This window comes from Flindersiella endophytica (assembly GCF_054779015.1).
Window position 1 is genome coordinate 113,537 of record NZ_BAAGYY010000006.1, and the last position, 54,839, is coordinate 168,375.

The following is a 54,839-nucleotide window of genomic DNA, read 5'->3' on the forward strand; positions in this document are numbered from 1 at the left end:
ATCTCGTCGGCCCAGGTGACCACCGTCTTGGTGGTGCAGGTGCTCGACTGCGGGTAGACGCCGGAACCCTTGCAGCGCGGCTCGTTGCCGAGCTCCCACGTCATCACCGTCGGGTCGTCCTTGTAACGAACACCGGTGTAGCTGTTGACGCGGTTCAGCACGTGGCTGATCCAGTCCTTGTACCAGCCGCGGATCACCGCATCGGTGTAGAAGTCGTCGTGGTACTGCCCGCCGCGCCAGCGGACGTACTGGTCGATGCCGCCGAAATCACGCCAGTTGTTGGTGAACGGGATGACCAGCTTGATGCCGGACTGCCTGGCCTTGTAGAGAACGTAGTCGAGCTTCGCGAGGCCGTCGTCGCCGTCGTTGTATGCCGGCCTGGTGCCGTTCCAGTACTGGAAGTAGATGCCGTCGACCTTGCCGTGGACGGAGTCACTGCCGTCCTGGTTGCCGATGTCGAGCCAGCCCCACGTACGCAGCACGGTGAACCCGGCGGCCTTCGCGTCGGCGAACACGTCGTCGACCATCAGCGGGGACTTGTACATGAGGTAGTAGTTGTTGGAACCGTTGAACCGGAACGGCTTGCCGTCGAGCTTCAGTGTCGCGCCGTGTCGCGTGACGAAACCGCTCGACGCGCTTGCCGGTGCGGAACCGAAGCCGAGACTCAGCAGCGCAATTGCGGCCAGGACCGCGACGAAACGTCTGCGCATCGGGACGCGCCCTCCCCAGAGCTATGAGGTTGTGCTGCGCCCGGCCGGTTCAATACAGATGTCTAGCACAGATTCAGTCCGCGAGATGTCGCAACAACGCGAGCAGCGCACCCCGCTGCTCGTCGTTCAGGCGCTCGACCTGAGCGATCAGCGCGTCGCGCTTGCGGCGGCGTACGGACAGCAGGATCCGGCCACCGTCGTCCGTCAGCGAAACCAGCGTCGCACGACGATCGCCGGGGTCGGGTGCCCGTGCGACCAGGCCGACAGCCTCGAGACCGTCGATGGCCGACGTCGCCGACCGCGGGACGATGCCGAGCCGCTCGGCCAGCTCGCTGACCCGGAGCGCACCCTCGGCGTGGTGCAGTGTGCGCAGCACGCGCAGCTGACCCGGCGTCACACCGAGATCCTCCAACTGCTCCTGCGAAGCCCGGCGCTGCCGCCGCACGATCCCCTCCAGCAGAGCAGCGATCTCCTCGGCGGGCGTCTCGTGGCGATGGTGGTGCCGCATGCATCGAGTGTACGCGTTATTTGGAGGTTGGCTCATAGCGAGGTAACCTCTGTATTCTGTCAACGACAGTCATGCAGCCGACAGCTTGGAGGGCAACTGGATGAGCTTGGGTCAGGGCGCCGGGCAAGGGCGTGCGATGCGTTCGTTCCTGCGCGACGAGGCGGTGAAGGACCACAAGCTCGCACCCGGAACGGTCCGCCGCATCGTCGGCTTCGCCAAGCCGTTCCACCGGCTGATCGGCGCGTTCCTGCTGCTGATCGCCGCCGACGCGGCGATCGGTGCCGCCACTCCCCTGCTGTTCCAGAAGATCATCGACGAGGGCATCGCCAAGCACGACACAGGTCTGGTGTTCGCGCTCGCGGGCGTGGTCGCGCTGTTCGCGCTGGCCTCGGCGGCGGTGACGCTGACCCAGCGGTTCTGCTCGTCCCGGATCGGTGAAGGGCTCATCTACAACCTGCGCACGGCGGTCTTCGACCACGTCCAGAACCTGCCCGTGGCGTTCTTCAGCCGCACCCAGACAGGCGCGCTGATCCAGCGGCTCAACGGCGACGTGCTCGGTGCGCAGCAGGCGTTCACCTCCACGCTGTCCAACGTCGTCAGCAACCTCCTCACGGTCGTGCTCGTGCTGGCCGCGATGTTCGTGATGTCGTGGCAGATCACGCTGCTCGCGCTGGTGCTGCTGCCGCTGTTCATCCTGCCGGCGAAGCTGATGGCGCCCCGGCTGCGGCGGATCGTGGCCGAGCGCTATCGGCTCAACGCCGAGATGGGCCAGACCATGAACGAGCGCTTCAACGTCGCGGGAGCCGTGCTGGCGAAGGTGTTCGGCCGGTCTGCCGACGCGTCCGGGGAGTTCGGCGGGCGAGCCGCGCGCGTCCGCGACATCGGTGTCACCGAGTCGATGTACTCCGGCATCTTCCGGGTCTCGCTCGGGCTGGTCAGCGCGCTGGCCGTGGCGCTGGTCTACGGCGTCGGCGGCGCGTTCGCCGTCGAGGGTGCGCTGGGCGTCGGCACCGTCGTCGCGCTCACCGCCTATCTCAACCGGCTCTACGGCCCGCTCACGGCGCTGTCCAACGTCCAGGTCGACGTGATGACCACGCTGGTGAGCTTCGAACGCGTGCTGGAGGTGCTCGACCTGAAGCCGATGGTGGCCGACCGGCCGGGTGCCGCCGTGTTCCCGCGCGACGCCGAGCCGGTCGTCGAGTTCGACCGCGTGTCGTTCGGCTATCCCGCGGCAGCTCAGGTCTCGCTCGCCTCGCTGGAGTCCGCGGCAACGCTCTCCAACGACCCCGGCGCCGAGGTCCTGCACGAGGTCAGCTTCACGGTTCCGCGGGGCTCGATGGTGGCGCTCGTCGGCCCGTCCGGTGCCGGCAAGTCGACGATCACCTCGCTGGTGCCGCGGTTGTACGACGTCACAGGCGGCGCGGTGCGGATCGGCGGGCACGACGTCCGCGACGTCACGCAGGAGTCGCTGCGCCGGGCGATCGGCGTGGTCACCCAGGACTCCCACATGTTCCACGACACGATCCGCTCGAACCTCTTGCTGGCAAGGCCGGACGCCACCGAGGCGGATCTGGTGGAGGCACTGCGGGCGGCCCGGATCTGGGATCTCGTGGCGTCACTGCCCGACGGGCTCGACACCGTGGTCGGCGACCGGGGCTACCGGCTGTCGGGCGGCGAGCGGCAGCGGCTGGCCATCGCCCGGCTGCTGCTCAAGGCGCCCGCGATCGTCATCCTCGACGAGGCGACCGCCCACCTCGACTCCGAGTCCGAAGCGGCCGTGCAGCAGGCGCTGGCGACCGCGTTGGAAGGCCGCACCTCGCTGGTCGTCGCGCACCGCCTGTCGACCGTACGCGACGCCGACGAGATCCTCGTCCTGGAAGAGGGACGGCTGATCGAGCGCGGACCGCACAGCGAGCTGCTCAGCGCCGGCGGCCTCTACGCCGAGCTCTACAAAACGCAGTTCGAGCCTCAGGCCGACGTGCAGCCGGCCTGAGGTCCCCGGGGCCGGCCCTCCACGTCGCCTGCTCCGTCCACGCCGATCGGCTTCGCGACCTGCCCGCCGACCCCGGCGACGCACGCCGCGCCAACTGGACCGACGGCCTCGTGCTCGTCATACTCGCGAAGAACAACTTCGTCACGCGTGAAGGAAGGCCTCTGGTTGTGGAGTGGAGCTGTCTGAGAACCGCTCCATCAACCTGGAGGCCTTCGTTCCCACGCCAACGCAGCCTTGACCCCGCGTGCCCGGCTTCGGTTGGCGCGTCTGATCGAGGACGGCTGGCCGGTCGCGCAGGCGACCAAGGCGTTTCAGGTGTCCTGGCCCGCGGCAAGCGGGTGGGCTGATCGGTACCGGGAACTTGGTCGGGGTATCGGCGTGGAGGGCATGCAGGATCGCTCCTCGCGGCCGCATCACAGCCCGACCAGGACGCGGCAGCCGGTGGTGCGCAAGATCGTGCACATGCGGTGGAAACAGCAGCTGGGGCCGGTGCTGATCGCCGGCCGGCTGGGCTTGGCCGCCTCCACGGTCCACGCGGTGCTCAAGCGGTGCCGGATCAGCCGGCTGTCCCACATCGATCGCTGTACAGGTGAGCCGATCCGCGCTACGAACACCCGCATCCGGGTGCGATGTTGCAGGTGGATGTGAAGAAACTCGGCAACATCCCCGACGGTGGCGGCTGGCGCTACGTCGGCCGGGGTCCAGAACGAATGTCACCGCGAGGCCACCGCCAACCGCACCGGTAACCGCAACACCCGCTACGAGCCACGGGCCGGCACAGGGTTCGTGCACACCGTTATCGACGATCACTCCAGGGTCGCCTACGCCGAGATCCACGATGATGAGACTGCAGCCACCGCGATCGGCGTGCTGCGCCGGGCGGTGGCCTGGTTCGCCGACCGCGGGGTCACCGTGCAGCGGGTGTTGACCGTCAACGGGTCGGCCTACAAATCACACGCCTGGCGCGACGCCTGTCTTGACCTGGGCATCACCGCGAAGAAGAGCCCGCCCGTTCGACAGCCCGGCGAGCCGAGCTGACCGAGCCGGCCCGCCACGTCCTGAGCCGGCTCGATCTGCTGGAACAGCGCCCGGCACCGCTCGAGCCCGCTCGCACCGCGGGCTGGTGGGAGTACACCGATCTGCCGGACGGCTGGGCTCAGCGCCCGCCATTCGTACGAAGGTGCCCCTCATCCAACCGGTTCGCGTGAGGGGCACCTTCGTGCGGTTCGGTCGCCGGGCCGGCCTCAGCTGAGACCGAGGACGGCCACCATCAGCGGCAGCAGCAGGATGATGAGGATCGCGCCCGCGACGTCGAACGAGGCGCCCGAGCGCACCATCTTCGTGATCGGCACGCGGCCCGAGCCGTAGACCACCGCGTTCTGTGGTGTCGACACGGGCAGCATGAAGCCGAACGAGCACGCGAACGTCGCCGCCAGCGCGGGTACGAACGGGTTGACGTCGGCTCCGACCGCGATCGAGATCACGATCGGCACGACCACAGTCGCCGACGCGGTGTTGCTGGTCGCCTCCGACACCAGGATCGCCAGCAGCACGCCGAAGACCGTCAACGTGACGATCGAACTGATGCCGAACGTGTCCGCCGCGCCGGTGCCGATCGTCTTGGCCAGCCCCGAGCTGTTGAGCAGTGAGCCGAGGATGATGCCGGTGCCGAACAGCAGGATCGTGCCCCAGTCGATCTTCGCGGCGTCGCTCCAGCCCATCGTGAACTTGCGTTCGGACCACTTGACCGGCAGCAGGAACAGCAGCGAAGCGGCGAGCACCGCCACCATGCCCTCGTCGAGCGTCTCCTTGATGTTGTCGTACGCGGCCGAACCCGTGCCCGCGATCACGCCGACGATGCCCGGTGTCAGCCACAGCACCACAGCCACGCCGAACGCGATCAGCGTGTTGCGCTCGGCGCCGGACAGCTTGCCCAGCTTTGCGCGCTCCTCCGCGACGTACTCCTCGAGCCCGTCGAGCCGCTTGACCTCCGGCCGGTTGAGCGCCAGCAGGACGAGCACGAGCACGACGAACATCACCGCGCAGATAGGGATCGCGGTCGCCATCCAGTCGAAGAAGCTGATCGGCTTTCCGGTGGCCTTCTCGATGAAGCCGCGGCCGATCAGGTTGGGCGGCGAGCCGACCGGTGTGAGCAGCCCGCCGACGCTCGCGCCGTACGCCAGCATCAGCAGCAGGGCGACCGAGGTCCGCCGGATCGTCGACCGTCCGCTCGCTCCGGCGACGGTGTCGAGGATCGCGATGGCGGTCGGAAGCAGCATCGCGACGGTCGCGGTGTTGGACACGAACGCCGACAGCGCGCAGGTGATCAGACCGAACGCGATGATCGTGCGCGTCGTGGAGTTGCCGACACCCTTGATCGCCAGGATCCGGAACGCGAACCGGCGCGCGAGCCCGTGCGTCAGCATGGCCTGGGCGATGATGAACGCACCGATGAACGTGAAGATGGTCGAGGATCCGAACGGCCCCAGCACGTCGTCTGCCGGCGCGACGTCGAGCACCACGGCGGCCACCACACCGATCAGGCCGCCGACAGGTAGGGGTACGGCTTCGGTGACCCACAGCACCATCACCATGAGCAGGACGGCCGCGAGCCGGTGCTGCTCGCGTTCCAGGCCGGATGGCAGGATCAGGAAGAGCACCAGCAGGGCCGGTGCGAGGAACAGGCCGACGGTCTTGCGACCGCGCTCGAAGCGCTCCTCCCGTTCGGTGAGGACTTCTTCGCCCAGCATGTGCAGCTCCTTTCGCTTGTCGCGTTTCCCAGAGCCTTCTCGGCACACACCCCTTGCGCCGTAGTCGAGCACAAACCGACCGGCACGTCGAGGGTTTGGGCGAAAAGGGCACCGATCGGACAGCAAGACTCCTTACGAACCGCTGACGTCCGGCTCGGCGTGCCGGTCGGCGCCGTTCGGAGCTCCTAGGGTGAGCGCATGCGGATCCGACTTGCCCTCCTCGCGATCGCGACGGGGACGGCCCTCGCCCTGGCCGGCTGCGGCGACGCCGGCACGACCCGGACGGCCGCCGGCCCGACCACGGAACCGGCGTCCAGCCGGCCGGCGGCCAGCCCGACCGCGAGCTCGCCGGACTCCGAGCCGACTGACACTGCGTCTGCCAAGGCAGCCAAGCCCGTGCCGGAGTCGCTGCGGTTCAAGGCCACCACGGTCGACGGCAAGCCGTTCGACGGGAAGACACTGGCCGGAAAGCCAACCGTACTGTGGTTCTGGGCCGCCTGGTGCCCGAAGTGCCGCAGCGCCGCACCGGACGTCAAGCAGGCGATCGACGAGTTCGGCGGCGAGGTGAACGTCGTCGGCGTTGCCGTCAAGAGCGACCCCGGGCCCATCCAGGACTTCATCTCCGACTACGACTTGTCCGGCATCACGCACCTGGCCGACGGAAGCTCCACGCTGTGGTCGAAGTACGGCATCACGTACCAGGATCAGTACGTCGTCATCGACGAGAACGGGAAGATCGTGCACACCGGTGAGCTCAGCGAGCAGGAGCTCACCGACCGGCTGAGCGAGCTGGCGGCCTGACGGCATGGCCGATGCGCCGTTCGGCCTCGCGCTGGCGGCGGGCATGCTCGCGGCGGTGAACCCCTGCGGGTTCGCGCTGCTGCCCGCCTATCTCTCGTTCCTCATCCTCGGCGACCAGGAACGACCAGTCGGCCGGGCGACCGCCGTCGCGCGGGCGCTCGTGCTGACGGCCGCGATGACGCTCGGGTTCGCCGCGGTGTTCGGCCTGTTCGGTCTGGTCATCGCCCCGGTGGCGGGATCGATCCAGCAACACCTGCCCTGGTTCACGATCGGCCTGGGCATTGTGCTCGCCGGCATCGGTGCCTGGCTGCTGGCCGGCCGCGCCATCCCCGGACTCCGGCTGCCGAGCCGCGAGCCGAAATCCCAAGCCGGCAAGGCGATCACGCGTTCCATTCCGTCGATGGCGGCGTTCGGCGCCTCGTACGCGATCGCCTCGCTCGGCTGCGCGATCGGCCCGTTCCTCGGCATCGTCGTGGCGAGCTTCGACGCCGGCTCCGTGCTCGCCGGTATCGGGCTGTTCGTGACCTACGCGCTGGGCATGGGCCTGCTGGTCGGCGTCGCCGCGGTCGCGATCTCCCTTGCGCAGAACACGTTCGTACACAAGCTTCGCCGATTCACGTCGCTGGTGCCACGGGTGGCCGGCGGACTGCTGGTGGTCGTCGGTGCGTACGTCGCCTACTACGGCTGGTACGAGGTCCGCGTGTTCAGCGGCGCCGACGTCGACGACCCGATCGTCACCGTCGTGGAGAACGTGCAGGGCGAGCTCGCCGGCTGGCTGGACAGCCTGCTGAGCACCATCAGCCTCGCCGCACAGTGAGCGTGTTCGCGACCGCCTCGGCGGCCTCCCGCAGCCCGGCCACAACCTGGTCGATCGCATCGGCGGTCAGCCGTCCAACCGGAGCGGTGAGGCTCAGCGCCGCCGGAACCGGCGCACCGTAAAGGGGTACGGCCAGGCAGGCGCCGCCCTCTTCGTTCTCGCCGCGATCGCGGGCGTAGCCACGCCGCCGGACGTCCTGCAACTCGCGCAGGAACGCCGCCAGCTCCGTGATGGTCGTGGCGGTACGAGGCGGAAGCCCTTCCAGACGTGCGATCCGGCGGATCTCCGGCTCCCTCAACTGCACGGCGATGGCTTTCCCCAACGCGGTCGAGTGAATCGGGTCGCGTGCGCCCGTACGCGCGTTGAAGCGGATCGCGCCGGTGTCGGACGCGACCTCCAGATAGCTCACGCCGTTGGACTCCAGCACGCCGAGGTTCACCGTCGCCTGGAAGGTCTCGCGCAGCGAGAACATCCACGGCCGGACCGCGGCGACCAGCTGCACGATCTGCTGAGGTCGCATCACCTGCAGGGAAAAGGGAATCCGGTAGGTGTCCACCGCCGGTCCCCGTACGACGTACCCGCGGTCGATCAGCGTCATGATGTACCGCAGGACAGTGGTTTTCGGTATCTCGGTCTGCCGCGCCAACTCGGTCAAGCTCAACCCGTCGACGTGGGAGGCCAACGCCTCCATCACGTCGAGTAACCGGTCAGCGGCACGTACTCCTTGCGACGACGCCCCCTGGTCGGCGTTCACCGTCTCCCCGTTTCTCCCGTTGTCCCCCGTGTAGTGCCCCCGGACAGCTGGTGGTGGCCAGGCTGCGTCGAGGCAAGCCGCACCGCCCCCTCTCACGAATGCGCGGGCTGAGGCCCCCTCCGCGCAGCCGGTTTCTGGGAGGCGTTTCGCCCGGTACGGTTCGCCGATCGACGGTCAGGCCGCCCATCCAGCTGTCCCGGCAGAGGTTGCCCCTGCCGTCTCCGCCCAACGGACACACGGTCTGTCGAGCGGACAAACAGTCTCAGCATCCAGCTTACGGATCGTCAAGAAAGCTAGTCGAATAGTCCGCCTGGCGGAACAAGCCTGCCGATTTTGGCCACCGCCTACTCGTGGGTACGCCTGCACGCGCCGATTCGTTGTGCTTGAAGGCGCTTCGCACTCGTCCAGCCCGCGACGTCACCGCTTGGGCCACTGCCAAGGCGGATGGTCGAAACTGCCCCGCCCCTCGATCCGGGTCTCGCCGAGGTCCTTGACCAACTCGATCCTGGTCGGCTCGGCGACCTCCGAGAGCGCGTCGATCAACTGGTGCGAGTGGCTCACGACGACGACCTGAGTGTGTTCCGCGCCGGTGGCGATCAGCTTGGACAGCGGCCGGATCAGCTCCGGGTGGAGGCTCGTCTCCGGCTCGTTGAGTACGAGGAGTGCGGGCGGTCGCGGGGAGAGCAGCGCCGCGGTCCACAGGAGATAACGCAGCGTCCCGTCGGAGAGCTCGGCCGCACCGAGCGGGCGCAGCAAGCCGGGCTGACGCAGCCGTACCTCGAACAGGGCGCCCTCGATCCCGATCTCCAGCCGGCTGCCGGGGAAGGCCGCGTCGATCGCGGCCGAGAGTGCCGCCTCGTCGCCGATCTCGCGGATCGTCTGGAGCCCGGCGGCAAGGTCGGCGCCGTCGTGAGCGAGCACGGGAGTACGGGTGCCGACCCTGATCTGCCGGGCCGGCGCGCCCGCGTCGGTGCGGATCTGGTCGTAGAACCGCCACGACCGGACCCGCTCGCGAAGCGTGAGCAGCTCGGGAGCGCGCTGCGGGTCGGTGTACTCGCTCAGCATGCTGTCGAACGGTCCCACCGAGTCGGCCAGGGTCGACCACGTGCGCCCGTCGCGGATCCGCAGCATGGTGCCGGCTCGCTCGACCAGCAGGGTCGACGGCCGCAGGATCGGGCCGGCCCACACCGCCTCGCGCTTCACCAACGGGTCCAGGTGGAACACCGAGTCGGTCGGCAGCGGCAACCCGAAGTCGATCGCGTACCCGAGGTCGTCCTCGGCGAAGCCCAGCCGCAGGGCCACCGGGCCGCGCCGCACCGTTCCCTGCACCGGCCGCTCGCCCGCCCGCATCGCCTTGCTGATCGTCTCCGGCCCGGCCCAGAGCGTTGACGGAAGCCCGCCCTCGCGGGCCAGCGCGGCCACGGCGCCGTTCCGCGCGGAGTCCGCCAGCAACCGCAGGGCGCGGTAGAGACTGGACTTGCCCGTGCCGTTGGCACCCGTCACCACGGTCAGCGGGCCGAGTTCGACGACCAGGCTCCGCAACGAGCGGTAGTTCTCCACGGCCAGGCACGAGATCACCCGAACACGCTACCCAGCCCCACCATCCGAATTAATTAATACGGGTGACCCGTATTAATTAATTCGGATGCCGGCGGGACTACGCATCGTCGGTGAGAACGGTGTACAGCGTGAGTTGCAGGCCGCCGGGCGCCTCCAGCCGGACGTTGCGGTGGTTCCACGGTGTCACGGTGTCAGGCGCGAGTTGCTCGGCGCCGGCCTCGGCCATCCGGCCCGCGGTCGCAGCCGAGTCGTCGACCTGGAGGGCCACGCGTACGGGTCCGGCGACGCGGCGGCCGACCTCGATCTCGTCGACGTGCGCCGCATGCTTCTCGTCGAGGATCTCCAGCGTGGCCCGGCCGGCGGAAAGGACGGTCACCACGCCCTCCTCCGAGTCCTCCGAGCCCCATTTCTCGACCTCGGGCAGGCCGAGTACGTCGCGGTAGAAGCGCAGGACGGCGTCGTAGTCCCGGACTGTGATCGCGAGCCGGAGCTCGCGCACGGGGGATTGTGGTGCGGTCATGACAGACAGCATGGCGCATCGCCCCGGTGTACGGTACCGTTTCGTACACCTAGATCACGAACGGAGCGCCCGACATGAGCCCATGGACCCCCGACGACATACCCGACCAGTCCGGCCGCGTCGCGATCGTGACCGGTGGGTACAGCGGCATCGGATATCCCGCGTCGCTCGAGCTCGCCAGGCACGGCGCGCACGTCGTCATCGCAGGTCGCAGCGCGGGCAAGGGCCAGGAGGCGATCCAGCGGGTCCAGGCCGAGGCGCCGGGATCCAGCGTGGAGTGGGCCCAGCTCGACCTGTCGGACCTCGCTTCGATCCGCACGTTCGCCGAGGAGTTCGCGGCCAAGCACGACTCGCTCGACCTGCTGCTCAACAACGCCGGCATCGCGTTCGCGCCGCCCGGCAAGACCAAGGACGGTTTCGAGATCGTTCTCGGGACCAACCACTTCGGCCACTTCGCACTGACCGGGCGGCTGCTGCCGCTGCTGCTCGCCGAGCCGGACGCCCGGATCGTGACGGTCGCGAGCGACATCCACGAGATGCCGCGGGCCAAGCTCGACTTCGACGACGTCCAGTTCGAACGCGACTACAAGCGGGTCACGGCGTACGCCCGGTCCAAGCTCGCGAACCTGCTGTTCTCACAGGAGCTGCACCGCCGGTTGACAGCCGCCGGGCAACCCCAGCGCAGCATCGCCGCGCAGCCCGGCATGACCGCGACCAACCTCGGCCCGCGTCCGCCCGGCAACTTCATCGTGCGGGGCCTGCTGAAGCTGATCGCCAACTCCGCGGAGACCGGTGCGGCGCCGACGTTGTACGCCGCGACCGCGCCCGACGCGCAGGGCGGGGAGTACTTCCAGCCGCAGAAGCGGAACGGCCCGCCCGTACGCCACACGGCCAAGCCGTGGGCGTACGACGAGGAGTCGGCCAAGCGGCTGTGGGAGATCTCCGAGGACCTCACCAACGTATCCTTTGAATTCGGAAGTACTCGACGATAGAGGTGCGTGCGTGGCATTTGACCCAGACCGTGAAGGGGCGATCCTGGACGCCACGCTCGAACTGTTGGGTGAGCACGGCTACGAGCGCATGTCGATCGACCAGATCGCGCGCCGGGCAGGTGCGAGCAAGGCCACGATCTACCGCCGCTGGTCCGGCAAGGCACAACTCGTCACCGACCTGGTGTGCCAGCGCATGCACACCGAGAGCCAGCCCGTGCCCGACACCGGCTCGCTGCGAGCCGACCTGCTCCTGCTGTGCCAGGCCTACCGCCGTGCGATCGAGCGCAAGCTGCCGGTCGTTCTCGGGCTGCTGCCCACTCTCGTCTCCGATCCGGAGCTCGCCGACACGTTCCGGCAGAACGTGCCCCAGCCGAGCGTCGAGCACCTCGGCGCCGTGCTGGAGCGGGCACTGACGCGCGGAGAGATCAGGCAGCCGGTCGAGCCCGGCGAACTGCACTCCGTGCTCGAGGCGGTGGTGTGGCACCGGATGCTGCGGGCCGGCGAGGCGCTCGACGACGACTTCCTACGGGCGGCCGTCGACCGTACGCTGCTGCCGTTGCTGCACGCGTGGGGTGCCGGAGAGGGAGCCGCGGACGCTACAGTCCCGGCATGATCGGAACCCTCCAATGCGTGGTTCTCGACTGCCCCGAGCCGGCTGAGCTGGTCCGGTTCTACCACGCGCTGGTCGGCGGTGAGGTCGACCGGCGCGACCGGCGCTGGGGCCTGAGCGCGGACTGGGCGACGCTGCACCTCGAGACGGGGCTCGTGCTCTGCTTCCAGGGTGTCGCCGACTACCACCCGCCGGCCTGGCCGGACCCGTCGCGGCCGCAGCAGTTCCATCTTGACGTCGGCGTGAGCGACCTGGACGCAGCCGAGCGCGAGGTGCTCGCCGCGGGCGGGAAGCTGCTGGATCCCGGCGACGGCAAGCGCAGCTGGCGGATCTACGCCGACCTGGCCGGGCATCCCTTCTGCTTGGTCCGGGAATAGGGCCTGGCGCTATCCAGATCACCCATTGTCAATTTCACCTTGCCGAAAGGCAGGGCAGACTTGACGTTACGGGTGTTTTCGTTCCACTCTTGACACAAGGCGCGACAGGCCGTACCTCCGAAATACGCCCATTGTCGCGCCCCGCGGACCAGCTTCTGGCACCGCACACAACGCGGGGACGGAATTCGGGAACTACTCCACCGGCATTCCGTCCCCGCGTTGCCCCACTCAGCCGGAGCCACCTCCGGAACCGCCTCCGGAACCGTCGCCAGCGGATCCCGCTCCTGCCTTCAGCAGCTCGCGTTCCGCTCTGGTCGGGATCAGCCCGGCCGGCGCGATGATCTCGGACTTGACGTACTCCGTCTCCGAGCTCGGTATCGGCTCGGACGTGCGGATCGCCTTGATCCAGATGCGTACGGCGTCACCGATCACGATGATGATCAGCACGGCGTACAGCGCCGCCAGGATGCCGTCGACCGTGGTGTTCACGATGATCTGGTTGATCTGGTCGACGTTGTGTGCCGACGGCGGTAGTTCGGTCTTGCCCGCGTTCAACGCGTCGACAGCGACCTGGCGCTGCGCGAAGAAGCCCATCTTCGGGTCGTCGGAGAACACCTTCTGGTAGCTCGCCGTCAACGTGACGATGGCGTCCCAGGCCAGTGGTATCGCCGTGATCCAGGCCCATTTCAGCCGGCCACTCTTGATCAACAGCGTCGTGGCCACTGTCAACGCGACCGCGGCGAGCAGCTGGTTGGCGATGCCGAACAGCGGGAACAGCTGGTTGATGCCGCCGAGCGGGTTGGTGACGCCTTGGTAGAGGAAGTAGCCCCAGCCCGCGACGACGACCGCGCTGGTTCCGGCGAGACCCGGCCACCAGCTCACGCGCGAGATCGGCTTCCAGATGTTGCCGAGCGTGTCCTGCAGCATGAACCGGCCAACTCGCGTGCCGGCGTCGACCGTGGTGAGGATGAACAGCGCTTCGAACATGATGGCGAAGTGGTACCAGAACGCCTTCAGCCCGGCGCCGCCGATCAGGCCGGAGAAGATCTCCGACATGCCGACCGCCAGCGTCGGCGCACCGCCTGTGCGGGCGATCAGGGACTCCTCACCGACCGCTTGTGCCGCCGCCTGTAGCTGGTCCGGCGTGATCGTGAACCCGAGCCCGGTCACGAACGTGCTGGCCGAGCCGAGCGTGTCGCCGAGGGCTGCCGCGGGTGAGTTCATCGCGAAGTAGAGACCGGGGTCGAGCACGCAGGCCGCGATGATCGCCATGATGGCGACGAACGACTCCATCAGCATGGCGCCGTAGCCGATCATGCGTACCTGCGACTCCTTCTGGATCATCTTGGGAGTCGTGCCCGAGGAGATCAGCGCGTGGAATCCGGACAGGGCGCCGCAGGCGATCGTGATGAACACGAACGGGAACAGCGAGCCGGCGAAGACCGGCCCTTTGCCGTTGAACGCGAAGTCGGTGAACGCCGTCGTCTGCATGCTGGGCAGCGTGAGCGCCACACCGAGTGCGAGCAGGACGATCGTGCCGATCTTCATGAACGTCGAGAGATAGTCGCGCGGTGCCAGCAACATCCACACCGGCAGCACGGCGGCGACGAAGCCGTACACGATCAGCGCGAGCGACAACGCCTGCGGCGACAGGGTGAACGTGTCGGCCAGGCTGGAGTTCTGCACCCAGCCGCCGGAGACGATCGCCAGCAACAGCAGGCCGACACCGATGATCGAGACCTCGATCACCTTGCCGGGCCGCCACCAGCGCAGGTAGAAGCCCATGAACAAAGCAATGGGGATCGACATCGCGAGGGAGAACGTGCCCCACGGCGACTTCGCCAGCGCGTTGACGACGACCAGCGCGAGCACGCCGAGCAGGATGATCATGATGGTGAACACCGCGACCAGCGCGGCGATGCCACCGACCGGACCGATCTCGTCGCGCGCCATCTGGCCGAGGCTGCGGCCGTTACGGCGCATCGAGAAGAACAGGATCACCATGTCCTGGACCGCGCCGGCGAAGATGACGCCGACGATGATCCAGATCGTGCCCGGCAAGTAACCCATCTGCGCCGCGAGCACCGGGCCGACGAGCGGACCGGCCCCTGCGATGGCCGCGAAGTGGTGCCCGAACAGCACACGGCGATCGGTCGGGTGATAGTCGATGCCGTTGTTGAGGCGTTCAGCCGGCGTTGCCCGCGTATCGTCGGTACGCAAGACGTGCTTGACAATGAAGCGAGCGTAGAAGCGATAGGCGATGGCGTAGGAGCCAAGCGCCGCGCCGAGCAGCCAAACGGCGTTGACGTTCTCACCCCGCGCCAGCGCGAGCACGCCCCACGACACCGCACCGACGATGGCGACCGCTGTCCAGATCACCACCGAACGCACATTTATGCGATTCACGGTTCTCCTTTGCGATGTTTTGTTGTGTCCTCCGAAGGTGTTGCCCCAGTCGGCTATTTCGCGGGCTGATGGTTCAGGCGGCCCATGCAGGCGCGCAGTCCCGCGTCCGGAGGAAGGTCTGTCTTGAAGTGGCGCAAGAAGCCGTACCGCTTGCAGTCGACGGTGACGTCGAGCTCGGCGAGGTGCCACCAGGCGGTGGGGTGTACGTATACCGCACACTCGTCCGCGGGCTGGCTTTGCGGCCGCATGGTGCCGGGAACCTTGCGCCGCTGGATCGGCCGTACGGAGAACTCGCCGGCGTCGGCGCAACAGAGCCCGGTCGTGTGCCAGTCGATCAGAACGACCTCACCCGGACGCAGCGCTTCGTTCGCCGCTGCCGTGACCTTGATGGTCATCTCGCCCACCTCCGGCCCGATTCGGTCGGGACATACGTTACGACACGGTGTCGTCCTGGTGGCGGATGTTACTCTTCCGCAACTCTCGGGTACAGCGGGTCCGGCCTGGACCGGCCGCATATTTCATTGACCGAAAAGCCGGGCGCCCGGCTAGTGTTCGGCAGTATGAACGAGGTCCTGTTCGACTCGATCCGGCACAACGTCTGGGCCACCGGACGGCTGGTGGAGTTCTGCCGCGAGCAGAGCCTGTCCGAGGATCAGATCCGTGCGCGCGGAGTCGGCACGTACGGCGACATCCGCGAGACGCTCGACCACATCATCGTCTGCGACGGCTCGTACGTCCGGCGGCTGCTGGATGTCCCCCTCGAGTGGGCCGACAGCGAGTCGGACGTGGACCTGCCGGTGCTGGCGGAGCGCGTGGTGGAGCTGTCGAAGCTGTGGGAGCAGGTGCTCGCCACCCCGATCGACGTCGAACGCACCCTCGTCGTCGACGACGGGGCGGAGGAAGTCCGGCTCGGCATCCTGGTGGCGCAGGCGCTGAACCACGCGAACCATCACCGCGAGCAGGTCTGCGCGATCCTCACCGGCCTCGGCATCGAGCCTCCCGACCTCCAAGCCTGGGAGTACGCCTGGGTGACCGGCCGCATCTGGAAACGGGACGTCACCCGTTGAACAGGTGACCGGTCCGGAACGAGTAGCGGGCGACTTTCGGTGCCCAGCGTGCATACGTCCCGGCGTCCTGTGGGATGTCGGTGGTCGCACCGATCTGGCGGACCGCGAGGGCGATCGTCGCCCAGCCGTCCCCGTTGGCGTCGAGGAGCTCGAGGAGGGTCGGTCCCGAGTAGCTGGGGAGTGCCTCGAGGAGTCGTGCGCCTTGCAGCGGAAAGCCAACAAGAATGCCGAGCAACACTATGACTGCGCGAAACTCGCCTTGGGCGAACTGGTCGCGCTCGTGTGGCGGGAGGCCGGCACGTAGCAGCCGATAGACGTTGACGAGCCGCTTTGCACTGCGCGGCGTGCCGATCAACGGGTGAGCGTCGATGATGAGCTGCCGTTCGTCGGGCTTCAACCGCAACGCCCGCGCGAGGACACGTTGCCTCTGTACACGGGTGCTGACCCGCCGAACCTCCGAAGGTGCTTGTGCGGCTTGCACTGGTGGGGATTCGTCGTCTGTCTGCTGCGGAACATCGTCCGGCCCGCCTTGTGGGCTGGCTGCCTTGGCCTGCTCGATTTCGTCGGCACCGGAACCGGTCGTGGGCTCTGGACTCACGAACTCGGGCAACAGGTCCGCCGTGACCAGATCGGCGTACCCCTGCTGGGTCATCGGTGGCAGGCACAACGAGATCTGGAAGATTTTCTCCAGGTAGTTCTGCGGAGTCTCATGGCTTTGCATGAGGTCGGCGTAGTGGTGGTGGAGTGAGCGCAACAACCACCGCGAATCGACGCCGACGACCACGACGAAGAGCGGGAACGCGAGCAGCAGGTGCACGGCCTGGAGTACGTCCACGACACGATCGGGCGGACAGCGGTCGAGATCGTCGATGTACAGGACGATCCGTTCAACGTCCGTTCGCGTTGTCAGCCGGTGGCTCAACTCTTTTTAGGTCGCGTCGGATAGTCGAAATGATGCCCTCGTGCCGCCGGTAGACGGCCTCGGCTCGCTCGGCTTCATACTTCTCGATCAGCCGCAGCAACGGCTCCCGACGACGCTCGTCGACCTTCCGGACGATCTCCTCCGCGGTGCGAAGCGCCTCGGTTGCTCGCAGAACGATCCCCGCACCGATGACGGTTCCTGCGGCGTAGATGGAGAACGTCCAAGCCGGCAGCAAGGTGGCGATCATCGCCGGTCCGGCGATGACGTAGGCGGTGGTGGCGAGCATCAGCAGGCGCATCGGCCAGCCGGAGCGACGAAAGAGGAACCGTACGCGGCTTGTGATGCCGTTCAACTCGACCGCCGACTTCGCATCCAGCGTCTGGACGACCTGCTCGGGCAGGTTGGCATTGCGGAGTGCCTCCCGAAAGCCGACCGGCGTGTCGTCGGTACTGTCGAGCTCCGTGTTGATCTGCTGGAGCTTCTGCTCAGCTTCGTCGCGCTGCCGTTCGAACTCCTTCCGCGCGGCCTGGGCTCTGCCAGCTGCCGCCAATGGCTGGGAACTTCGCCGAGGAAGATGGAATCGCTGCCACCCGCACTTCACCAGCGGATGTGCCAAGAACCGCGATGGGGACGGGTGCGATCCCGGTGGCCACCGCGGTCACCGGGAAAGTGTCGTGGCGGTCGACCTGGGCGGTGGTGCCGGTGAACTGGTCGAGCATGACCGCCCCATTCTCGCCGCCGGCGACGATGTACGGTCCGGTCTCCAGCTGAACGGCGGCGAGTGATCGGATCGGACCGCCGCTGTAGAGCTGGCGCCACCGGGGCCGGTCCAAAGCCGTCGGTGCGTTCAGATGGTTCCACAGCGCTCTCGTACATGTGATGATCTCCCAGCAGCACGCACGCATCAAGGAGGTATAGGCGGCCGACATATCGACGCTGCCTCCACGCTGTCCGATGAGTGCGTCGAACAAGCCGCCGACGGAGTCCCCCTCGGTTAGCAGGTCCTGGCTCAGCACGGCGTTGCGTAGGGTCTGGTCCACACGTTCGACCGTCTCGGCGTGAGCGGCCTCGACCAACGTGCTCAACCGAGCGACGACATCTGCGGTCAATTCGCCAAACGGCACGCTTGGTCTTCTGGCCAGTATGCGTTCCTTGGCACTCAGCTCCGGTCGCTCCGCGAACCTGTGGTTGCCCAGGGAGATCTTCGCCGCGACCTCGACAACGGCTTCCGCCAACCGCTCCAAGCTCATGGCGTCAACCTAGAGGGAGAACTCCGGTTCAGGCTGGGAGTTCGGGGAACCTTCCGGCGGCACTGCGGACGGCAGCGGACTCTTCGGGTGCCAGGGCTCGGTCGGAGGCCCGCGGTTCGGTCAAGCCCGGCACGACCGTGGCGATCACGCCGCGATCGAGATCAATTGTGAACGATTCGGAGTTGAGGAGCAGCTCGCGGCAATTCTGTGCAATCCGGTCCGAATTCGTGCTCCGGGTGGAATAAAGCGCGCCTGGTCCTTCACGTTTGTTAGTGCATTGTTAGCGGCCGTCTCTAGCGTCAGCTCTCGGCGAAGCCTCGTGGTTCAGGAACAGCCAACACCACACTGCACTCCCAGCCGAGAGGGCACGTCATGGCGCCGAAACCGCTTACCCGCAAGGTCACGACCCGATTCCTGCTCTTGGCCGCGGCCCTGCTGATTCCCGTCGCCCCAGCGGCCGCATCCCCTGCTCCGCAACCGGCCGACAGTTCGGTGGGTGCATCGGGCCTGCCGTTGATGTCCGGGTCCGATGCACCGAAAACCGTACAAAGCAACGTGGCGCCCGCCGTCGCGGGCGACCGGGTTCAGCACTCAACCGCTCGATCGCATGATGTCACAGGAGATGGCTGGCCAGACATCATCGCGCGTCAGCCCGGCCTCAACGGTGGTTCGCTGTTCGTCTACACCCACTCGCAGAAGGTGCAGGGAACATCGACGTTCGTGTCGAAGACTCTCGTCGGCACGGGCTGGGATGCCTACAACTGGATCGGTGTCGCCGAGGTGACCGGCGACACCGATGAGTACGAGACCGCCTCCGAGAAGCCGGCCGACCTGATCGCCGGCCGCGCATCCGACGGCGCGCTGCTGGTGTTCCCGCACAGCGGCCGGCTGAACGGTACGAGCACCTGGCTCTCACCTGTGCAGGTCGGCAACAGCTGGAACGGTCTCGAGGTCATTCTGCTCGGCGACCTCAATGCCGACGGATTCGACGACATTCTCGGGTTCGACGACAACACCGGCAGGCTCTACGCGTACTTCCATACGGGCAAGTTCGTCGGCGTCGGCACCTTCCGGTCCGCCGTTCTCCTGCACGACAACGACATCGACGGCGACGGCAACATGGTCGACGAATGGAACTTCCTGACTGAGTGGAGCCGGGAGAACCCGGATCTGGCCGGCGCCGACCTGACCGACGGCGAAACGGTGGCGGCCCGTCACCTGAACAAGTACACCAGCGGCCCGCCGTGGGACCTGAACGAAGCCAACATCTTCCATATCTCGATGGGCCAGTTCACCCATGCCACCACGTACTGCGTGTTCCTGATCGATATCAACGGCGACGGACTGGACGACATCGTGAAGTCACAGCCCGACGGCAAGCTGATGTATTACCCGTTCCACGGCTGGGGCGCATCGCCAGGCCTGGGAACTCCGGTTCAGATCGGCTACGGCTGGCAGAACATGGATCTGCTCACGTGAAAAGGCCGAACCACGACAAGCGCGACCAGGGGTGGACATGATGCGAAGAATCGCCAAGCTGACAGCCGCTGCTCTGGTGGCGGCGCTGACCATAACCCTGCCGGCCGTGGCCGAGCCGGCACCGAACGTTCCGGCCCAGGCCCTCGACGTCGACCGCGAGTATCACTATGCCGGCTCGCGCGCCGCGACCGAGGAGATCCATCGGCAACGGCTGCTTGCCGGGCCCAAGGGCAAGGAGCTCTACACGCTCGCCGAAGACGGCAAGTACGTCGTCGAGACTTCGGCCGATGAGATACTGGCGGCCGAGTACGAGCCGCAGGTTGGAATCGACCCGGTCAGCTTCGAGGAGTGCGAGCAGCGGTACGACCCCAACCGGCCGTTCTGGTACAAGAACAAGTACAACTCCTGCAGCCGTAACGACGTCACGGTGCAGTACTTCGAGCTGGTCAATGGCGTGTGGGTGCATGTGGGGACCACCTATTTCGCGTCCACGTTCATCGGTGTGGCACAGAACGGCAGCAACACGATCGTGTTCGGGGCCCGGTTGACCCACCTTGGCGACGAAGGCAAGGTGAACAAGTCCGGCACGACGCTCACCCTCAAGCTGGGTTGCCTGAACGCGGACCCGGCCCGGCAGAGTACCTGTGCGACGACCCCGGCAACGGTCACGAGGACCGTCGCCGAGTGGCAGACCGACGGGGTCACCCAGCCGGCGTGGTTCACTTCGACGGCGACCACTACCACCGTGCCGGCCGACAGTTACGCGGGCGAGAGGCGCGGCTTCTTCAGCTACGACCTGCTGGCCACCATCGTCGGCACGGACGGGGTTCCCCGTACGTCCATGTCGCCGGCCGAGACGTTCCGTTGCGACGAGGCGGCCTACGTCTATGGCAGCCACTGCGTGTTCAACCACGTCTCGTCCTCACTGTCCCTGAACGCGAACGACCCCACCTACGGCGAGTCCGCGACGTTCATCCGAGACGCCCAGACCAACATCACCTCGACCAAGCCAGGCACGGCCGGCAAGAAGGTGCCCGGCAGGTTCGGCGAGGAACCGTTGCACCGCCTCTACAAGGCCTACGACACCGAGAACGACATCAACGGCTCCCGCCGCAAGATACGCCGCGCCTGCCGCCACTACTTCGGCACCGGCTACACGCTCAAGAACAACGTTCGACAGCAATGTGACGAGTATCCCTTCGCCACGACCTACGAGAACGCCGCCAGAGTAGACGAATCCTCCTCGTTGACCTACGCGGTGCGGGCGATCACCGGCACCCACAACGAGACCGCCGGCCGCATCTACGGCACCTGGCTGGGCTCCGACCACATCCTCGACGGCGACCCGTTCTACATCATCATCCGATGACACAACCGCAACCAGTGCAGGCGATCAACGACTCGATCCGCGTGGAGTACGGACAGTTCCTGCTCCAGGACGTCGCCGGCCGCCACCTCGCGGGCCGGCTGCCCGTCGACCCGGACCGGCCATGGCGCATGGTGGCCGGTCCGGGCGGTGCTCTGTTCCACAGCGAGTCGCTCGACCGGACGGTACCGGTCCGGCTCGAGCTCTGGCGGGCGGAGCCGCCAGATCCACCTGAGCCGTGGCGGGCTGTCGCTGTCGGCGTCCTGGTCTCCGACTCCGACCAGCTGCGACTCCGGTCCATCACCGGAGACCTGACGTCCCACGTGCTCGCGCTGGAAGGCCCGGGGCCGTACCACATCCGCGCGTACGTCCACACGACCGTCGGCGATGACGACGACGAGGCGTTCGAGACCGACGTCGAGGAACGCTGGCTGCTACAGCTCTGGCCGGCCGGTTGAGCCGGGCGGGGTGACCGGATATCCGGCGGGCTGTTTGCCGAGTGCGGCGCTCCGGGCAGCCCGCCGTTCGAGTACGTCCTCGCGGAGGCGACCGGAGTCGGCGGAGACCCGACGCCGGCTCGCCTTCGACACGTGGTCGGAGTAGAGCTTGCCGAGCAGGTGCTCGGTCTCGTGCTGCAGGCAACGAGCGAAGTAGTCCTCGGCCCGCAGCGTGAGCGGGATCCCGTTCAGGTCGACGCCGCGCAGGATCACCTGGGCCGGGCGCGCCACTGTCGTGGTGGCGCCCGGGATCGACAGGCAGCCCTCGTCGTGGCTGGTCTCGCGGACACCGACGACCGGGTTGAACACGTGCCCTGCGCGGCGCTCGCCGTACTCGTCGGTCAGGTCGTAGACGAACAGCTGGGGGTCCACATCGACCTGGTTGGCGGCCAACCCGCACCCCTCCGCGACCCACATTGTGGCGAACATGTCGTCGATGAGCCGTACGAGCTCGGGCCAGGCCCGGACGACCCGCCGAAGTAGCGTCAGTCCGGGAGGTCGGGGAACCTCTTGCCCGCTTCGCGGACGGCGGCCGACTCCGACGGGGTCAGGGCTCGGTCGGAGGCGCGCCATTCCGTCACCGCGGGCATGACCGAGGCGACTGCCGATGCGTCGAGGCCGGAGCGGAGCTCGGTCAGGAAGGCCAGCCGGAACTGGTGGACCTCCTCGGTTTCGGCTGGGGCGGGCGAGCACATGATCAGCCAGCTCATCGCCAGGTCGGCGGCCGCCGGGCCGCGGCTGGCGTTGGCCCAGTCGAGTAACACGGGCCCGCGAGCGGTGATCAGGATGTTCTCGACGTGGAGGTCGAGGTGGAGCAGGCGGTCGCCCGGCAATCCCTTGCTTCGCAGGCCTTCCGGTGCCGGCAGGGCGTTCACCAGCGCGTGCATGTCCAGTACGATGCGGGCCGCATCGGCCGGGGTGCGGTCGCCGGAGCGGATCAGGGAGGCGAGCATCGGGCCGTCGACGCGTTCCATGACGATGGCACCTTCGGGGGTCACCGACGACACGGACGGTACGGGAACCCCTGCCGCGTGAGCGAAGGCCATGACGGACGCCTCGGCTGCGAGGCTTCGCCCGTTCAGCGCGCGGCGCAGGACCAGGCCGTCGCCCAGGTCGATGATTTCGCAGTCGCGCCCACGCGCGATCACCTCACCAGACGCCATCGAACACCACCCTAGTCTCGTGCTCGGACGGCCAGGACGACCGTCAGTACGAGCGCGACCAGTACGCCTACAACGGGAACCACGACGGAGGAGACGACCGAGACCCAGCTCGTCAACCACAGCCCCACGCCCGCCAGCGCGCCGGTCAGCGCCAGCACGCCGGCCACCCGCAGCAACGGGCGCAGCCACACCGAGCTGGTCACGACCGCGGACAGGGGCAAGGCCGCGGACCAGGACGACGACACGTGGTGCACGTACAACCCGGCGGCCAGAGACATCAACGGCACAAAGCCGATCGGCTCCGAGAGCAGCGTCGTACGCAGCACCCACCCGACCACCGCCAGCAGCTCGAGCACGAGCACCACCCAGGTGCCCGGCACCACCGCCGGCACCAGGGCGACACCGGCCAGCACCAGGTATACCAGCGGCAGTCGCGCCACCGCGGGCAGCGCGGCACCCAAGGCCACGAACCCCGACAAGAACACGACGAGCCGGAACAGCAGCGGCACGATCCCCAACGCACGAACGGATCCCGCCGCCCCGGAAGCAGTCTCCCGGATCCCCTCGAAGTACGAGCTCATCGCGGCGCCGCCGCCATCCGAGAGACGTCGCGCAGCACCGCGTCGAGCGAGCCCGCCCCGGCCCAGGTGACCGTCGGCACGCCGTGCTCGAGCAGCCGGCTGATGGTGTTCTGCCTTTCCAGCAACCAGATCCGGTACGCCACCTCGGTCCACCGGTTGCGCCGCGGCGGCCGCACCTGCGAAGGCAACGTGTCGACGGCGACCACGGGCCGCCCCGACCGCGCCAGCCTGGCCATCATCTCGACCGAACGAGGATCGAGCAGCGGCGTCAGCACCACCAGTAGCGCGGAACTCGGCACGCGATGCATGCCGAACACCGAAGCCGACGGCCCGTACCGCCGCTCCCCCGACCGTACGCCGAGCAGCCATCCCAGAATCGCCAAGTACTGCTTGCGTCCGCTCCCCGCCCGCAGCGTCCGCCCGCGGCCGCCGTACTCCACCAGCATCACGCGGTCGCCGCGGCCGAGGAAGTGCTGCGAGATACCCGCGGCCGCCCGCACCGAGGTGTCGAGGACGCTCGGCGCCCCGTCGACCCCACCCGACGGCCCGGCCTCGTGCAGCACGTCGACCAGCACCACGAGCTCGGCGTCACGGTCGGACAAGGTCTGCGCCACGTGCAGTTCCCGCGCCCGCAGCGACGCCCGCCAGTCGATCCGCCGCAGCCGGTCGCCCGGCATGAACTGCCGGATGCCCGCCAGCTCGCCGCCGTCGCCGTATCGCCGCGACCGGTGGACGCCGACCAGCCCGGCCGCCCGCGGCATCGCGTCGTGCGCGGAGAACGGCTGGGTCAGCGGAAACACCCGCAGCGAAGCCGGTTCGGCCCGGATCTCCCCGGCGTGGAAGAGCCCGTCACACGCCACCGCGTTAAGACGTACCGGCCCGAAGTCGAGCCACCCCCACCGCAACGCCTTGCCCGGCAGGGCGAAGTCCACCACCCGCGAGCCGCCCACCGAGGCCGCGAAGACCTCGCGACCGCGGTGCAGCTCGAGCCACGAGGAGTACTGGCTGCGCATGACCACGAAGTCGTACGTCGCCTCGTCTGGGTTCCGCACCTGAACCGACACGTCGATCGAACCGCCCTCGACGACCGGCTCCTCGCTCGTGCGAACCACCGCCGACGGCGGCCGCGCGGGCCGGCGCCACAGCGCGAGCGCCGTCCCCAGCACGAAAGGCGAAGCCAGTACGGCCAGGTCGACCCGGCCGCCGACCACCGCGAGCACCAGCAGCACGAGCACCAGCACAACGGCCCTGGACAGGGCCGCGCTCGGCGTCCAGCTCGGTGCCGAACTCGGTCTGGAGCTCACTGAGCACCGCTGGTGTAGGTCGGCAACGCTCCGCTCGCCGGCGCGGTCACCGAGGCCAGCGCCTCGCGCACGACCTGGTTCGGGTCGATCTGCTGCAACCACATCTCGGGCCGCAACGTGATGCGGTGCGCCAGCGCCGGAACGGCGACGTCCTTCACATCCTCCGGCACCACGAAGTCACGTGCGGCGAGCACGGCCTTCGCCCTTGCCAGCAAGAGCAAAGCCAGCGACCCGCGCGGCGACGCACCGACCAGGACACGTCCCTCGGCACGGGTGGCGGCGACGATCGAGATGATGTAGCGCCCGATCGAATCCTCGACCGCGACGTCCTCGAGCGTCTCCTGCATCGCCAGCAGCGTCGGCCCGTCGACGACCGGGGCGACCTCGGCCTCCTCCCGCCGGCGCACCATCCGGCGCCGCAGCACGTCGAACTCCTCGTCCTCGTCGGGATACCCGAACGACACGCGCAGCAGGAACCGGTCGAGCTGAGCTTCCGGCAGCGGATAGGTGCCTTCGTACTCGATCGGGTTGGCCGTGGCGAGGACGTGGAACGGCGACTCCAGCCGGTACGTCGTGCCCTCGACCGAGACCTGCTTCTCCTGCATGGCCTCGAGCAGCGCGGCCTGCGTCTTCGGCGGCGTGCGGTTGATCTCGTCGGCCAGCAACAGGTTGGTGAAGACCGGGCCGCGCCGGAACGTGAAGTCGTGGTTGCGCTGGTCGTAGAGAAGCGAGCCCGTCACGTCGGCGGGCAGCAGGTCAGGCGTGAACTGGATCCGCCGGAACCCCACGCCGAGCGCCTGCGCCAGCGAGCGCGCGGTCAACGTCTTTCCCAAGCCGGGCAGGTCTTCCAGCAGGATGTGGCCGCCGGCCAGGACTCCTGCCAGCACCAGCTCCAGCGCGTCCCGCTTTCCGACCATCACCTCGCCGACCGCGTCGAGCACCTTGTGGCACAGCACGCTCGCGTCGGCGACGGTCAGCCCCTGCTTGCCGGACGGTTCCGCGTCCACTCTTCCTCCAGTTTCGCCACGACGGCCGACAACTCGGCCGGCGACGGCACTCGCTTCGGGTTGGGGGTGTTCAGGAACGTCGCCGTCCGCTCACCCAGCACGTCGTTCATCCGGTCCAGCTCGCCAGTCAACCGCAGCCGATCCTCGACCAGCGCGGCTAGCTCGGGCAGCACCACCCGGCCGAAGTACGCGGCGTCGCCACGGGTCAGCTCGAGCCGCTCCTCCCAGCGCCGCGCGCCGGTGAACGGACGGTCCGGCAGCTGGCCGAGCAGCTTCGCCTCGGTGTCCTCGCGGACCGGCAGCTCGACCTGCCGCGGCGGAAGCAGCGCGCGTACGACCAGCCGCCCCACGACCACCGCCAGCACCACGACGAGCCACAGCCCGAACGCGATGTCGAGCCCACCGCCCCACCGGCTCAGCGCGTAGAGCCCGACCGCGATCACGACCGCCAGGACACCCTGCCGGGCCCACGAACGCAGCACGCGGCCGGACGGGCGAGGGCTCATGACGCCTCCGCGGGCGAGCTCGGGGTACGCGACAGCTCCGCGCGCAGCCGCACCAGCGTCTCGCGCGCCTGGACCCGCATCGCGTCGTCGACGTCGGCGGGCGCGTAGCGGGCCTGCCGGTAGAGGTCGGCGAAGCCCAGCAGCAGCGGCCGGCTCACGTCGTAGTGCTCCAGCAGCCTCGTCACCAGGTCGGCCGGGGCGTCCTGTGGCGGGTGCTCGACACCGGCCGAGGTGGCCGCGGCCTCCAGACGCAACCAGCAGGCGATCACGGCACGGCGCGGATCGGCGGACTCGTCGTCGAGCTCGCCGATTCCGGTGTCGACCGCGGAACGAACCGCCTGCTCCGACCCGGCGACTCCGGCATCGGCAGGCGCGTCGGCCTCGCTCTCCGAGGTGTCGGGCCGGCGGAACGCGAGCCGCAGCCGGGGTGCGTACTTCCAGATCAGCAGGCCGGCCACCACCACCGCGAGCACCGCCAGCACGCCGGCGAGCAGCTTGACGAGCACCCCGAGCCACTCCGGGCTGGTGGCGCCGCTGTTGGCGAACGGCGACATGGTGGGCAGCAGCGGTGTTTCCGTACCCGGCGCGGGCGTGATCGGTGGGGCGCTGCGCTCGCCGGCCGGCATCGGGATCTGAGTGACCTCCGGACCGGACAGCACCGAGGCCACGATCACCAGGAGCAGCAGCGTCGGCACCGCGAGTGCCAGACCCAGCTGTCGAGTGCTCCACCGGCGATCCATCCGTCCAAGCAAAGCACAACCGGCACCACCGGGGCGTCGATCCGTCACGGACCGGTCAGTCCGCCGCCATACCCGTTCATGGCAAATCGGGCCGGGTCCTATTGACAGGCCACTGTAAATAATGTTTTCTATTATTCAGCGATTGTCACGCTCCGGATCGATGGCACAGCAATTCCGCGACCGCAGGCTCCACCCCACAGATCGAGCCGAAGGAGAGGAAAGTGCACAGATCACGTCAGCTCGCTCGCGCCGGAACCCTGATCTCCGTCCCGGCCATGGTTCTCGCCCTAGCCGTGTGGCTGTTCGCACCGGCTGCCTACGCCCATGGCTACACGAACTCACCGACGAGCCGGGCGAAGTTCTGCCAGCAGGGCGCCGTCACCGGCTGTGGTGACATCCAGTGGGAACCGCAGAGCGTCGAAGGACCCAAGGGATTCCCGAACGCGGGACCGGCCGACGGCACCATCTGCGCCGGCGGCAACTCCCGTTTCGCCCAGCTCGACGACCCGCGCGGCGGTGGCTGGCCGGCCACCAACGTCAGCGCCGGCTCGTCGTACACGTTCACCTGGACGCTGACGGCAGCCCATTCCACCGCGTCGTTCGACTACTACATCACCAACGACAGGTACGACCCGGGCCGGCCGCTCACCCGGTCCGACCTCGAGCTCACGCCGTTCCTGTCCGTTCCCTACAACGGACAACAACCGCCCACCCAGGTCTCGCACCCCGGAACGCTGCCGGGCGGCAAGTCGGGCAAGCAGCTGATCCTCGCCGTCTGGACGATCCAGGACACCGGCAACGCGTTCTACCAGTGCTCGGACGTCACTTTCGGCTGACGCGACCAGCTGACCACTGCCGGCTGATCATCAGCCGCCGATCCCAACCCGGTGGACTGGCCGTGCGCCATCACGCCCACGGTCAGTCCTGCGGCAGCACCAGCTCGCGGCGTACGACCCGGGCGGCGACTGAGGAAATGCCGGTGTTCTCGGCGAACGCGTGCGCCTGCAGCAACGCGAACGCATCGGAGACCGTGCACTCGTTACGGGCGGCGAGCATTCCCGCCGCCTGATGCACGACGGCCCAGCCGTCGCTCTCTTCGACCGCCGGGAAGTACGGCAGGCCGTCCTCCCCGATCGCCGTCGACTCGGGGGCCAGCAGCACCGACCGGGTGAGCTCCGACGCCACGGAACGCAGGCGCTCGACACCTGGCGCGGCGCACATCGGCGGCGAGCCGTACACCGTGAGCGCTCCAAGGCACTCCGCCGCCGCCACGAGCGGGACCGAGGCCACCGCGCGCACGCCGAGCTCGGTCAGGTCGTGGCCGTAGTTCGGCCAGTGCTCGGCGATCGTGTGGTCGACCGCCGACACCAGCCGGCGGGTTCGCATCGCGTCACTCGTCGGTCCTTCGTTGAGCTCGAACTCGAAGCTCTGGGCCGCCGAGGCCGTCGCGTCCGACGCGGCCGTGACGGCGTTCAGCCGGCCCCGTGCGCGCAATGTCAGCGCGGCGCTGTCACCGCCGGAGGTCTCGGCGACCGTTGCCATGAAGCGAGGACGAAAGGGGCCGTACTCACCCCGCCCGGGCGTCTCGGTGTACCACCGCGTCAGCCGGTCGGCGTAGGCCGCCTGCAGGGTCGCCGACATCTGCTGCCTGGACGCGATCTGACGGTAGGTCCTCGCCATGCTCAGGTGGAAGGAGCGCATCGACACGGGGTCACGCCGGGCCAGCAGCTCGTGCCGGTCCGCGGCCTCGTCCGCCCGGCTCGCGCGTCGCGACGCGTCGTCGGCACGCCGCCGCACGGCGTCGACGCTGCTGGGTACCTCCTTCGACGCCGTCACACAGCGACCCTACGCCTGCTCACGGACCACATCCTCCATCAGAAGAACCAAGCCGTCACGGTTACCGTCGAGCGGCGAGCAGGTGATCGTGCAGACAATGGCGCGTCCCTTGCGGTTCACCGCATCGATCTCGAGCGGCCCGACCCGCCGGCCGGTGTCGATGCACCGCTCGACCGCGGAACGCAGCTCACCGGTCGGCAGGCCGAAGTCGAGCGCGAAGAAGGGCTGGTTGTGGACCTCTTCCGCGCGCAGGCCCCAGAGGTCTTCGGCGCCACGGTTCCAGCTGCGTACCCGCAGCTCGCGATCGAGTACGACGACGCCCGCGCCGACGCTGCCCAGCACGCCCTCGAGGAACGAACGTGCCTCGTCGAGCTCCGCCGTACGGATCCGGAGCTCTTCGTTCATCGTCTCCAGTTCCTCGTTGCCGGACTGGAGCTCCTCGTTGGTGGTCTCCAGCTCCTCGTTGGTCGACTGGAGCTCCTCGTTGGTGGTCTCCAGCTCCTCGATGCTGGACTGGAGCTCCTCGTTGGTGGTCTCCAGCTCCTCGTTGGTCGACTGGAGCTCTTCGTACGCGGTCTCGAGGTCCTCGCGGTTGCGCTTGACCTCGTGCTGCAGCCGGGTGGACAGCGTGGTGTCCATGAAGACGACCGCGACGCCGAGGGCGAGGCCGTCTCCGCTCCACAGCGGCTGCACGAGGATGTCGAGGTACTGCAGGTCATCGGCCCCGATCCCGCGCTCGACCGCGTTGACGCGAACGACCCGGCGCTCGGCGTGGGCCTGCTCGATCAGCGAGCGGAGCTCGACCGGGCGATACGAAACCTCCAGGTCGCGCAGCGGCCTGCCGAGGTCGTGCGAGGTGAGGCCGAACTGCGCCCGGGCCTGGGCGTTGGCCAGGATCAGGATGCCGTCGAGGTCGATACCGAGCTTGGCGTTCGGCGAGGTCTCGAGGACCAGATCCCGCAACTGCCGCTTGCGCGCGACGTCCCTGGCCTCCAGTCCGACACCCCCGTCGAGCTTGATCGATGCCGGCTGGTGCAGCCCTGTGTTGCCGGCGCGGCGCCGGAAGATCCGCTGCCGCATGCTGGTGACCTCGAAACGCTCGCCGTCTGACAGCAGCATCTCGGCCTTGCCGAGGAAGAGATATCCCCCCTCCCGCAACGCGAAATGGAAGCGGTCGATGATCTGCGACTGCGCCTCGACGTTGAAGTACATCAGCGCGTTCCTGCACACCAGCAGGTCCAGCCGCGAGATCGGAGCGTCGCGCGTGATGTCGTGGCGTCCGAAGATCACCCGGCGGCGCAGATCGGCCCGGAACACGAGCTTGCCGCCGTTGGGCTCGAAGTACTTCGCCCGCAGCTCCTTGGACAGCGGCTCCAGCGAACGTGGCGGGTAGAGGCCGGCCCGCGCGTCGCGCAGGGCCTCCTCGTCGATGTCGGTGCCGTAGATCTTCACGCGCTTGGCGCATTCCTCGACGCCGAGCGCCTCGGCGAACACGATCGCGAGGGAGTAGGCCTCCTCGCCGCTGGAGCAGCCGGCGCTCCAGATCCGGATCTCCTCGTCGTCGTGGTTGAACAGGAGCTCGGGTACGACCTCGCGCTGGAGGTAGGTCCAGGTCTCGGTGTCACGGAAGAAGCCGGTGACGTTGATCAGAATCGTGTTGAACAGGAACCGGAACTCGTCGGCGCTGCTCTCCAGCCGGTCCTGGTAGTCGGAGTATTCCGAGACGCCGACGTCGTGCATCCGCTTGCGGATCCGCCGGGTGAGGGTCGAACGTTTGTATCCCGTGAAGTCGAAGCCACGCGAGTCACGGATGAAGGCCAGCAGCTCCTCGAGCCGGGCGTCCAGGCCATTGTCCTGGTCCAGGTCAGTCATGACTTCTCCACCAAACCGCGAATCACCGTCGAGACTTCTTCGAGCGGCAGCACGAAATCGGCCGAACCATTGGAGACCGCGGCGTCGGGCATCCCACCGAACTCCGCCGTGGCGGGGTCCTCGACGATCACGGTACCGCCGCGCGACTTGACCGCACTGACCCCCATCGCCCCGTCGCTCCCCGTTCCGGTCAGCACGCACGCGATCGCCCTGGCTCCGTAGGCTCCCGCGACCGACTCGAACAGCAGGTCGGCGGCCGGACGGACAAAGTGAACGAGCTCACTGGTCGTCAGCGCCAGCCGGCCGCCGGGCTCGACCAGGAGATGCCGGTCGGGCGGCGCGATGTAGATGGTTCCGGCCCGCGCCTGCTCACCAGACTCGGCAAGCTTGACCCTCAACCTCGCGCGGCGGCTGAGCACCTGCGCGAGCACTGTCTCGTGCCGTGGATCGAGGTGTTGTACGAGGACGATCGGCACCGGAAACTCGGCGGGCAGACCGTCGAGGACACGGCGGAGCGCCGCGATACCGCCCGCCGAGGACGCGATCGCGACGATGTCATAGCCGTTACCCGGGTTGGCCGATTGCCGGCCGGGTTCGGATGTGCTCATGCCACCTGGGTTCGACGGAAGGTTCGACAGCGAAAGACCATGGATCGAGAAGGCTTGGCAAGCATAGGGGTCCTGGTCAGGGCGCATGAGCCCGGCCAATCGAAGAAACCGGCCAGTACGTCGGCCCCGTTCGGGATCGTTCTCAGCGTACGACCAGAACGCTCTCGCCGGGGGGAACCAGCTCCCCCACCACGGGCGCACCGGGCACTTCGCCCGCCAGCAGCAGGCCGCCCGAGGTTTGAGCGTCGGCCAGCAGGAGGGCCTCGTCCGCGCTCACGGCCGACAGGTCGGCGTGCGGCGCCACCCAGTCGAGGTTGCGACGTGTGCCGCCGCTGACGTAGCCGTCGCGCAGCGCCTCCCGCGCACCGTCGAGGTACGGCACGGCGGCGGCGTCGACGACCGCGCTGAGGCCACTGGCCCGGGCCAGCTTGTAGAGATGGCCCAGCAGGCCGAACCCGGTGACGTCGGTCGCGCACTTGATGCCGGCCTCCAGCGCCGCCACCGAGGCCTCCCGGTTGAGTGTGGTCATCGCGTCGACGGCCTGCGGGAACCAGTCGCCGGTCGCCTTGTGCCGGCTGTTCAGCACGCCGATCCCGAGCGGCTTGGTCAGGGTGAGCGGCAGGCCGGCGCGCCCGGCGTCGTTGCGCAGCAACCGGCCGGGGTCGGCGACACCGGTGACGGCCAGGCCGTACTTCGGCTCGGGGTCGTCGACGCTGTGTCCGCCCGCGAGGTAGCAGCCGGCCTCGTGTGCGACCGCGACTCCCCCGCGCAGCACCTCGGCGGCCAGCTCGGCCGGCAGCAGGTCGCGAGGCCAGGCCAGCAGGTTGACCGCGACGACCGGTCGGCCGCCCATGGCGTAGATGTCGGACAGTGCGTTAGCGGCGGCGATCCGGCCCCAGTCGTACGCGTCGTCGACGACCGGGGTGAAGAAGTCGGTGGTGGCGAGGATCGCCAGGCCACCGTCCAGGCGTACGGCCGCGGCGTCGTCGCCGCCGTCCAGCCCGACCACCAGCTCGCCGAGCGGATCGCGCACCGGCGCCGCACCGGCCAAGCCGCCGACGATCTGCTCCAGCTCGCCGGGTGGGATTTTGCAGGCGCACCCACCGCCGTGTGCGTACTCCGTGAGTCGTTTGCCACCCTGGATAGTGGTCACATAGTCAGAATGTCAGCCATGCCCCATGGAGGTGTCTCCGGCCTGGTGGCCGGCCCGGTCTTCAAAACCGGCGAGCGGCAGCAGCTGTCGCTGGCGGGTTCGATTCCCGTCCACCTCCGCCAAAGGTGCTTCCGATGACCGACCAGCAGCCTGATCCACGCCGGTTCGTTCCCCGCACCGACGCCGTACTCGCAGATCCGAGGGTGGCCGGTGCGATCCGGCGACTCGGGAGGCGGCAGGTCAAGGCCGTGGTCACGGCCGTGCAGGAACGTGCGCGCGGCGGCGAGCTCGCGCCGTCCGAGGTCGTCGAGGCGGTGCTGGCCGCGCTGCCCGCGCACGCGGCCGGCCTCCGGCCGGTCATCAACGCGACCGGCGTTCTCGTCCACACCAACCTCGGCCGGGCGCCGCTGTCCTCCGCGGCACGCGAGGCGATCGACGCGGCCGCCGGCGTCACTGACGTGGAGTTCGATCTGGTCTCCGGCGCGCGGGCCCGGCGCGGGCGGGGTACGCTGGCCGCGCTCGCCGCGGCCGTACCCACTGCCGAGGCCGTGCACGTGGTCAACAACAACGCCGCCGCGCTGCTGCTGTGCGCGCTCGCGTTCGCACGGGACCGCGAGATCGTGCTGAGCCGCGGTGAGTTCGTCGAGATCGGCGACGGCTTCCGGATACCGGAGCTGCTCGCGTCGACAGGCGCCCGGCTGCGCGAGGTCGGCACCACCAACCGCACGACACTCTCCGACTACGCCTCGGCGATCGGTCCGGACACGGGCTTCGTCCTCAAGGTGCACCCGTCCAACTTCCAGGTCTCGGGCTTCACCTCCACTGTCGAGGTGAGCGAGCTGACCGGGCTCGGCGTGCCGGTGGTCGCCGACATCGGGTCCGGGCTGTTGCAGCCGCACCCGCTGCTGCCCGGCGAGCCCGACGCCACCACCATGCTGCGGCAGGGCGCCACTCTGGTCACGGCCAGCGGCGACAAGCTGCTCGGTGGCCCGCAGGCCGGGCTGATCCTGGGCCGCGAGGGTCACGTCGAACGGCTACGACGGCATCCGTCCGCGCGTGCCCTGCGCGTCGACAAGCTCACGCTGGCCGCGCTGGAGGCCACGCTGCGCGGGCCGGAGCCGCCGGTGGTCGCCGCCCTGGAAGCCGACGTGGAAGGGCTGCGCGTGCGGGCCGAGGAGCTGGCGAAACGCCTGTCGGACAACGACATCGACGCTCGCGTGGAGGCTTGCTCGTCCGCCGTCGGTGGCGGTGGCGCGCCGGGTGTGGAACTGCCGAGCTGGGCGGTCAGCCTGCCCGAGACATACGCCTCCGCGCTGCGGGCCGGCGATCCACCGGTCGTCGGCCACGTGGTGCGCGGCCGCTGCCTGCTCGACCTGCGTACGGTCGAGCCGGCCGACGACGCTCGCATGCTCGCGGCCGTCCGGGCGACCCAGGCGACCCGGGCGATGTGACCGTGTACGTCGTAGCGACCGCCGGTCACGTCGACCACGGCAAGTCCACGCTGATGCGCCGGCTGACCGGCATGGAGCCGGACCGGCTGGCCGAGGAACGCCGGCGCGGACTCACGATCGACCTCGGCTTCGCCTGGACCGACCTTCCGTCCGGCGAACAGATCGCTTTCGTCGACGTACCAGGGCACGAACGCTTCGTTCCCACGATGCTCGCCGGCGCCGGGCCGGTGCCCGCGGTGCTGTTCGTGGTCGCCGCCGACGAGGGCTGGATGGCCCAGTCGGCCGAGCACCTCGCCGCGCTGTCCGCGCTCGGTGTGGAGCACGGCCTGCTGGTCGTCACCCGTTCCGACCTCGCCGATCCGGAGCCCGCCCGGGCGCAGGCGCTGGCCCGGCTCGCCGAGACCAGCCTGACCGGCGCTGCGTCGGTCGCGGTGAGCGGGCACACCGGTGCCGGACTCGACGACCTGCGGCATGCGCTCGGCGGGCTGGTGCGCGGGCTGCCGGCGGCCGACCCCGACGCGGACGTCCGGCTGTGGGTCGACCGTTCGTTCAGCGTGGCGGGCGCCGGTACGGTCGTCACCGGCACGCTTCGAGCCGGGACGTTACGGGTCGGCGACGAGCTCGAGATCTCCGGACAGCCCAAGCCGGCAAGGGTTCGCGGGCTGCAGGTACTCGGCGAGGACCAGACCTCGGTGAGCGCGGTCGCGCGGGTCGCGGTCAATCTGCGTGGCATCGAGCGCGACGCGATCGGGCGCGGTGACACGTTGCTCGCGCCCGGCGCCTGGTTGCCTACCGAGACCGTGGATGTCGCGCTCAGCGAGCCTGTCGAGCCCCGTGGCACGCTGGTGCTGCACCTCGGCTCGGCGGGCGTACCGGTGAGGCTTCGCCTACTGGACAAGGCGTTCGCGCGGCTGACGCTGGATCGGCCGTTGCCGCTTCGGGTGGGCGACCGGGGCCTGCTGCGCGATCCGGGCCGGCGGCAGATCGTCGCCGGCGTCCAGGTGCTCGACGTACGCCCGCCGGCGCTCCGGCGGCGGGGAGCAGCGCGGGACCGGGCGGAGGCGCTCGCGCGGGCCGGCCTCGAGCCGGCGCGGCTGGCGGCCCTCCACCTGTCGGCGCGCGGCTTCGTCCAGGCCGCGGAGCTCCGCGCGATGGGACTGTCCGGGCAGGGGCACGAGCTGCCCGGCGGGTGGCTGGCCGACCCGGCTGCCTGGTCGGACCGGGTCGCCCGGGCACCGGGTGAGGTCGACGCGTGGCTCGCGCGGAACCCGCTCGCCGCCGGCGTGCCCGCCGACATCGTGCGGCAGCGGCTGTCCGTGCCCACCGTCGTGCTGCGGCAGCTGGTGGAGGCTGCCGGGCTGGTGGAGTCCGACGGCCGGATCGGCCGGACGGATCCGCAAGCAGGCGCGTTGCCGCAGGCTGTCGAGCGGGCGGTCCGCGCGGTCGAGGCCGACCTGGCCGCGGAGCCGTTCGCCGCACCGAACGCCAACCGGCTGGCCGAGCTGGGGCTGGGCAGCCGCGAGCTGGCGGCGGCCGTCCGGGTCGGGCGGCTGACCGCGATCGGTGACGGCCTGGTGCTGCTGCCGGACGCGCCCAGCGCCGCCTTGCAGACGTTGGCGAGCTTGCCGCAGCCGTTCACGCTCAGCCAGGCCAGGCAGGCCTTACGGACGACGCGGCGGGTGGCCGTGCCGTTGCTGGAGCTGCTGGACCGGCTCGGCCACACCCAACGCCTGGACGACGGAACTCACCGGCTGCGCTGACCTGTCTGCCGTTGTTCTGCTTGACGGGTGCCTGCCGGTTGCCTGCTGGCCGCTTGCTGCCAGTTGTCGTCGCGGCCATCGACGCGCAGCCCGGAGCGCGGTTTCTTGTCCATATGGCAGGCGAAAGCGCGGTCGTTCATCGCGCCCTGGACGGCACCCGGTTCCGGATCGAAGCACCCGGTGAGGATCTGTCGCGCCCGTTCACCTCGATCGCCGAAGTCGTGCTCGGCGGCCGGTTGTTCGAGTTCACGTCGGGCGTCGCGCGACTCGGCGACGACCTGCGCGCGGCGTTCGGAGCCGGCGACTTCGACGAGGAGCTGCGGTATCGCGGCGGAACGCTCCGGCTCGCGACCAGACGTACCTACGACCCCCAGAGCAAGCTCGTCGAGACACCGACTCTCGTTGTCTGGCGAGGCGAGCGGCGCGCGCTGGTCACCCAGGTCTACGGCTCGTCGACCGCGGAGGTGCTCGCCGCGCTGCGGCCGTTGGGCATCGACGAGCAGGAGGACGGCCTCGCACTCGACGTGGGCGACGGTGCGCATTTCGCCCTGCCGGCGTTCGTGCTGAAGGAGGTCCCCGGGCTCGGGCTGCTCGAGATCACCGTGCCGGGCAAGCGTTCCCAGCCCGGCGGCGGACTCACCTGGGACAAGCTCACCAACGGAAGGCCGTACGCCGTCCTGGCCGGCGATGGCGTCCAGACGACCGTGCTGCCGCTCGCGGGCACCGACCTCGGGCGGATTCCGGCGCGGCTCGGCAAGGCCCGGATCGCTGTGCAGGAAGGCGTACCGGCATGGACTTCGTGACGAGTGCGCTGATCCTGTCCTGGGTCGCGATCGCCTTGCTCGGCCTCGTCGTCGCTCGACTGGTGCGGCAGGTGCACGAGCTGCAGCAGGGTGGCGCCGCCCGGCAACCGCGACGGCTCGGGCTGGCCGCCGGCGAGCCCGCGCCGGGTCTCGGTGCACTGGACCCGACGCCAGGTTCGGCCGTGCTGTTGCTGTTCCTCAGCGTCGGCTGCCGTACCTGCCAGGAGGTGCTGGCCGAGGCGGTTCAGCAAACGGGACTGGAGATTCGCGTGCTCTACGCGGGCGACGCACCGGTCGGCACGATCGAGGCCGGCGGCGTGACCATCGCCGCGTACGGCGGGCAGGCCGAGCTGTTCGAGCGCTACGACGCGGTCGCCACTCCGTTCGCCGTCGTCGTCGACGAGACCGGACGGGTCGCGCGATCGGAGCCGCTCGGCTCCCGCGAGGCCACTCGCCGGCTGCTCGACTCCCTTGCCGCGCACGAACGGAGTCCTCGATGAGGTCGTGGAAGTTCTCCATCGGGCGACGCCGGCTGCTGCAGACCGCGACCGCGGTCGGCTTCACCGCGCTCGGCGTGTTTCCCCAAGCCCGCAAGGCGTACGCCGACGGCTACGACATCTGGACCGGTGCATGCCCTTCGTACGCGTCGGACCACGACTGCTCCCCCGGCTGCGGGCCGAGCGCGATCTATGGCGACGCCTGCGAGACCAGCGGAACCCAGACCGGATTCCACAAGGACGACGGTGTCATGTGGACGTTGCGGCCGAACCAGTGCTACGCGGGCAGCTACGACGGCTGGCTGTGGCGTTACGACGGCGTGTGCGGCAGCTGTGGCTGCCACGTCGAGCGCCGCTGCCATGACGGCTACCGCAGCACCACGTCGGGCTGGGTGCGTTCGATCTGCCGCTGGAACACCGAGTGCGGCTGCCAGAGCACGGTCGACTGGGTGTCTGCCAGGCAGGGCGACAGCGGCGACAACGTGACCAGTGCGCAGTATCTGCTGACGTACAACGGTTTCACCGTCGGAGTCACCGGTACGTTCGGCAGCTCGACCCGGCAGCAGGTCGTCAACTTTCAGCTGGACAACGGCATCACCGCGGACGGCGTGATCGGCGCGTCGACGTGGGCTCTGCTCGTGGTGACCGTTCGCTCCGGCGATCGGAACGACGCCGTACGGGCGGCACAGGTCCAGCTCTCCAAGCATGGTTACGCACTCGCCGTCGATGGCGTCTTCGGCCCGATCACGCTCGGCGACGTGGGCGACTTCCAGCGCAAGAACCAACTGACAGCCGACGGTGTGGTCGGGCAGAACACCTGGCGGACGCTGACCGGCGGGGCCGCGTGATCTCGATCGTCGCGCCGATCCTGGGGTGGGCGATCGTCGGCGGGCTGGCGGGTTACTCCTTGTCCGGTTCGGTTTGAACGCGTAACAGCGCCTATGCGCTCACCTCGCCAGGTTGGCGAGCTCGTCCCACACAACCGATCGTGCTCGGCTGGTTCACTGCCGGGCTGCTGCTCGGTGGGACGCTGTCGGCGACCGTGCTGTGGCTCCTGTCCGGACTCCTGCAACCCGTGCCGGAGCTGTGGCGGCACGCGGCCGTCGTCGTTCTCGCGATCCTCGGGGTGCTGCGCGAGCTCGGTGTCGTCCGGATCCGGTTGCCTCAGAACGCCCGCCAGATCGCTCGCGAGGTGCTGCAGCGCAACGTCCTGCGGGGCGCGCTGCAGTTCGGGTTCGAGCTCGGCACAGGAGTGCGGACGTTCGTTTCCGCCACGGCTCCTTACGTCGTCGCGTTCGCGATCCTGCTCGCGGGGCTCGGATTCGGCAGTGCGCTGGCGATCGGGCTCGGCTTCGGGCTCGGCCGCGCGCTGACGACCTGGTCGCGCTACTTCGCGCGCGACAGTACGAGCTGGGACCGGATGTTGGCGGAACGGATCCGTCTGGTCACGGTTGGCACCGGCCTCGCGATCGCCGGGCTGTGCGGCGTCCTGATCCTCTTCTGAACCCCTCCTTGGGCGTTCGCGCCACTAGGATTCGTGGAGAGTCGTTGTCAGCTGTGCACTTGGAGTGTTGATGAGCGAGGCCGAGCGGGTTCCGCCTGGAGTGGATCCGAACAAGTCCAGCGGTGGGCGCATGTACGACTACTTATTGGGTGGCACAGACAACCTGGAGATCGACCGCCAGGCCGTCCGGCGGATCAAGGAAGCCATGCCCGAGCTCATCGACTGGGCCTGGGCCAACCGCGGATTCCTGCAGCGCGCCACCGCGTGGCTGGCCGCCGAACAGGGCATCCGGCAGTTCATCGACGTCGGCGCGGGGCTGCCGACACGTAACAACACGCACGAGGCGGCGCAGGCCGTGGCCCCCGACGCCCACATCGTCTACGTCGACAACGACCCGATGATCACCGCCCACGCACGCAGCCTGCTGGCCGGCGTACCCCACACCGCGTTCCTGCTCGGTGACGTCCGCGAGCCCGACGCCATCTTCGACGCACCCGAGACCCGGGAGCTGATCGACTTCGACCGGCCGGTGGCGCTGCTCGTGGTGTCGCTGATGCACTTCGTCCCCGACGAGCAGGACCCGTGGAGCCTGGTCAGCCACTACCTCGACCGCCTGCCGAGCGGTAGCTGGCTGGTGTTGTCGCACGGCACGGCCGACAACAACTCGCCGCAAGCCGTGAAGACCATCATCGAGGTCTTCTCGCGTGGCACCGAGCCGTTCCACTTCCGCGACAAGGCCGAGGTGACACGCTTCTTCGACGGACTCGAGCTCGCTCCGCCGTTCGAAGGCGCGAAGGCCGAGATCGTCAACACCGGCGTCTGGGGCGCCGAAGACGCCGACGTCGCCAACAGCGACGGTTCCCGCTGGGGCTACTGCGGGGTCGGACGCAAGCCGTAACCCTTGCACGCGGTCGTCGTCAGCCCCTGTCAGTGACGACGGCGGTGACCGCGATCTCGATCCGCGCCTTCGGGTGGCCCAGCCGGCTGGCACCGACACAGGTCCAGATCGGCGCGTGGGAAGGGATCCGGGCGCGGAGCTCGCCGACCATGCTCTCGAAGTCGGCGTCGCCGAGGTGCGTGTGCCAGGAGCTGACGCTGACCACGCCGGCCCAGGAGGCGCCCGCGGCGGCGAGCGTCCGTTCGAGGTTGTCGAAGGTTCGGACGATCTCGTCGTGGCGGCTTTCGGGGAGCTCCCCCGCGTCGGACCAGCCGCCGTGCCCGGCCGTCTCGATCCGATCGCCGGTCCGCACCGCCTGGGAGTGCCGGAAGCGCTCGAGTGCGGGCTCGCCGTATCCGGGCGGGCTGAAGTACTCCGGTCGTGGCACGTCGCTCCTCCTCGACTCCGCTGGAGCCGTCGCCGTCACCTGGATCTCGATGTGCATCCGTGGCCCGAGCCTGGGTACGCCGATGCGCGTCCAGATCGGCGCGTGCGAACGGATCCGCCGCCGGAGCTCGTCGCTCATGACCGTGCTCGCCGCATCCGGACCGACGGCATCGGCGGCGCCGGCCGGATCGACGGCGGTGGCGTGGTACGAGGTCACCGCGATCACGTCGGCCCAGGAGGCGCCAGCGCCCGCCAGTACGGACTCGATGTTGTCGAAGGCCTGCACGACCTCCTCGCGCAACGTCGGCGGATAGTCGCGCGTGCTCGTCCAACCGCCCTGACCGGAGAGCTCGATGCGGTCGCCCAGCCGGACGGCCTGGGCGTATTCCGCGGACCGCAGGTCCGGGTCCGCAGGCTCGACGAACTCAGCGTTGGGCATGGGCCGATCCTGCCAGCCTCCGTTCGATCCGGCTTGCCTCCGGCGGCCGCGATGGCGGACGATGCGCGGATGCGGTTTTCGATCAACGTGCCGAACTTCGGCGACTTCGCCGACGCGCGAGTGGTGGCCAGGGCGGCCGCGGCAGCGGAGCAGGCCGGCTGGGACGGGTTCTTCGTCTGGGACCACGTGGTCCACGACAAGCGTGCCCGCGCCGGTCAGGCGTTCGGCGATCCGTGGATGCTGCTGACGGCGGTCGCGCTGGCCACGAACACGATCCGGCTCGGGACGCTGGTCACTCCCGTCGCGCGGCGGCGGCCGGAGCAGCTCGCGCGGCAGGTCGCGACGCTCGATCAGATCAGCGGCGGGCGGGTCGTCTTCAGCGCCGGCCTCGGCGGTCCGATCCAGGACGAGTTCGGCAGCTTCGGCGAGCCGACCGACCCCGTGCTCATCGCGGAGAAGCTCGAGGAGGGACTCGACCTGCTGACGGCGTACTGGTCCGGCGCCGCCGTGACCCACCACGGCCGCCACTACACCGCCGATGACGTCGCCCTCCTTCCGGCGACGGTCCAGCAGCCGCGGCCGCCGATCTGGATCGGCGGCTTCTGGCCCAACCGGCGGCCGTTCCGGCGCGCCGCACAATGGGACGGCGTTGTGCCGCTGTTCCACAACGCCAGGCACGGCGTGATCCCCGCGGTCGAGGACGTGCGGGAGCTCGTCACCTACGTACGGGAGCGCAGGCAGGACGCCGGCCCGTACGAGATCGTGCTCGGCGGGCGCACTCCGGACGACCCGGGCCAGGCCGGCGAGCGGATCGCGCCGCTCGCGGCAGCCGGCGCCACCTGGTGGGACGAACGCCAGCTCCAGACCGGCACCGACCTCTACCAGCTCGACCCGATCCTGCGCCGGATCAACGCCGGACCGCCCGCGCTGTGACGCGTGCCGGCCGGATCAGTCCCGCAGCAGCCGGTTGAGCTCGTCGCCGGCCTCGTCGTACCCGGCGTCGGAGATGCGCTGCAGCTCGCGCAGGTCGCGGGCGGCGACGGCGCGCCGGGTGAGCAGGAGTCCGGCGTGCATGGATCCTTCGTCCAGCAGCTCGCTCAGCTCTTCGACGTCGCCGGCCGCGTCGGCGAGGTCGGCCAGCCGGTCCAGGGCGGTCTCGTTGCCCGCGTCGGCCAGCTCGCGCAAGGTCTCCCGATCGATCTTCGTGTTCGCCATGACCGCATGGTCCAACCCCGCCCCTGGGGCAAGGTCAAGTGGGAATGATGGCGGGGTGATCACCATCGGGCAGCTGGCGGCGTACGTCGGAGTGTCGATCAAGACCATTCGTGTCTACCACGGCAAGGGGCTGCTCCCCGAGCCCGACCGGGACGCGTCCGGCTACCGGAGGTACGGCGCGAACGACGCCATCGAGCTGATCAAGATCCGCACGCTGGCCGAGGCGGGCGTCCCGCTGGCTCGGATCCGGGACCTCAGGTCGGCGACCGACGAGGAGTTCCAGCGGACGGTGGACGAGATCGACGACGAGCTCACCGTACGGATCCGCGGTCTGCGGGCAACGCAGGAGCGCCTGCGCCGGCTCGCGACGGGACGGCTGGCGCCACTGCCGGCCGAGGTCGTCGCCTACCTGGACGACCTTGTCAGCTGGGGATTCAGCTCCCGCTGGGTGGACCTGCAACGTGATCTGTGGATCCTCGTGTTCGCCACCCACCCGGACCACGCGAGGACGTTGTTCGAGGACCAGGCCGGGTCGCTCGCCGATCCGGCGCTGCGGCAGCTGTTCCTCGCCTACGACCAAGCCCACGATCTCGACCCCGCCGACCCCCGGATCGACGAGCTCGCCCGTCGCGCCGTCGAGGCGACCCGGGAACGCTACGGCCAGAACGACCTGCCCGGCGTGGACCCACCGTCGGAGATCCCTGCCCTCATCCAGGGCACGGTCAACGCCTCCTCCCCCGCCTGGCGACGGATCGACCAGCTCGTTCGCGCCGCCCTGCACGTGTGATCCCCGTATGCCCGTCAGGCGGGGGTCGAGAGCTTCGGTGGTCTTGCGGGTCATCTCCACCGTCGCGGGGCAGGCCCACCACGCTGAGCAGTGCGACGGCGCCGTGAGCAGCGGTGGCCAACGTGGTGGGTTACTGACGTCCGGCAGCGAAATCGGTCGAGCGGCTGACGTCGGCCCAACGGTCGGCTTCGGCAGCGCGTTCCCGCGAGGACCGCTGGGCGAGCGCCAGCGCGTCCGAGCCGAGCAGGAGGCGGAGCGGCGGCTCGTCCAGGCGTACGACGGCCCGACGGCGTACTGCCGGACCAGGTCCCGCCGGTGGCGCTGCACGCCATCGTGCGTTCGATCGCGATGATGTGGGTGTCGGCGACGCCGGAGATGCGCCGGCTCGCGCCCGTGCGCGCACATCGTCGGCAGGCAGTCGTCGACGCCGTACGCAAGGTGATCGCGGCCTAGACGATCTATTCCAAGGGGTCGCCGGTCAAGCGCGCGGCGCATGGCGCCGTTCGTGGGGGTGGGCACAGGCGGAGGAGGAGCCAGGAGGTGCCTCCGGCGATCGACGACAACGCAGCCAGCGTGGATGCCAGGCGTCGCGCGTCAGGCGACCCCTTGGAATAGATCGTCTAGTTCCCGGCCCGATCGGTCTCGAAATTCGCGGCAGCTGCCGCCAGCCGGACTAAAGCGTGGCTAAAGCACAGAATCGCAAGGTAGTGGCGCCTGTATTCCGTCGTAGAACAGGGGCCGAAGATGACCTTGCGCGGCTTGGTGCGTCGTACCTGTCCGTCGGGTAGCTGGGAGACCGTCGCCTGGGTGCCCGAACGGAGTGCACGCCTTCCCGGGGTCCGGAAGTATCGCGGGCTCCGGCTCGACCTGGATCGTACGAACAGCTATCTCGTCGTACCGAGCGGCGTGGTGATGGTGATCACCTTGGAGGGCAGTGTCCGGCTCGGCGGCGTGCGGCCAGGCGCGGATCCCGGCCTGGACACCAGTGTGCCGCGGGCCGACATGATCGCCGGGCTGCACAGCAAGGCGCTGTCCGTGCAGCACGACCGCAACCTGCACGCGATCAGCGTCGTGCTGGACCCGTGGGCCGCGTACGGCTTGTTCAACCTGCCGATGAGCACGCTGGCCGACACCGTTGTGGGTACGTCCGACCTGCTCGGGCCCGGTGCGCCCGAACTGGTCAGCGCGCTGCGTTCGACACCGGGGTGGGGCGGGCGGTTCGAGCTGTTGGAGGCGTGGCTGGCTCAGGAACTGGCCGGCCGGCCGGCGTACGCGCCGCCCGTCGTACACGCGTGGCGGGAGCTGTCTCGTGCCGGAGGGGCGATCCCGGTGGAGGCGCTGGCGTCCCGCGTCGGCTGGTGCCGGCGCAACCTCGAACGCCGGTTCCGTGAGCAGGTCGGCCTGTCACCGAAGATGGCCGCGCGGATGCTGCGGCTGCGGCGGGCGTTCCGCCTGCTGCGGGGCGGGCACACGATCAACGAGGTCGCCTCGCGTTGCCGGTACTACGACCAGGCGCACTTCGTCAACGACTTCAAGTCGCTGGCCGGTCGTACGCCGGGAGAGTTCCTGTCCGGCTATCCGGCGGCGTCGGCGGCGCTGGTGGTGTGAGGGCGTCTAGCAGCGCGAGCATGGCGCGGTTGAGCGGAGTGTCGATGCCGTACGCGCCGGCCAGCCGGACGATCGTGCCGTAGATCGCGTCTGTCTCCAGCGGCTGGCCGGCCAGCCGGTCGTGCAGCATCGAGGTGCCGACTGCCGGGCCGAAGTATTCGAGATAGAGCCGCATCGCGACGTCGACGTCGGCCTCGCCCAGCCGGGCGCCCTCGGCGACGCCGACCCGGACCGCCTCGGTGAGCAGGCCGCGCGCCAGCCCGCCGATGGCCGGCTCCGCGAGCACTTCCATCCGGCGATCGGTCAACGTCGTGAGCGCGCTCGAGCCCACGTTGCCGAGCAGCTTGCGCCACCGCGCGGTGTGGAAGTCGGGCTCCTCGGCGACGGTCAGCCACTCACCGTCCAACAGCCCGGCGAACCGCTTGCCGAGCTCACCCGCGGGTACGACGAGCCGCCGCCCGTTCAGATGGAGCACCCGGCCGGGCTCGATCCGCTCCGCGCCGACGTACGCCAGCCCGGGCAGCACAGCGGCCGGCCCCGCGAACGGACCGACACGCGCCTCGTGGTCGACCCCGTTCTGGAGCACGACGACCACGGTGTCCTTGCCGGTCAACGCGCGCAGCCAGCCGGCAGCCGCGGGCGTCTGGTGCGCCTTGGTGGCCAGCACGACCCAGTCGACCGGCCCGACTGCTGCGGCTGCCGCCGGCTCGGTCAGCACCTCAGCATCGACGGCCTGCGCCGGGCCGTCCACGGACTCGACCAGCAGACGTTCGAAGGGCGTCCGCACGCACAACGTCACGGCATGCCCGCGCAAGGCAGCACCGGCAGCCACGAAGCCACCGATCGCACCCACTCCCACCACAGCGACTCGCATGAGGTCAGCATATGAGAAATATTGGACAGCGTCCAACAATGTCGGCTACCAGCGCCGTTACCTGGCTTCGACTCGTCGGTCGTCCTTCCCATAGCCTCCGGCCATGACTGCATCCGAGGAGCGGCCATCCCTGGCGGCACAGGTGCCCCAGTCGCCTGAGGAAGTGACCGGCGCGTGGATCGGCGCCTGTCTGGGACTTGACGGCGAGCGCGTGCGCTCGGTGCGCCTGGAGCGGATCGGGGCGGAGTACGGGCTGGTGGGCGTACTGCTGCGGGCCCGCCTGGACACCGGCGAAGCCGCCGCGGACACGTACTCCGTGGTCGTGAAGCTCTGGGGCTCCGAGCACGCCGGCGGGCTGCGGGAGGCGAGGTTCTTCGACGTCTTCGGTACCCGGTTGGGCGTCCGGGTCCCGCGATGTCTGCATGCCGTAGCCGACGAGGCAGCGGGCCGCGGAGCACTGGTGCTGGAGGACCTCGGCGATGTCGAGCAGGGCGACTGCCTGGACCCGATCACGGTGGGCACCGGAGTGCGGCTGGCTCGCTCGTTCGGCGCGCTGCACGGCACCTGGTGGGGTGACCCCGAACTCGCCGAGGTCGGCTGGCTGCCTGCGACTCCGTGGCTGTCCATGAGCAGGAGCTGGCTGCAGTCTCGCCGGAAGGAGTACGTCGAGCGGTTCGGCGGGCGCCTGACTCCGCCGTTCCGGCGGTTCCTGGACAGCCTGGACGAGATCTACGGTCGCGCCGTCGCCCGGCTTTCGACCGCGGCGCCAACCTTGCTGCACGATGACGTCCACCTGGACAACGTCGTGTTCGACCGGCGTACCGGTGAGCCGATCCTGCTGGACTGGGCGAGGGTGGCCATCGGACCCGGCGTCGTCGACCTTGCGGAGCTGCTGCTGGCAGCCACACCGCAGGCGGTCGACCCGATGCTGTCCGCGTACCGTGACGGGTTGCGCGCCCACGGAGTGCCTGAGACCGGCGTCGATTCCGTCAACAGCGACATCGCCGCCGCTGTCGTGGTGTGTCTCGTCCGGATGACCTGTGGGACCGCTCGATGGCAGCCGGCTTCGGAACGGGAGACCCACATCCTCGACGCGAACGTCGAGCGCGCCCAGGCCGCGTTCGAGCTCTGGCACAGCCGTGCTCCGCTCGACTTCGCCCACGGCTAGTTTCGGGGAGAAACCCCGGGAGGATGAAGCGGTGGAGCCGGAGGACTGCTTCGACATCATCGACCGCGAGCCGGTCGAGGGCGGCCACAGCACGACTGGCAAGGAAAAGCTCCGCATCGCCGTCATCGAGGACGGGCGGCGGCGGGAGCGGGTTGTGCTCCTGAAGCGGACCTCGCCCGCCGAGGTGGAAGTGCTCCAGGCCGTCAACCGCGTGCCTGGTGCGACAGCGCTTCCGCCGCTGCTCCGATCCGGGTGCGACGCCGGCGGGCACTGGATCGCCATCCCCTACTACGCCGGGCAGCCGGCGTCGAGCGAAGCGACCATACCGGCGAACGTGGCCGAGTCGCTGGCCGCGCTGCACGCACACTTCCTGGACTCCGGGCCGCTCGAGACGGCCACCGTCATCGACGCGGACTGGTGGAGGGCCGCCTGCGAGCAGCAGAAGCTCCAGCAGTTCGCCGACGCCGGCCGGCCGGCGCTGCAGCCCCTCGTCGACCGGGCTCGCAGCTGGTCGACGGACCCTGCCGCCCTCGACGCGCTCGCCGGGCTGCCCCGCACCCTGCTGCACGGTGACGTGCACCGCAACAACGTCGTCGTTAACGACGGCACCGGCCGGCTGGTCGACTGGGAGAGCGGGCTGTACGGCGTTCCACAGCTGGACCTGATCACGTTCGGCGGCCCTGGCAGCCCCGGCCACGAAAGCTACGCCGCGACCTGGCGGGCGCTCACCGGCCAGGACACGGCGGCACCGGAGTGGCGGCGCGGTTGGCTGGTGGCGACCGCGGGCGTCAAGCTGAAGTACCTCCCCCGCGGCGCTCGCGTCTCCGGCGACGACCACGCGCGACGCATGGTGGACGAAGCTGCTGCTGCTCTGACCGAATTACGATCGTCGGCATGACGGCGGCAGCGATCGTGTTCGATCTCGACGGGACGCTGGTCGACACGATGAGCTGGGTGCCCGGCACGTACGTCGACACGATCCGGGCGTTGGGCGGGCCGACGGTCACGCCCGGAGAGGTGCTCGCCTCGTTCAGCATCGGGCCCACCGCCGCCGTGCTGGAGCTCTTCCTGGCCAGGCCGATCGCCGAGGTCGATCTGCAGGTCTACCACGACCACTACACCGCCGCCGCGGCCACGACCCGGCCGTTTCCCGGCGTGGTCGAGATGCTCGAGACGCTGCACAGCGAAGGCATCGAGCTGGCCATCTTCACCGGCGCCCAGCAACGCGCCGCCACCCATCTGCTCGCGGCGACCGGGCTCGACCGCTGGTTCGGAACCGTCATCGGCGGGGACGACGCCGGCCAGGCCAAGCCGGCACCGGACGGCCTGCGTCTGGCCTGCGAACGCCTGGACGTCGAACCGGCGGACGCCGCGTACGTCGGAGACACCCTCGCCGATCTCCGATGCGCCGTGTCCGCCGGCTCGCTTCCCATCCATGCCGCATGGAGCGGAACGACCGTCCCCGCCACTGACGAGCACGCCGTCGCCCGGACGCCGAGCGACCTCCTCCACGTCGTCAGAGCACGTCTCGGCGGCGCAGCAGCACAGCGCCCAGTCCGGCGAACCCCACGAGGTACGCCAGCATGACCATCGTCGCCTGACCGGAGCCCACGAGCTCCGCGACACCAGGCGTGCCCTCGCTTCCGCCCAGCGCGGCGACCAGCGAGCCCGCGTTCGGGCCCGGCAGCCCTTTCTGCAGCTCGGCAACCCAGTCCAGCAACGGTGCCGCGATCCCCGCGAGCAGGTTCTGCACCGCGAGCATCCACACCAGGCCCAGCCCGATCGGCAACGCGACACCGCGGAACGCGATCGCCAGCAGCATGCCGAGCACCGCCCACATCGTCGCGATCAGCCAGCCGGCGCCGAGTCCGGCGACCAGGTCACCAACCGAAGGCCAGGCCATCGCCTGGTTCTCCGCCGACGCCACGGCGTAGCTCGCCAGCGCGCCGGCACCGAAGAACGACGCCACCATCACCAACGTCGACAGGCAGACGACGGCCAGCTTCCCCGCGTACACGGTCAACCGCGACGGCCCCTGGGTGAGCACGGTCTTCCACGTACCCCAGCCGTACTCCCCTCCGACCGCCAGAACGCCGATCACCAAGGCGATCGCGCCCGCGAAGACCGGCAGGCCCGCGATCGAGTTGCCCACGAGCTGGTCCGGCAGCATCGACGCCAGGCCGTCCTGCGCACCCGGTGCGCCATCGGCTTCTCCGGAGAGTCCCGCGTACGGAACGAGGTACGTGAACATCAGGCTCAGCACCAGCGCGACGACGAGCATCAGCCAGATCGCCGGCCGCCGCACCAGCTTGCTGAGCTCGGCCCGATAGCTACCCCACATGGTCTGCTTCCTCTCCGGTGAGTTCGAAGAACACCTGCTCCAGATCGCGTTCGCTCGTACGCAGCTCGCTGACCGCCAGCCCGGCCGTCACCAGCTCGGAGTTCAGCCAGGCCGCCTTGCCCGCTTCGAGATCGAGGGTGAGCCCACCGTCCTCGACGCGTACCTGGTCGGGACCGACGAGCGAGCCCGCCAGCCGGGCCGCCTGCTCCAGCGGTTCTGCGACCACGCGAAGCCGCGTGCTCCCCCGAAGCTCCGCGACCGTGCTCTGGGTGATCAGCCGCCCGCGCGAGATCACGCCCACGCGATCGCAGATCTGCTGCACCTCGCTCAGGAGGTGGCTCGAAACGACCACCGTGCAGCCATCGGAGCCGAGCCGCCGGATCAGCGCGCGCATGTCGACCATGCCGGCGGGATCGAGCCCGTTGGTCGGCTCGTCGAGGATCAGCAGCTTCGGATCCTTCAACAGGGCAGCGGCGACACCGAGCCGCTGCTTCATCCCGAGGGAGTACGTCGCGTACTTGTCGCCCGCCCGGTCGGTCAGGTCCACGATCTCGAGTACGGCCGGAACCCGCGCCGCGGGAACCCCGGCGTACTTCGCGAACACCTCGAGGTTCGTACGCCCGGAGAGGTACGGATAGAAGCCGGGGCCCTCGATCAGCGCACCGACGTTCGACAGGTGCCGCGCCCCCTTCCTCCCCTCCGCCGGCTCGCCGAACAGCCGGACGCTTCCAGATGTCGGCCGGACCAGTCCGAGCAACATCCGCAACGTCGTGGTCTTGCCGGCGCCGTTGGGCCCGAGGAAGCCGTAGACCTCCCCCGGCTCGACCGTGAGGTCCACCGAGTCGACGGCGACCAGGCGGCCGTACCGCTTGGTCAGATCGACTGTCTCAACTGGAAATGTCATGGCTTCAGCCTGCTGCGCCCGGCGGTCCCGCACATCCGCCGGCGGGCGACACCTCGTGTACGCGGCAGGGCGTACACGACGGGCCGACTTCGGACACGAAGTCGTTTCGGCAATGGCCGGTTGCCCCGGCGTTGACTACATTCCCGAGCAGGTGGCCGCGTCCAGGTAAGGGCACTGAGGGGCGCTGAGGGGCCGCTGAGGGGCACTGAAGGGGCGGGATGCAGATGACGTCGAGACGATCCTTTCTGACCGGTGCGATCGGGATCGGGGCAACCGCCGGGCTCACGGCGAACGCGACGGGAGCCGGCGCCGAGGCTCCGGCCGAGATCTGGGTGGCGCCGGACGGAGACCATCCGCGGCAACTACATCCACGACCTCGTGATCAACCACTACGACGACTCGCTCGTCTATCTGGACGAAGCCACCCGGAACTACCTCGTCGAGGACAACGTCCTGTGCAGCACACCGCAATGGTGGTTGAAGATCTGGACCTCCTCGATCCGCGACAACCAGGCGGTACGCAACTTCGTCGACCGGCCCGACGCGGTGTGGAACGACGGTGTCGACAACACCGTCGAGGACAACACGCTGCTCGACGCCGCGAACATCCCCGCCCGGGCGACCGCGGTCGCCCGGGAACGCCGGTGTCCGGCCTGCCTATCGCGACATCCTGCCCGGCGGGCTGTCGGCACCACCATCTGTGGGGGCGGTCTGCGATCCGCACTACGCCGGGCAGCCACCGCTCGGCCCCGCCATGGACGCCGTAGCCGGGTCGGGGCGTGCCTCGAAGCAAACCCATCGGAGGGGAACATGTTGCGCCGTACCTTCATCCAGGGCTCGGCAGCGCTCGCGCTGGCCGCGTCGACCGGGATGCTCATGACCGTGGCGAAAGCCAGGCAGGCGTTCGCCGCCACCCCTGGCGGCGCGGCCGAAGCAGTCATCCCCGAGCATCCACGCCTCCTGCTGCACGACTTCGATGCCGTCAAAACCCTTGTGGCGCAGGACTCCAGCGCCGCCGCGTGGTACGCCAAGGTCAGGGCCGACGCCGACACGATCCGGACGCTGCCGGTGTCGAAGTACGAGATCCCCGACGGCCTGCGGTTGCTGAGCACGAGCCGCGAGGTCGTGCGCCGCACGTACTCACTCGCGATGGCGCACGCGCTCGAAGGCGATCCGGCCTACGCCGAACGGCTCTGGCAGGAGCTCGACGCGGTCGCCGCGTTCCCCGACTGGAACAGCCAACGGCACTTCCTCGACACCGCGGAGATGACGCACGCGGTCGCGATCGGCTACGACTGGCTCTACCACACGTGGACGGAGGAGCAGCGCGCCGTTCTGCGGCAGGCGATCGTGACGTTCGGGCTGCGGCCGGGGCTGGCCGTCTACACCAGCGGATCCGGCTGGCACACGTGGGTCAACAACTGGAACATCGTCTGCAACGGCGGTCTCGCGCTGGGCGCGCTCGCCCTCGCGCAGGACGAGCCCGAGCTGTCGACGCAGATCCTCGACCACGCGCTCGAATCCGTACCGATCGCGATCGCGGAGTACGGCCCGGACGGCGGCTACCCCGAAGGGCTCGGCTCCTACTGGGGCTACGCGACGAAGTACCTCATACCGTTCGTCGAGTCGCTTTCGACCGCGACCGGTGACGACCACGGCTTCCCCGCGTCCCCAGGCCTGGACACGACCGGCCTGTTCCCGATCCACCTGACCGGCCCGGGCGGCGAGAACTTCAACTACTACGACGCGGGCGGTGGATCGCCGCAGCCACCGGAGATGTTCTGGCTGGCAAGGAGGTACGGCAACCCGGTGTTCGGCTGGTGGGGCAAGCTGGGCGCCGACAAGAACCCGGTCAGCTGGTTCCAGAGCCCGGCGGCGCTGCTGTGGTACGACCCGGACCTCGTACGGTCGCCCGTGCAGGCGGGCCTCGCACCCGACGCCTACTTCGGCCGCTGCGAGGTCGTGACCATGCGCAGCGGCTGGGAGAACCCCAGGGCCGTGTTCGCGGGCTTCAAGGGCGGCGACAACACCACCAACCACGGCAACCTCGACCTCGGCACGTTCGTCCTCGACGCGCTGGGCGTGCGCTGGGCGATCGAGCTCGGCGGCGACGACTACAACATGCCCGGCTATTTCAGCGGCGGCCCCGGCGGGCAGCGCTGGACGTACTACCGCAACCGCGGCGAGGGACAGAACACGCTGATCGCCAACCCTGGAACGGGCGACGACCAGGCCGTGCGATCGATCGGCACGATCACCGCGCACGCGTCCGGCCCGACGGCGGCGTACGCGATCGCCGACCTGACCGCGTCGAACCCGGTCTTCACGTCGTGGCGACGCGGTACGCGGCTGTTCGACAACCGCCAGCAGCTCGTCGTGCAGGACGAGATCACGGCGTCCGAACCCGCCGAGATCTGGTGGTTCCTCCACACGAGCGCCGTCGTCACGGTCGCCGCCGACGGGCGCAGCGCGATGCTCGAACGCAGCGGCCTGCAGCTGCTCGCCCGGATCACCTCGCCGGGCGACGCGGTGTTCTACAACGCCGGCGCGCGGCCGCTGTGGACCTCGCCCGATCCCGACGTACAGAACGACAACCTCGGCATCCGCAAGCTCGCGATCCGGCTGCGCGACGTCACGAGCACCCGGCTGACCGTCCAGCTGACGCCCGTTCGAGACGGGCAGGAGACGCCTGGTGCGGCGCCTGTGAACGCCTTGTCCGACTGGGATACAGGGCCTGCCAGCGTGGCGTTGCTGAAGTCGCTGGCCCTCGACGGCGAGCCGGTCGCGGGCTTCTCCCCCGCGACGTTCGTCTACGACAAGGTGCTGGCGCGCGGTGCGGGCAAGCCGCGGATGACGGCGGTGGCCGCGGATCCGCACGCCCGGGTCATCGTGCACAGGATCGACGAGCTGCCCGGGCCGGCGACGGTGGAGGTCGTCCAGTCTGGCAAGGCGCGCTCGCGTTACCAGGTGTTCCTCGGGCGGGAGGCGGGACCGGGCTGGTTCCCGACCCCGATCATCGCCAGCGCCGACGACGGGAACGTTCCGCAGAACACGATGGACGGCAACCTCGGCACGCGCTGGTCGGCCGACGGCGACGGGCAGTGGATCGGCTACGACCTGGGGTCCGACGGGCCGGTGTCGGGTGTGACGATCGCTTGGTACGAAGGCAAGACGCGGTCGTCGACGTTCGACATCGAGGTCGCCACGGCTTCCGGCGACTGGAAGCAGGTCTTCAGCGGCTCGAGCTCCGGGACGCTGGACACGCCGGAGGCGTACTCCTTCGAGGAACGGACGGCGCGCTACCTGCGGATTGTCGGGCACGGCAACAGTGCGAACTCCTGGAACAGCATCACCGAGGTGACGATCCCCGGGCGTTCGGTGCAGCTGCCGGAGACGTCGGTCCACCTGGAGACGGTCGCCGTCGACGTACCGGCGTCGGTGCCGATCGGCGGTACGACGCAGGTGGAGCTGGCCGCGACGATGAGCGACGGCAGCGCGGCGGACCTCTCGGCGTACGACGTCTCGTACGTCGCCACCGACCCGGCGGTCGCGACCATCGACGCCGACGGCACGCTCACGGCAGTCGCCGAGGGCTCGGTCACGGTCGCCGGCGTGGTGGTGACCGACGACTGGCGGCTGGTCTACGGCCGCAAGACCGTCGCGGTCGACGATCCGAACGTCCGGCGCTTCGCGGCAACGGCCGACACCTACGTCAACGACGGAGCCAACGCCGGCACGAACTACGGCACCTCGCAGACGCTGCTGGTGAAGACCGTCCGGCCGGAAGGCAGCGGCTTCACGCGGCAGGCGTACCTGCGCTTCGAGCCGCCGGCGGTCGGCGCACCGATCGCGTCGATCGGGCTCGATCTGTACGCGAGCGTGAACGACAGCGGCGGCACGGAGTCCGACATCGACGTGCAAGCCGTCGACGGAACGTTCGACGAACGGACGACGACCTGGAACACCCGGCCCGCGCTTGGTGCCGTACTCGGGACGACGCACGTGTCCGGCAGCGCGGCGGACTGGCGGACGGTCGACCTCACCGAGGCGCTGCGTTCGGCGGTCACCGCGGGGTCGGCGATCACGCTGGCGGTGGTGCAGAACCCGCCGGCGGGGCAGAACGGGCTGGCCGTCAACATCCGCAGCCGGGAGTCGGCGCAACCGCCACGGCTCGTCGTACGACTGGCGTAAAGCGACTGAAACCCACCTATACAAGGAGCCTGAGCACAAGACTGGCCACGCCGAGGGCGGCCATCGCCACCGGCGTGGGCAGGTGCTCCTGGTCGCCGGCGCGGATGTGAAAGCCGATCGCGACCAGGAAATAGCAGACGACACCGATCGCGGCTGCGACGCCGAGCGGTGCCCACCACAGGCCGAGAATCAGCCCGACCGCGCCGGCCAGCAGGATCGCGGCGAGGTAGGTGAGCTTGTCCTCCGGCACGCCGGCCCGGCGGTAGCTCTGCACGACGTCGACGGCGTGCGTGAGCTTGCGCAACGCCGCGAACGTGAGAAGCGCGGCGAGCAGAACCGTCACGATGACAGTGGCGACCAACATCGCTCCATCCTGAACCCTGCCGGCCACGCTCGTCAGCGAGTCGCCAGATATGCCGCGCCGATCGGCTTGCCCGGGTCGCTCTGCCACAGCAGAACGGTCGTCGGGCCCGGCAGGCGCAGCTTGTCCGGCAATCGATAGGTCTGCATGGGTACGTCACTGCGCACGACGCCGAGCCGCTGGCGCTCGAACTGCTGCCCGCGCTGGCCCGGCAGCAGCACGACCTCGACCTTCGCACCCTTCGGCGCTTCGTAGCGCAGCTGGCGCACCTCCAGCCAGAGCGCGCCGTCGCGGCGGATCAGCTGGGCTTCACCCGACGCCTGCCGCCCGACCACGCCGGCGAACGCTGCGGCCTTGCTCTGGCTCGCCGCCGGCTCCAGGGCACTGGAGTTCGTGGTGGGCATCGGCAGGCCCGCGGCGGTCTGGTCGGGCCGGGTCGACTGGCCCGACTGGTCGGACTGGGCGGACAGCGCGGACGGGGAGGCGCCCGGCCAAGCCGGCCACGCGGGCGTTCCGGCCGGCATCAGCACCAGGCCGAGCGCGACTGCCGGCGGCACCGCCGCCGCGCACCAGGCGGCCCAGCCCGAACCGATCAGCGCGCGGACGAGCACCAGGCCTGCGACGAGGACGGCGCCCACACCGATCATGGCGAGCGCGACGGGCGAGCCCACGACTCCGTCGAGCACGCCCGGACGCAGCAGCCAGGCCCCGAGCAGAATGAGTGCGGCCAGCAGCAAGGGTCCGCCGACCCGAAGCCAGGTCGCGGCTACCGCACCAAACCCGCGCTTGTCGCGATGCTTGGCGTGATGACTGAACACAGCTCCCCCTCTCCCGTCCCGCCCGATCGAAGCGTATCCCGACAGTTGACTACCCGTAGACAGATGGGCACTATGCGAGAGGGAATGCGGTTTCTTTCCCGATTCGCCGACTTGGCCCGGGCGCGGTGCCAGGATCGCGAAGCAGGGAGGCAACACATGAACCGCGTTGTTCACTTCGAGATCCACGCCGCCGACCTGGACCGGGCCGAGCGTTTCTACACCCAGGTGTTCGGCTGGTCGTTCCAGAGCTGGGGCGGGCCTCAGGCGTACCGCCTGATCACGACAGGACCGGAAGACCAGCTCGGCATCGACGGCGGCATGATCGCCCGCGACGGCGAGTCGCCGGTGCCCGGCCAGGCGACGAACGGCTTCACCTGCACGATCGAGGTCGAGGACATCGGTGCGACCGAGAAGGCGGTCGCGGACGCCGGCGGCACGCAGGTCTCCGACAGGAGTGCGGTGCCGGGTGTCGGGTGGCTGTCCTACTTCACCGACACCGAGGGCAACCGCTTCGGCGCCATGCAGGCCGACGAGTCCGCCGCCTAGGGCGTGTTTCGAAGTAAGGGAAGCCATTCGTTGATGGCGGTGATTTCGAGGATGGCTTGGTAGCGGGTGGAGAGTTTGTCGTAGCGGGTGGCTACGGCC

At 69.2% G+C, this 54,839-nt stretch carries 56 protein-coding genes, 1 tRNA gene and 1 pseudogene (1 of these 58 cut by a window edge); 29 read left to right on the forward strand and 29 right to left on the reverse strand.

The genetic code is table 11. The annotated features are described in order from the left end of the window. A protein-coding gene (locus ACYVF6_RS04120; protein WP_460515870.1) for a cellulase family glycosylhydrolase crosses the window boundary here: on the reverse strand, positions 1-710 show its 5' end (the start). The gene continues 1,252 nt to the left of window position 1, outside the view; 710 of the gene's 1,962 nt are visible here — the first part of the coding sequence; it begins with the start codon at positions 708-710; its stop codon lies beyond the left edge, outside the window. Between the two features lie 73 nt (positions 711-783). After that, complete coding sequence (locus tag ACYVF6_RS04125; protein WP_460515871.1) at positions 784-1,218, reverse strand: MarR family winged helix-turn-helix transcriptional regulator; 435 nt, start codon at positions 1,216-1,218, stop codon at positions 784-786. A gap of 100 nt (positions 1,219-1,318) precedes the next feature. On the opposite strand from ACYVF6_RS04125, the gene ACYVF6_RS04130 reads away from it, so the two are divergent. Together ACYVF6_RS04130 and ACYVF6_RS04135 are read left to right on the forward strand one after the other, a co-directional pair. Further along, positions 1,319-3,211, forward strand: coding sequence for an ABC transporter ATP-binding protein (locus ACYVF6_RS04130; RefSeq protein ID WP_460515873.1), 1,893 nt, complete (start codon positions 1,319-1,321; stop codon positions 3,209-3,211). 216 nt (positions 3,212-3,427) lie between these two features. After that, a pseudogene (locus ACYVF6_RS04135) lies at positions 3,428-4,246 on the forward strand (DDE-type integrase/transposase/recombinase); the annotation flags it as partial. Between the two features lie 209 nt (positions 4,247-4,455). On the opposite strand, the gene ACYVF6_RS04140 reads toward ACYVF6_RS04135, so the two are convergent. Beyond that, positions 4,456-5,961: an SLC13 family permease gene (locus ACYVF6_RS04140; protein WP_460515875.1), complete on the reverse strand. Its 1,506-nt coding sequence runs from the start codon at positions 5,959-5,961 to the stop codon at positions 4,456-4,458. 198 nt (positions 5,962-6,159) lie between these two features. Here ACYVF6_RS04140 and ACYVF6_RS04145 point away from each other — a divergent pair, with 198 nt between their 5' ends. Both ACYVF6_RS04145 and ACYVF6_RS04150 read left to right on the forward strand, forming a co-directional pair. Beyond that, positions 6,160-6,762 carry a TlpA family protein disulfide reductase gene (locus tag ACYVF6_RS04145; protein WP_460515877.1) on the forward strand — a complete coding sequence of 201 codons (603 nt, stop codon included), beginning with the start codon at positions 6,160-6,162 and terminating at the stop codon, positions 6,760-6,762. Positions 6,763-6,766: 4 nt separating this feature from the next. Continuing rightward, the gene (locus ACYVF6_RS04150) at positions 6,767-7,579 is read left to right on the forward strand and encodes a cytochrome c biogenesis CcdA family protein (protein ID WP_460515879.1); all 813 of its coding nucleotides are present in this window, start codon (positions 6,767-6,769) and stop codon (positions 7,577-7,579) included. Here the strand turns inward: ACYVF6_RS04150 and ACYVF6_RS04155 are convergent. The 3 genes from ACYVF6_RS04155 to ACYVF6_RS04165 form a co-directional block, all read right to left on the reverse strand. Next, positions 7,560-8,333 carry an IclR family transcriptional regulator gene (locus ACYVF6_RS04155; RefSeq protein WP_460515881.1) on the reverse strand — a complete coding sequence of 258 codons (774 nt, stop codon included), beginning with the start codon at positions 8,331-8,333 and terminating at the stop codon, positions 7,560-7,562. The two genes, ACYVF6_RS04150 and ACYVF6_RS04155, sit on opposite strands and share 20 nt — an antisense overlap. Before the next feature lie 417 nt (positions 8,334-8,750). Continuing rightward, complete coding sequence (locus ACYVF6_RS04160) at positions 8,751-9,911, reverse strand: AAA family ATPase (RefSeq protein ID WP_460515883.1); 1,161 nt, start codon at positions 9,909-9,911, stop codon at positions 8,751-8,753. 79 nt (positions 9,912-9,990) lie between these two features. After that, entirely contained in the window at positions 9,991-10,413 is a 423-nt protein-coding gene (locus ACYVF6_RS04165) for a VOC family protein (RefSeq protein ID WP_460515884.1), read from the reverse strand. A 74-nt stretch (positions 10,414-10,487) separates the two neighbouring features. Here ACYVF6_RS04165 and ACYVF6_RS04170 point away from each other — a divergent pair, with 74 nt between their 5' ends. From ACYVF6_RS04170 to ACYVF6_RS04180, 3 genes are read left to right on the forward strand one after another with little or no spacing between them, the layout of a single operon-like run. Then, a complete protein-coding gene (locus ACYVF6_RS04170) occupies positions 10,488-11,405 on the forward strand; it encodes an SDR family NAD(P)-dependent oxidoreductase (protein ID WP_460515886.1) in 918 nt (305 codons plus the stop codon). Between the two features lie 10 nt (positions 11,406-11,415). Beyond that, the gene (locus ACYVF6_RS04175) at positions 11,416-12,018 is read left to right on the forward strand and encodes a TetR/AcrR family transcriptional regulator (RefSeq protein WP_460515888.1); all 603 of its coding nucleotides are present in this window, start codon (positions 11,416-11,418) and stop codon (positions 12,016-12,018) included. Beyond that, entirely contained in the window at positions 12,015-12,392 is a 378-nt protein-coding gene (locus tag ACYVF6_RS04180) for a VOC family protein (RefSeq protein WP_460515890.1), read from the forward strand. Before ACYVF6_RS04175 ends, ACYVF6_RS04180 begins: the two co-directional genes overlap by 4 nt. 228 nt (positions 12,393-12,620) lie before the next feature. On the opposite strand, the gene ACYVF6_RS04185 is transcribed toward ACYVF6_RS04180, so the two are convergent. Together ACYVF6_RS04185 and ACYVF6_RS04190 are read right to left on the reverse strand one after the other, a co-directional pair. Beyond that, the gene (locus ACYVF6_RS04185; protein ID WP_460515892.1) at positions 12,621-14,798 is read right to left on the reverse strand and encodes a carbon starvation CstA family protein; all 2,178 of its coding nucleotides are present in this window, start codon (positions 14,796-14,798) and stop codon (positions 12,621-12,623) included. A 53-nt stretch (positions 14,799-14,851) separates the two neighbouring features. Next, a complete protein-coding gene (locus tag ACYVF6_RS04190; RefSeq protein ID WP_460515894.1) occupies positions 14,852-15,193 on the reverse strand; it encodes a hypothetical protein in 342 nt (113 codons plus the stop codon). A 165-nt stretch (positions 15,194-15,358) separates the two neighbouring features. Here ACYVF6_RS04190 and ACYVF6_RS04195 point away from each other — a divergent pair, with 165 nt between their 5' ends. Continuing rightward, complete coding sequence (locus ACYVF6_RS04195) at positions 15,359-15,865, forward strand: DinB family protein (protein WP_460515896.1); 507 nt, start codon at positions 15,359-15,361, stop codon at positions 15,863-15,865. Here the strand turns inward: ACYVF6_RS04195 and ACYVF6_RS04200 are convergent. Genes ACYVF6_RS04200 through ACYVF6_RS04210 form a run of 3 tightly spaced genes read right to left on the reverse strand, consistent with a single transcriptional unit; the run spans position 15,855 to position 18,037 of the window. Beyond that, complete coding sequence (locus ACYVF6_RS04200; protein ID WP_460515898.1) at positions 15,855-16,787, reverse strand: P-loop NTPase fold protein; 933 nt, start codon at positions 16,785-16,787, stop codon at positions 15,855-15,857. The two genes, ACYVF6_RS04195 and ACYVF6_RS04200, sit on opposite strands and share 11 nt — an antisense overlap. Continuing rightward, on the reverse strand, positions 16,753-17,337 hold the full coding sequence (locus tag ACYVF6_RS04205; RefSeq protein ID WP_460515900.1) for a hypothetical protein: 585 nt from the start codon (positions 17,335-17,337) through the stop codon (positions 16,753-16,755). The genes ACYVF6_RS04200 and ACYVF6_RS04205 overlap by 35 nt, the downstream gene beginning before the upstream one ends. Beyond that, positions 17,273-18,037, reverse strand: a complete 765-nt coding sequence (locus ACYVF6_RS04210; RefSeq protein WP_460515902.1) for a hypothetical protein — start codon at positions 18,035-18,037, stop codon at positions 17,273-17,275. The genes ACYVF6_RS04205 and ACYVF6_RS04210 overlap by 65 nt, the downstream gene beginning before the upstream one ends. 720 nt (positions 18,038-18,757) lie before the next feature. On the opposite strand from ACYVF6_RS04210, the gene ACYVF6_RS04215 reads away from it, so the two are divergent. Genes ACYVF6_RS04215 through ACYVF6_RS04225 form a run of 3 tightly spaced genes read left to right on the forward strand, consistent with a single transcriptional unit; the run spans position 18,758 to position 21,340 of the window. Next, on the forward strand, positions 18,758-19,516 hold the full coding sequence (locus ACYVF6_RS04215) for an FG-GAP repeat domain-containing protein (protein WP_460515904.1): 759 nt from the start codon (positions 18,758-18,760) through the stop codon (positions 19,514-19,516). 37 nt (positions 19,517-19,553) lie between these two features. Beyond that, complete coding sequence (locus ACYVF6_RS04220) at positions 19,554-20,885, forward strand: NucA/NucB deoxyribonuclease domain-containing protein (RefSeq protein ID WP_460515906.1); 1,332 nt, start codon at positions 19,554-19,556, stop codon at positions 20,883-20,885. After that, positions 20,882-21,340, forward strand: coding sequence for a hypothetical protein (locus ACYVF6_RS04225; RefSeq protein WP_460515908.1), 459 nt, complete (start codon positions 20,882-20,884; stop codon positions 21,338-21,340). Before ACYVF6_RS04220 ends, ACYVF6_RS04225 begins: the two co-directional genes overlap by 4 nt. Here the strand turns inward: ACYVF6_RS04225 and def are convergent. The 7 genes from def to ACYVF6_RS04260 are packed head-to-tail and all read right to left on the reverse strand — an operon-like array spanning position 21,317 to position 26,680. Then, positions 21,317-21,952 (reverse strand): peptide deformylase, encoded by a 636-nt coding sequence (def, locus tag ACYVF6_RS04230; protein WP_460515910.1) that lies wholly within the window; start codon positions 21,950-21,952, stop codon positions 21,317-21,319. The two genes, ACYVF6_RS04225 and def, sit on opposite strands and share 24 nt — an antisense overlap. After that, positions 21,865-22,542 carry a BUD32 family EKC/KEOPS complex subunit gene (locus ACYVF6_RS04235; RefSeq protein ID WP_460515912.1) on the reverse strand — a complete coding sequence of 226 codons (678 nt, stop codon included), beginning with the start codon at positions 22,540-22,542 and terminating at the stop codon, positions 21,865-21,867. Before ACYVF6_RS04235 ends, def begins: the two co-directional genes overlap by 88 nt. Positions 22,543-22,553: 11 nt before the next feature. Then, entirely contained in the window at positions 22,554-23,123 is a 570-nt protein-coding gene (locus tag ACYVF6_RS04240; protein WP_460515914.1) for a hypothetical protein, read from the reverse strand. After that, positions 23,120-24,427, reverse strand: a complete 1,308-nt coding sequence (locus ACYVF6_RS04245; RefSeq protein WP_460515916.1) for a DUF58 domain-containing protein — start codon at positions 24,425-24,427, stop codon at positions 23,120-23,122. The genes ACYVF6_RS04240 and ACYVF6_RS04245 overlap by 4 nt, the downstream gene beginning before the upstream one ends. Next, positions 24,424-25,434: an AAA family ATPase gene (locus ACYVF6_RS04250; protein ID WP_460515918.1), complete on the reverse strand. Its 1,011-nt coding sequence runs from the start codon at positions 25,432-25,434 to the stop codon at positions 24,424-24,426. Before ACYVF6_RS04250 ends, ACYVF6_RS04245 begins: the two co-directional genes overlap by 4 nt. Then, entirely contained in the window at positions 25,401-25,940 is a 540-nt protein-coding gene (locus ACYVF6_RS04255; RefSeq protein WP_460515920.1) for a hypothetical protein, read from the reverse strand. The genes ACYVF6_RS04250 and ACYVF6_RS04255 overlap by 34 nt, the downstream gene beginning before the upstream one ends. Continuing rightward, the gene (locus ACYVF6_RS04260; protein ID WP_460515922.1) at positions 25,937-26,680 is read right to left on the reverse strand and encodes a DUF4129 domain-containing protein; all 744 of its coding nucleotides are present in this window, start codon (positions 26,678-26,680) and stop codon (positions 25,937-25,939) included. Before ACYVF6_RS04260 ends, ACYVF6_RS04255 begins: the two co-directional genes overlap by 4 nt. 221 nt (positions 26,681-26,901) lie before the next feature. On the opposite strand from ACYVF6_RS04260, the gene ACYVF6_RS04265 reads away from it, so the two are divergent. Next, complete coding sequence (locus ACYVF6_RS04265) at positions 26,902-27,516, forward strand: lytic polysaccharide monooxygenase auxiliary activity family 9 protein (RefSeq protein WP_460515924.1); 615 nt, start codon at positions 26,902-26,904, stop codon at positions 27,514-27,516. Between the two features lie 82 nt (positions 27,517-27,598). Here the strand turns inward: ACYVF6_RS04265 and ACYVF6_RS04270 are convergent, their stop codons facing one another. The 4 genes from ACYVF6_RS04270 to selD all read right to left on the reverse strand — a co-directional run bounded on the left by ACYVF6_RS04270 (position 27,599) and on the right by selD (position 32,149). Next, complete coding sequence (locus tag ACYVF6_RS04270; RefSeq protein WP_460515926.1) at positions 27,599-28,516, reverse strand: GAF and ANTAR domain-containing protein; 918 nt, start codon at positions 28,514-28,516, stop codon at positions 27,599-27,601. 9 nt (positions 28,517-28,525) lie between these two features. After that, on the reverse strand, positions 28,526-30,388 hold the full coding sequence (locus ACYVF6_RS04275) for a CheR family methyltransferase (protein WP_460515927.1): 1,863 nt from the start codon (positions 30,386-30,388) through the stop codon (positions 28,526-28,528). Beyond that, on the reverse strand, positions 30,385-30,996 hold the full coding sequence (locus ACYVF6_RS04280) for a chemotaxis protein CheB (RefSeq protein WP_460515929.1): 612 nt from the start codon (positions 30,994-30,996) through the stop codon (positions 30,385-30,387). The genes ACYVF6_RS04275 and ACYVF6_RS04280 overlap by 4 nt, the downstream gene beginning before the upstream one ends. A gap of 142 nt (positions 30,997-31,138) precedes the next feature. Beyond that, the gene (gene selD / locus ACYVF6_RS04285) at positions 31,139-32,149 is read right to left on the reverse strand and encodes a selenide, water dikinase (protein WP_460515931.1); all 1,011 of its coding nucleotides are present in this window, start codon (positions 32,147-32,149) and stop codon (positions 31,139-31,141) included. 27 nt (positions 32,150-32,176) lie between these two features. Between selD and ACYVF6_RS04290 the strand changes: the two genes are divergently transcribed. The 8 genes from ACYVF6_RS04290 (at position 32,177) to ACYVF6_RS04325 (ending at position 39,062) form a co-directional block, all read left to right on the forward strand. Beyond that, a tRNA-Sec gene (locus ACYVF6_RS04290) sits at positions 32,177-32,271 on the forward strand. Between the two features lie 12 nt (positions 32,272-32,283). Then, positions 32,284-33,600 (forward strand): L-seryl-tRNA(Sec) selenium transferase, encoded by a 1,317-nt coding sequence (gene selA, locus ACYVF6_RS04295; protein ID WP_460515933.1) that lies wholly within the window; start codon positions 32,284-32,286, stop codon positions 33,598-33,600. Next, positions 33,597-35,360: a selenocysteine-specific translation elongation factor gene (selB, locus tag ACYVF6_RS04300; RefSeq protein WP_460515935.1), complete on the forward strand. Its 1,764-nt coding sequence runs from the start codon at positions 33,597-33,599 to the stop codon at positions 35,358-35,360. The genes selA and selB overlap by 4 nt, the downstream gene beginning before the upstream one ends. A gap of 113 nt (positions 35,361-35,473) precedes the next feature. Further along, positions 35,474-36,163, forward strand: coding sequence for a hypothetical protein (locus ACYVF6_RS04305; protein WP_460515937.1), 690 nt, complete (start codon positions 35,474-35,476; stop codon positions 36,161-36,163). Further along, positions 36,151-36,663 carry a hypothetical protein gene (locus ACYVF6_RS04310; protein ID WP_460515939.1) on the forward strand — a complete coding sequence of 171 codons (513 nt, stop codon included), beginning with the start codon at positions 36,151-36,153 and terminating at the stop codon, positions 36,661-36,663. The genes ACYVF6_RS04305 and ACYVF6_RS04310 overlap by 13 nt, the downstream gene beginning before the upstream one ends. Further along, positions 36,660-37,508, forward strand: a complete 849-nt coding sequence (locus ACYVF6_RS04315; protein WP_460515941.1) for a peptidoglycan-binding domain-containing protein — start codon at positions 36,660-36,662, stop codon at positions 37,506-37,508. The genes ACYVF6_RS04310 and ACYVF6_RS04315 overlap by 4 nt, the downstream gene beginning before the upstream one ends. Positions 37,509-37,648: 140 nt before the next feature. Continuing rightward, a complete protein-coding gene (locus ACYVF6_RS04320) occupies positions 37,649-38,164 on the forward strand; it encodes a hypothetical protein (RefSeq protein WP_460515942.1) in 516 nt (171 codons plus the stop codon). Positions 38,165-38,234: 70 nt separating this feature from the next. Beyond that, on the forward strand, positions 38,235-39,062 hold the full coding sequence (locus ACYVF6_RS04325; RefSeq protein ID WP_460515943.1) for a class I SAM-dependent methyltransferase: 828 nt from the start codon (positions 38,235-38,237) through the stop codon (positions 39,060-39,062). A 19-nt stretch (positions 39,063-39,081) separates the two neighbouring features. On the opposite strand, the gene ACYVF6_RS04330 is transcribed toward ACYVF6_RS04325, so the two are convergent. Then, on the reverse strand, positions 39,082-39,927 hold the full coding sequence (locus tag ACYVF6_RS04330) for a RidA family protein (RefSeq protein ID WP_460515945.1): 846 nt from the start codon (positions 39,925-39,927) through the stop codon (positions 39,082-39,084). A 69-nt stretch (positions 39,928-39,996) separates the two neighbouring features. Between ACYVF6_RS04330 and ACYVF6_RS04335 the strand changes: the two genes are divergently transcribed. Beyond that, positions 39,997-40,860, forward strand: a complete 864-nt coding sequence (locus ACYVF6_RS04335) for an LLM class flavin-dependent oxidoreductase (RefSeq protein ID WP_460515947.1) — start codon at positions 39,997-39,999, stop codon at positions 40,858-40,860. A gap of 15 nt (positions 40,861-40,875) precedes the next feature. On the opposite strand, the gene ACYVF6_RS04340 is transcribed toward ACYVF6_RS04335, so the two are convergent. Then, the gene (locus ACYVF6_RS04340) at positions 40,876-41,142 is read right to left on the reverse strand and encodes a hypothetical protein (protein ID WP_460515949.1); all 267 of its coding nucleotides are present in this window, start codon (positions 41,140-41,142) and stop codon (positions 40,876-40,878) included. A 55-nt stretch (positions 41,143-41,197) separates the two neighbouring features. Here ACYVF6_RS04340 and ACYVF6_RS04345 point away from each other — a divergent pair, with 55 nt between their 5' ends. The 3 genes from ACYVF6_RS04345 (at position 41,198) to ACYVF6_RS04355 (ending at position 43,537) form a co-directional block, all read left to right on the forward strand. Continuing rightward, positions 41,198-41,929 (forward strand): MerR family transcriptional regulator, encoded by a 732-nt coding sequence (locus tag ACYVF6_RS04345; protein ID WP_460515951.1) that lies wholly within the window; start codon positions 41,198-41,200, stop codon positions 41,927-41,929. 315 nt (positions 41,930-42,244) lie between these two features. Continuing rightward, positions 42,245-42,382 (forward strand): hypothetical protein, encoded by a 138-nt coding sequence (locus tag ACYVF6_RS04350; RefSeq protein WP_460515953.1) that lies wholly within the window; start codon positions 42,245-42,247, stop codon positions 42,380-42,382. A 354-nt stretch (positions 42,383-42,736) separates the two neighbouring features. Continuing rightward, positions 42,737-43,537 carry a helix-turn-helix domain-containing protein gene (locus ACYVF6_RS04355; protein WP_460515955.1) on the forward strand — a complete coding sequence of 267 codons (801 nt, stop codon included), beginning with the start codon at positions 42,737-42,739 and terminating at the stop codon, positions 43,535-43,537. On the opposite strand, the gene ACYVF6_RS04360 is transcribed toward ACYVF6_RS04355, so the two are convergent. Next, entirely contained in the window at positions 43,461-44,411 is a 951-nt protein-coding gene (locus ACYVF6_RS04360; RefSeq protein WP_460515956.1) for a 2-dehydropantoate 2-reductase, read from the reverse strand. The two genes, ACYVF6_RS04355 and ACYVF6_RS04360, sit on opposite strands and share 77 nt — an antisense overlap. 103 nt (positions 44,412-44,514) lie before the next feature. Between ACYVF6_RS04360 and ACYVF6_RS04365 the strand changes: the two genes are divergently transcribed. From ACYVF6_RS04365 to ACYVF6_RS04375, 3 genes are read left to right on the forward strand one after another with little or no spacing between them, the layout of a single operon-like run. Continuing rightward, positions 44,515-45,579 carry a phosphotransferase family protein gene (locus ACYVF6_RS04365; RefSeq protein WP_460515958.1) on the forward strand — a complete coding sequence of 355 codons (1,065 nt, stop codon included), beginning with the start codon at positions 44,515-44,517 and terminating at the stop codon, positions 45,577-45,579. Between the two features lie 31 nt (positions 45,580-45,610). Next, positions 45,611-46,477 (forward strand): phosphotransferase, encoded by an 867-nt coding sequence (locus ACYVF6_RS04370; protein ID WP_460515960.1) that lies wholly within the window; start codon positions 45,611-45,613, stop codon positions 46,475-46,477. Further along, positions 46,474-47,166, forward strand: a complete 693-nt coding sequence (locus ACYVF6_RS04375; protein ID WP_460515962.1) for an HAD family hydrolase — start codon at positions 46,474-46,476, stop codon at positions 47,164-47,166. The genes ACYVF6_RS04370 and ACYVF6_RS04375 overlap by 4 nt, the downstream gene beginning before the upstream one ends. Here ACYVF6_RS04375 and ACYVF6_RS04380 read toward each other — a convergent pair. Both ACYVF6_RS04380 and ACYVF6_RS04385 read right to left on the reverse strand, forming a co-directional pair. After that, positions 47,096-47,920: an ABC transporter permease gene (locus ACYVF6_RS04380; protein WP_460515964.1), complete on the reverse strand. Its 825-nt coding sequence runs from the start codon at positions 47,918-47,920 to the stop codon at positions 47,096-47,098. The two genes, ACYVF6_RS04375 and ACYVF6_RS04380, sit on opposite strands and share 71 nt — an antisense overlap. Then, positions 47,910-48,824, reverse strand: coding sequence for an ABC transporter ATP-binding protein (locus tag ACYVF6_RS04385; RefSeq protein WP_460515966.1), 915 nt, complete (start codon positions 48,822-48,824; stop codon positions 47,910-47,912). Before ACYVF6_RS04385 ends, ACYVF6_RS04380 begins: the two co-directional genes overlap by 11 nt. Positions 48,825-49,202: 378 nt before the next feature. Here ACYVF6_RS04385 and ACYVF6_RS04390 point away from each other — a divergent pair, with 378 nt between their 5' ends. Next, positions 49,203-53,015, forward strand: a complete 3,813-nt coding sequence (locus ACYVF6_RS04390; RefSeq protein ID WP_460515968.1) for a CBM96 family carbohydrate-binding protein — start codon at positions 49,203-49,205, stop codon at positions 53,013-53,015. A 16-nt stretch (positions 53,016-53,031) separates the two neighbouring features. Here the strand turns inward: ACYVF6_RS04390 and ACYVF6_RS04395 are convergent, their stop codons facing one another. Both ACYVF6_RS04395 and ACYVF6_RS04400 read right to left on the reverse strand, forming a co-directional pair. Then, entirely contained in the window at positions 53,032-53,379 is a 348-nt protein-coding gene (locus ACYVF6_RS04395) for a DoxX family protein (RefSeq protein WP_460515970.1), read from the reverse strand. A 32-nt stretch (positions 53,380-53,411) separates the two neighbouring features. Continuing rightward, complete coding sequence (locus ACYVF6_RS04400; RefSeq protein WP_460515972.1) at positions 53,412-54,194, reverse strand: hypothetical protein; 783 nt, start codon at positions 54,192-54,194, stop codon at positions 53,412-53,414. Positions 54,195-54,350: 156 nt separating this feature from the next. Between ACYVF6_RS04400 and ACYVF6_RS04405 the strand changes: the two genes are divergently transcribed. After that, positions 54,351-54,740: a VOC family protein gene (locus ACYVF6_RS04405; RefSeq protein ID WP_460515973.1), complete on the forward strand. Its 390-nt coding sequence runs from the start codon at positions 54,351-54,353 to the stop codon at positions 54,738-54,740. Positions 54,741-54,839 lie beyond the last annotated feature (99 nt).

Coding starts and splice junctions, on each gene's coding strand:
- ACYVF6_RS04125 (WP_460515871.1), bottom strand. CDS start 1,218: ATGCGGCACCACCATCGCCACGAGACGCCCGCCGAGGAGATCGCTGCT.
- ACYVF6_RS04255 (WP_460515920.1), bottom strand. CDS start 25,940: ATGAGCCCTCGCCCGTCCGGCCGCGTGCTGCGTTCGTGGGCCCGGCAG.
- ACYVF6_RS04380 (WP_460515964.1), bottom strand. CDS start 47,920: ATGTGGGGTAGCTATCGGGCCGAGCTCAGCAAGCTGGTGCGGCGGCCG.
- ACYVF6_RS04395 (WP_460515970.1), bottom strand. CDS start 53,379: ATGTTGGTCGCCACTGTCATCGTGACGGTTCTGCTCGCCGCGCTTCTC.
- ACYVF6_RS04385 (WP_460515966.1), bottom strand. CDS start 48,824: ATGACATTTCCAGTTGAGACAGTCGATCTGACCAAGCGGTACGGCCGC.
- ACYVF6_RS04405 (WP_460515973.1), top strand. CDS start 54,351: ATGAACCGCGTTGTTCACTTCGAGATCCACGCCGCCGACCTGGACCGG.
- ACYVF6_RS04150 (WP_460515879.1), top strand. CDS start 6,767: ATGGCCGATGCGCCGTTCGGCCTCGCGCTGGCGGCGGGCATGCTCGCG.
- ACYVF6_RS04240 (WP_460515914.1), bottom strand. CDS start 23,123: ATGAGCTCGTACTTCGAGGGGATCCGGGAGACTGCTTCCGGGGCGGCG.
- ACYVF6_RS04145 (WP_460515877.1), top strand. CDS start 6,160: ATGCGGATCCGACTTGCCCTCCTCGCGATCGCGACGGGGACGGCCCTC.
- ACYVF6_RS04180 (WP_460515890.1), top strand. CDS start 12,015: ATGATCGGAACCCTCCAATGCGTGGTTCTCGACTGCCCCGAGCCGGCT.
- ACYVF6_RS04190 (WP_460515894.1), bottom strand. CDS start 15,193: ATGACCATCAAGGTCACGGCAGCGGCGAACGAAGCGCTGCGTCCGGGT.
- ACYVF6_RS04305 (WP_460515937.1), top strand. CDS start 35,474: ATGGCAGGCGAAAGCGCGGTCGTTCATCGCGCCCTGGACGGCACCCGG.
- ACYVF6_RS04310 (WP_460515939.1), top strand. CDS start 36,151: ATGGACTTCGTGACGAGTGCGCTGATCCTGTCCTGGGTCGCGATCGCC.
- def (WP_460515910.1), bottom strand. CDS start 21,952: ATGGCGCGCCTCCGACCGAGCCCTGACCCCGTCGGAGTCGGCCGCCGT.
- ACYVF6_RS04165 (WP_460515884.1), bottom strand. CDS start 10,413: ATGACCGCACCACAATCCCCCGTGCGCGAGCTCCGGCTCGCGATCACA.
- ACYVF6_RS04260 (WP_460515922.1), bottom strand. CDS start 26,680: ATGGATCGCCGGTGGAGCACTCGACAGCTGGGTCTGGCACTCGCGGTG.
- ACYVF6_RS04130 (WP_460515873.1), top strand. CDS start 1,319: ATGAGCTTGGGTCAGGGCGCCGGGCAAGGGCGTGCGATGCGTTCGTTC.
- ACYVF6_RS04325 (WP_460515943.1), top strand. CDS start 38,235: ATGAGCGAGGCCGAGCGGGTTCCGCCTGGAGTGGATCCGAACAAGTCC.
- ACYVF6_RS04315 (WP_460515941.1), top strand. CDS start 36,660: ATGAGGTCGTGGAAGTTCTCCATCGGGCGACGCCGGCTGCTGCAGACC.
- ACYVF6_RS04170 (WP_460515886.1), top strand. CDS start 10,488: ATGAGCCCATGGACCCCCGACGACATACCCGACCAGTCCGGCCGCGTC.
- ACYVF6_RS04330 (WP_460515945.1), bottom strand. CDS start 39,927: ATGCCCAACGCTGAGTTCGTCGAGCCTGCGGACCCGGACCTGCGGTCC.
- ACYVF6_RS04365 (WP_460515958.1), top strand. CDS start 44,515: ATGACTGCATCCGAGGAGCGGCCATCCCTGGCGGCACAGGTGCCCCAG.
- ACYVF6_RS04335 (WP_460515947.1), top strand. CDS start 39,997: ATGCGGTTTTCGATCAACGTGCCGAACTTCGGCGACTTCGCCGACGCG.
- ACYVF6_RS04275 (WP_460515927.1), bottom strand. CDS start 30,388: ATGACTGACCTGGACCAGGACAATGGCCTGGACGCCCGGCTCGAGGAG.
- ACYVF6_RS04210 (WP_460515902.1), bottom strand. CDS start 18,037: ATGAGCTTGGAGCGGTTGGCGGAAGCCGTTGTCGAGGTCGCGGCGAAG.
- ACYVF6_RS04375 (WP_460515962.1), top strand. CDS start 46,474: ATGACGGCGGCAGCGATCGTGTTCGATCTCGACGGGACGCTGGTCGAC.
- ACYVF6_RS04195 (WP_460515896.1), top strand. CDS start 15,359: ATGAACGAGGTCCTGTTCGACTCGATCCGGCACAACGTCTGGGCCACC.
- ACYVF6_RS04280 (WP_460515929.1), bottom strand. CDS start 30,996: ATGAGCACATCCGAACCCGGCCGGCAATCGGCCAACCCGGGTAACGGC.
- ACYVF6_RS04360 (WP_460515956.1), bottom strand. CDS start 44,411: ATGCGAGTCGCTGTGGTGGGAGTGGGTGCGATCGGTGGCTTCGTGGCT.
- ACYVF6_RS04140 (WP_460515875.1), bottom strand. CDS start 5,961: ATGCTGGGCGAAGAAGTCCTCACCGAACGGGAGGAGCGCTTCGAGCGC.
- ACYVF6_RS04340 (WP_460515949.1), bottom strand. CDS start 41,142: ATGGCGAACACGAAGATCGATCGGGAGACCTTGCGCGAGCTGGCCGAC.
- ACYVF6_RS04225 (WP_460515908.1), top strand. CDS start 20,882: ATGACACAACCGCAACCAGTGCAGGCGATCAACGACTCGATCCGCGTG.
- ACYVF6_RS04220 (WP_460515906.1), top strand. CDS start 19,554: ATGATGCGAAGAATCGCCAAGCTGACAGCCGCTGCTCTGGTGGCGGCG.
- selA (WP_460515933.1), top strand. CDS start 32,284: ATGACCGACCAGCAGCCTGATCCACGCCGGTTCGTTCCCCGCACCGAC.
- ACYVF6_RS04235 (WP_460515912.1), bottom strand. CDS start 22,542: ATGGCGTCTGGTGAGGTGATCGCGCGTGGGCGCGACTGCGAAATCATC.